This is a genomic window from Bacillus sp. NPDC057893, from assembly GCF_042796455.1.
Classification (GTDB): Bacteria; Bacillota; Bacilli; order Bacillales; family Bacillaceae_G; genus Bacillus_A.
Window position 1 is genome coordinate 115343 of sequence record NZ_JBHVNG010000007.1, and the last position, 57671, is coordinate 173013.

At 35.1% G+C, this 57671-nt stretch carries 52 protein-coding genes and 1 pseudogene (2 of these 53 running past the window's edge); 13 read left to right on the forward strand and 40 right to left on the reverse strand.

Annotation, left to right across the window (positions count from 1 at the left end):
* The 3 genes from aspA to gloA2 all read right to left on the reverse strand — a co-directional run.
* Positions 1 to 82, reverse strand: partial view of an aspartate ammonia-lyase gene (aspA, locus tag ACFVQC_RS24070; protein ID WP_377899438.1) — the start only. Its footprint begins 1352 nt before the window's first position; the window shows 82 of its 1434 coding nt (coding positions 1-82); the start codon lies at positions 80 to 82; its stop codon lies beyond the left edge, outside the window.
* Positions 83 to 263: 181 nt separating this feature from the next.
* Positions 264 to 1562: a hemolysin family protein gene (locus ACFVQC_RS24075; protein ID WP_377899440.1), complete on the reverse strand. Its 1299-nt coding sequence runs from the start codon at positions 1560 to 1562 to the stop codon at positions 264 to 266.
* A 108-nt stretch (positions 1563 to 1670) separates the two neighbouring features.
* A complete protein-coding gene (gene gloA2, locus ACFVQC_RS24080; protein ID WP_377890152.1) occupies positions 1671 to 2057 on the reverse strand; it encodes an SMU1112c/YaeR family gloxylase I-like metalloprotein in 387 nt (128 codons plus the stop codon).
* Between the two features lie 91 nt (positions 2058 to 2148).
* Here gloA2 and ACFVQC_RS24085 point away from each other — a divergent pair, with 91 nt between their 5' ends.
* The 3 genes from ACFVQC_RS24085 (at position 2149) to ACFVQC_RS24095 (ending at position 6027) form a co-directional block, all read left to right on the forward strand.
* Positions 2149 to 3327 carry a NupC/NupG family nucleoside CNT transporter gene (locus ACFVQC_RS24085; protein WP_377899441.1) on the forward strand — a complete coding sequence of 393 codons (1179 nt, stop codon included), beginning with the start codon at positions 2149 to 2151 and terminating at the stop codon, positions 3325 to 3327.
* 186 nt (positions 3328 to 3513) lie between these two features.
* Complete coding sequence (locus tag ACFVQC_RS24090; protein WP_377890155.1) at positions 3514 to 4530, forward strand: LCP family glycopolymer transferase; 1017 nt, start codon at positions 3514 to 3516, stop codon at positions 4528 to 4530.
* Between the two features lie 234 nt (positions 4531 to 4764).
* Positions 4765 to 6027 (forward strand): VanW family protein, encoded by a 1263-nt coding sequence (locus ACFVQC_RS24095; protein ID WP_377899443.1) that lies wholly within the window; start codon positions 4765 to 4767, stop codon positions 6025 to 6027.
* Between the two features lie 54 nt (positions 6028 to 6081).
* On the opposite strand, the gene ACFVQC_RS24100 is transcribed toward ACFVQC_RS24095, so the two are convergent.
* Together ACFVQC_RS24100 and ACFVQC_RS24105 are read right to left on the reverse strand one after the other, a co-directional pair.
* A complete protein-coding gene (locus ACFVQC_RS24100; RefSeq protein WP_377890159.1) occupies positions 6082 to 6354 on the reverse strand; it encodes a hypothetical protein in 273 nt (90 codons plus the stop codon).
* A 14-nt stretch (positions 6355 to 6368) separates the two neighbouring features.
* Positions 6369 to 6887 (reverse strand): RNase A-like domain-containing lipoprotein, encoded by a 519-nt coding sequence (locus ACFVQC_RS24105; RefSeq protein ID WP_002204496.1) that lies wholly within the window; start codon positions 6885 to 6887, stop codon positions 6369 to 6371.
* Positions 6888 to 7287: 400 nt separating this feature from the next.
* Between ACFVQC_RS24105 and ACFVQC_RS24110 the strand changes: the two genes are divergently transcribed.
* Positions 7288 to 7836, forward strand: coding sequence for a TVP38/TMEM64 family protein (locus ACFVQC_RS24110; RefSeq protein ID WP_131231961.1), 549 nt, complete (start codon positions 7288 to 7290; stop codon positions 7834 to 7836).
* A gap of 75 nt (positions 7837 to 7911) precedes the next feature.
* Here ACFVQC_RS24110 and ACFVQC_RS24115 read toward each other — a convergent pair whose 3' ends face one another.
* From ACFVQC_RS24115 to ACFVQC_RS24125, 3 genes are all read right to left on the reverse strand, one after another.
* The gene (locus tag ACFVQC_RS24115) at positions 7912 to 9612 is read right to left on the reverse strand and encodes a M4 family metallopeptidase (protein ID WP_377899444.1); all 1701 of its coding nucleotides are present in this window, start codon (positions 9610 to 9612) and stop codon (positions 7912 to 7914) included.
* Between the two features lie 165 nt (positions 9613 to 9777).
* Positions 9778 to 9906, reverse strand: a complete 129-nt coding sequence (locus tag ACFVQC_RS24120) for an NprX family peptide pheromone (protein WP_000733136.1) — start codon at positions 9904 to 9906, stop codon at positions 9778 to 9780.
* Positions 9907 to 9920: 14 nt separating this feature from the next.
* The gene (locus ACFVQC_RS24125; protein WP_377890164.1) at positions 9921 to 11180 is read right to left on the reverse strand and encodes a tetratricopeptide repeat protein; all 1260 of its coding nucleotides are present in this window, start codon (positions 11178 to 11180) and stop codon (positions 9921 to 9923) included.
* A 199-nt stretch (positions 11181 to 11379) separates the two neighbouring features.
* On the opposite strand from ACFVQC_RS24125, the gene ACFVQC_RS24130 reads away from it, so the two are divergent.
* Positions 11380 to 12843 carry a nicotinate phosphoribosyltransferase gene (locus ACFVQC_RS24130; protein WP_002204501.1) on the forward strand — a complete coding sequence of 488 codons (1464 nt, stop codon included), beginning with the start codon at positions 11380 to 11382 and terminating at the stop codon, positions 12841 to 12843.
* Positions 12844 to 12962: 119 nt separating this feature from the next.
* On the opposite strand, the gene ACFVQC_RS24135 is transcribed toward ACFVQC_RS24130, so the two are convergent.
* From ACFVQC_RS24135 to fdhF, 8 genes are all read right to left on the reverse strand, one after another.
* The gene (locus ACFVQC_RS24135) at positions 12963 to 15320 is read right to left on the reverse strand and encodes a heavy metal translocating P-type ATPase (RefSeq protein WP_377899446.1); all 2358 of its coding nucleotides are present in this window, start codon (positions 15318 to 15320) and stop codon (positions 12963 to 12965) included.
* 20 nt (positions 15321 to 15340) lie between these two features.
* Positions 15341 to 15718 carry an ArsR/SmtB family transcription factor gene (locus ACFVQC_RS24140; protein ID WP_377890168.1) on the reverse strand — a complete coding sequence of 126 codons (378 nt, stop codon included), beginning with the start codon at positions 15716 to 15718 and terminating at the stop codon, positions 15341 to 15343.
* Between the two features lie 331 nt (positions 15719 to 16049).
* Positions 16050 to 16601: a class I SAM-dependent methyltransferase gene (locus ACFVQC_RS24145; protein ID WP_377899447.1), complete on the reverse strand. Its 552-nt coding sequence runs from the start codon at positions 16599 to 16601 to the stop codon at positions 16050 to 16052.
* Positions 16602 to 16726: 125 nt separating this feature from the next.
* Positions 16727 to 18142: an amino acid permease gene (locus ACFVQC_RS24150; RefSeq protein WP_377890172.1), complete on the reverse strand. Its 1416-nt coding sequence runs from the start codon at positions 18140 to 18142 to the stop codon at positions 16727 to 16729.
* 103 nt (positions 18143 to 18245) lie between these two features.
* Positions 18246 to 19379 carry an alanine dehydrogenase gene (gene ald, locus ACFVQC_RS24155; protein ID WP_377899448.1) on the reverse strand — a complete coding sequence of 378 codons (1134 nt, stop codon included), beginning with the start codon at positions 19377 to 19379 and terminating at the stop codon, positions 18246 to 18248.
* A gap of 369 nt (positions 19380 to 19748) precedes the next feature.
* The gene (locus tag ACFVQC_RS24160) at positions 19749 to 21620 is read right to left on the reverse strand and encodes a glycerophosphoryl diester phosphodiesterase membrane domain-containing protein (protein ID WP_377899449.1); all 1872 of its coding nucleotides are present in this window, start codon (positions 21618 to 21620) and stop codon (positions 19749 to 19751) included.
* Positions 21621 to 21777: 157 nt separating this feature from the next.
* On the reverse strand, positions 21778 to 22260 hold the full coding sequence (locus ACFVQC_RS24165) for a helical membrane plugin domain-containing protein (protein WP_377890175.1): 483 nt from the start codon (positions 22258 to 22260) through the stop codon (positions 21778 to 21780).
* Positions 22261 to 22272: 12 nt separating this feature from the next.
* A complete protein-coding gene (gene fdhF / locus ACFVQC_RS24170; RefSeq protein WP_377899450.1) occupies positions 22273 to 25215 on the reverse strand; it encodes a formate dehydrogenase subunit alpha in 2943 nt (980 codons plus the stop codon).
* A 298-nt stretch (positions 25216 to 25513) separates the two neighbouring features.
* On the opposite strand from fdhF, the gene fdhD reads away from it, so the two are divergent.
* Together fdhD and ACFVQC_RS24180 are read left to right on the forward strand one after the other, a co-directional pair.
* A complete protein-coding gene (gene fdhD / locus ACFVQC_RS24175) occupies positions 25514 to 26320 on the forward strand; it encodes a formate dehydrogenase accessory sulfurtransferase FdhD (RefSeq protein WP_377890179.1) in 807 nt (268 codons plus the stop codon).
* Between the two features lie 502 nt (positions 26321 to 26822).
* Complete coding sequence (locus ACFVQC_RS24180; protein WP_377890182.1) at positions 26823 to 27329, forward strand: GNAT family N-acetyltransferase; 507 nt, start codon at positions 26823 to 26825, stop codon at positions 27327 to 27329.
* Between the two features lie 362 nt (positions 27330 to 27691).
* On the opposite strand, the gene ACFVQC_RS24185 is transcribed toward ACFVQC_RS24180, so the two are convergent.
* Positions 27692 to 27814, reverse strand: coding sequence for a hypothetical protein (locus tag ACFVQC_RS24185; protein ID WP_002010441.1), 123 nt, complete (start codon positions 27812 to 27814; stop codon positions 27692 to 27694).
* Between the two features lie 333 nt (positions 27815 to 28147).
* On the opposite strand from ACFVQC_RS24185, the gene ACFVQC_RS24190 reads away from it, so the two are divergent.
* From ACFVQC_RS24190 to ACFVQC_RS24200, 3 genes are all read left to right on the forward strand, one after another.
* Complete coding sequence (locus tag ACFVQC_RS24190; protein WP_002063734.1) at positions 28148 to 28819, forward strand: response regulator transcription factor; 672 nt, start codon at positions 28148 to 28150, stop codon at positions 28817 to 28819.
* Between the two features lie 139 nt (positions 28820 to 28958).
* The gene (locus ACFVQC_RS24195; protein ID WP_002063733.1) at positions 28959 to 30404 is read left to right on the forward strand and encodes a HAMP domain-containing sensor histidine kinase; all 1446 of its coding nucleotides are present in this window, start codon (positions 28959 to 28961) and stop codon (positions 30402 to 30404) included.
* A 146-nt stretch (positions 30405 to 30550) separates the two neighbouring features.
* The gene (locus ACFVQC_RS24200; RefSeq protein ID WP_000351210.1) at positions 30551 to 31063 is read left to right on the forward strand and encodes a GNAT family N-acetyltransferase; all 513 of its coding nucleotides are present in this window, start codon (positions 30551 to 30553) and stop codon (positions 31061 to 31063) included.
* 34 nt (positions 31064 to 31097) lie between these two features.
* Here the strand turns inward: ACFVQC_RS24200 and pdxR are convergent, their stop codons facing one another.
* Positions 31098 to 32498: a MocR-like pyridoxine biosynthesis transcription factor PdxR gene (gene pdxR / locus ACFVQC_RS24205; protein WP_377899451.1), complete on the reverse strand. Its 1401-nt coding sequence runs from the start codon at positions 32496 to 32498 to the stop codon at positions 31098 to 31100.
* 120 nt (positions 32499 to 32618) lie between these two features.
* Between pdxR and ACFVQC_RS24210 the strand changes: the two genes are divergently transcribed.
* Both ACFVQC_RS24210 and ACFVQC_RS24215 read left to right on the forward strand, forming a co-directional pair.
* Positions 32619 to 33545 (forward strand): DMT family transporter, encoded by a 927-nt coding sequence (locus tag ACFVQC_RS24210; RefSeq protein WP_377899452.1) that lies wholly within the window; start codon positions 32619 to 32621, stop codon positions 33543 to 33545.
* Between the two features lie 267 nt (positions 33546 to 33812).
* The gene (locus tag ACFVQC_RS24215; RefSeq protein ID WP_377890190.1) at positions 33813 to 34337 is read left to right on the forward strand and encodes a DUF4871 domain-containing protein; all 525 of its coding nucleotides are present in this window, start codon (positions 33813 to 33815) and stop codon (positions 34335 to 34337) included.
* Between the two features lie 286 nt (positions 34338 to 34623).
* On the opposite strand, the gene ACFVQC_RS24220 is transcribed toward ACFVQC_RS24215, so the two are convergent.
* The 20 genes and pseudogenes from ACFVQC_RS24220 to ACFVQC_RS24310 all read right to left on the reverse strand — a co-directional run bounded on the left by ACFVQC_RS24220 (position 34624) and on the right by ACFVQC_RS24310 (position 55125).
* Positions 34624 to 35823 (reverse strand): NAD(P)-dependent malic enzyme, encoded by a 1200-nt coding sequence (locus ACFVQC_RS24220; RefSeq protein WP_377890192.1) that lies wholly within the window; start codon positions 35821 to 35823, stop codon positions 34624 to 34626.
* A gap of 60 nt (positions 35824 to 35883) precedes the next feature.
* The gene (locus ACFVQC_RS24225; protein WP_377890194.1) at positions 35884 to 37230 is read right to left on the reverse strand and encodes a 2-hydroxycarboxylate transporter family protein; all 1347 of its coding nucleotides are present in this window, start codon (positions 37228 to 37230) and stop codon (positions 35884 to 35886) included.
* A 122-nt stretch (positions 37231 to 37352) separates the two neighbouring features.
* Entirely contained in the window at positions 37353 to 38060 is a 708-nt protein-coding gene (locus ACFVQC_RS24230) for a response regulator (protein ID WP_377899453.1), read from the reverse strand.
* Positions 38057 to 39661 carry a sensor histidine kinase gene (locus ACFVQC_RS24235; RefSeq protein ID WP_377899454.1) on the reverse strand — a complete coding sequence of 535 codons (1605 nt, stop codon included), beginning with the start codon at positions 39659 to 39661 and terminating at the stop codon, positions 38057 to 38059. The genes ACFVQC_RS24230 and ACFVQC_RS24235 overlap by 4 nt, the downstream gene beginning before the upstream one ends.
* 78 nt (positions 39662 to 39739) lie before the next feature.
* Positions 39740 to 40687 carry a methyl-accepting chemotaxis protein gene (locus tag ACFVQC_RS30240; protein ID WP_483861742.1) on the reverse strand — a complete coding sequence of 316 codons (948 nt, stop codon included), beginning with the start codon at positions 40685 to 40687 and terminating at the stop codon, positions 39740 to 39742.
* A pseudogene (locus tag ACFVQC_RS30245) lies at positions 40679 to 41722 on the reverse strand (HAMP domain-containing protein); the annotation flags it as partial. The gene ACFVQC_RS30240 and the pseudogene ACFVQC_RS30245, both read right to left, overlap by 9 nt.
* 293 nt (positions 41723 to 42015) lie before the next feature.
* Positions 42016 to 42765 (reverse strand): C39 family peptidase, encoded by a 750-nt coding sequence (locus ACFVQC_RS24245; RefSeq protein ID WP_377899455.1) that lies wholly within the window; start codon positions 42763 to 42765, stop codon positions 42016 to 42018.
* Positions 42766 to 42778: 13 nt separating this feature from the next.
* Complete coding sequence (locus ACFVQC_RS24250; RefSeq protein WP_377890202.1) at positions 42779 to 43600, reverse strand: transporter; 822 nt, start codon at positions 43598 to 43600, stop codon at positions 42779 to 42781.
* A gap of 235 nt (positions 43601 to 43835) precedes the next feature.
* Positions 43836 to 45071, reverse strand: a complete 1236-nt coding sequence (locus ACFVQC_RS24255) for a sensor histidine kinase (RefSeq protein ID WP_033718559.1) — start codon at positions 45069 to 45071, stop codon at positions 43836 to 43838.
* Positions 45072 to 45082: 11 nt separating this feature from the next.
* Positions 45083 to 45754, reverse strand: coding sequence for a response regulator transcription factor (locus tag ACFVQC_RS24260; RefSeq protein WP_219917071.1), 672 nt, complete (start codon positions 45752 to 45754; stop codon positions 45083 to 45085).
* A gap of 213 nt (positions 45755 to 45967) precedes the next feature.
* Positions 45968 to 46672: a metallophosphoesterase family protein gene (locus ACFVQC_RS24265; protein WP_377899456.1), complete on the reverse strand. Its 705-nt coding sequence runs from the start codon at positions 46670 to 46672 to the stop codon at positions 45968 to 45970.
* A 419-nt stretch (positions 46673 to 47091) separates the two neighbouring features.
* Positions 47092 to 48468, reverse strand: a complete 1377-nt coding sequence (locus tag ACFVQC_RS24270; RefSeq protein ID WP_377899458.1) for an ABC transporter substrate-binding protein — start codon at positions 48466 to 48468, stop codon at positions 47092 to 47094.
* Positions 48469 to 48495: 27 nt separating this feature from the next.
* Entirely contained in the window at positions 48496 to 49317 is an 822-nt protein-coding gene (locus tag ACFVQC_RS24275) for a carbohydrate ABC transporter permease (protein ID WP_193647587.1), read from the reverse strand.
* On the reverse strand, positions 49314 to 50246 hold the full coding sequence (locus ACFVQC_RS24280; protein ID WP_377899459.1) for a carbohydrate ABC transporter permease: 933 nt from the start codon (positions 50244 to 50246) through the stop codon (positions 49314 to 49316). The genes ACFVQC_RS24275 and ACFVQC_RS24280 overlap by 4 nt, the downstream gene beginning before the upstream one ends.
* Positions 50246 to 51343: an ABC transporter ATP-binding protein gene (locus tag ACFVQC_RS24285; RefSeq protein WP_377899461.1), complete on the reverse strand. Its 1098-nt coding sequence runs from the start codon at positions 51341 to 51343 to the stop codon at positions 50246 to 50248. The genes ACFVQC_RS24280 and ACFVQC_RS24285 overlap by 1 nt, the downstream gene beginning before the upstream one ends.
* Positions 51340 to 51906 carry a glycerol-3-phosphate responsive antiterminator gene (locus ACFVQC_RS24290; protein WP_377890219.1) on the reverse strand — a complete coding sequence of 189 codons (567 nt, stop codon included), beginning with the start codon at positions 51904 to 51906 and terminating at the stop codon, positions 51340 to 51342. The genes ACFVQC_RS24285 and ACFVQC_RS24290 overlap by 4 nt, the downstream gene beginning before the upstream one ends.
* A gap of 311 nt (positions 51907 to 52217) precedes the next feature.
* Positions 52218 to 52898, reverse strand: coding sequence for a GNAT family N-acetyltransferase (locus ACFVQC_RS24295; RefSeq protein ID WP_377899462.1), 681 nt, complete (start codon positions 52896 to 52898; stop codon positions 52218 to 52220).
* A gap of 156 nt (positions 52899 to 53054) precedes the next feature.
* On the reverse strand, positions 53055 to 53927 hold the full coding sequence (locus ACFVQC_RS24300; protein ID WP_377890223.1) for an ankyrin repeat domain-containing protein: 873 nt from the start codon (positions 53925 to 53927) through the stop codon (positions 53055 to 53057).
* Between the two features lie 304 nt (positions 53928 to 54231).
* Complete coding sequence (locus ACFVQC_RS24305; protein ID WP_377890225.1) at positions 54232 to 54738, reverse strand: nitrous oxide reductase accessory protein NosL; 507 nt, start codon at positions 54736 to 54738, stop codon at positions 54232 to 54234.
* A 132-nt stretch (positions 54739 to 54870) separates the two neighbouring features.
* On the reverse strand, positions 54871 to 55125 hold the full coding sequence (locus ACFVQC_RS24310) for a hypothetical protein (protein WP_071743842.1): 255 nt from the start codon (positions 55123 to 55125) through the stop codon (positions 54871 to 54873).
* A gap of 255 nt (positions 55126 to 55380) precedes the next feature.
* On the opposite strand from ACFVQC_RS24310, the gene ACFVQC_RS24315 reads away from it, so the two are divergent.
* Positions 55381 to 56685, forward strand: coding sequence for a CitMHS family transporter (locus ACFVQC_RS24315; RefSeq protein WP_377890228.1), 1305 nt, complete (start codon positions 55381 to 55383; stop codon positions 56683 to 56685).
* A gap of 45 nt (positions 56686 to 56730) precedes the next feature.
* On the opposite strand, the gene ACFVQC_RS24320 is transcribed toward ACFVQC_RS24315, so the two are convergent.
* Together ACFVQC_RS24320 and ACFVQC_RS24325 are read right to left on the reverse strand one after the other, a co-directional pair.
* On the reverse strand, positions 56731 to 57423 hold the full coding sequence (locus ACFVQC_RS24320) for a response regulator (protein ID WP_377890230.1): 693 nt from the start codon (positions 57421 to 57423) through the stop codon (positions 56731 to 56733).
* Positions 57423 to 57671, reverse strand: the final stretch of a protein-coding gene (locus ACFVQC_RS24325; protein WP_377899463.1) for an ATP-binding protein. The gene runs 1356 nt beyond the window's last position; the window shows 249 of its 1605 coding nt (coding positions 1357-1605); its start codon lies beyond the right edge, outside the window — the gene reads right to left on this strand; the stop codon is at positions 57423 to 57425. Before ACFVQC_RS24325 ends, ACFVQC_RS24320 begins: the two co-directional genes overlap by 1 nt.

Below are 57671 nucleotides of genomic sequence, written 5' to 3' on the forward strand. Positions count from 1 at the left end.
GTACACCATAATAAGCTACACTCGGTACTTCCTTTTCACCTAAAAAATCTTTTTCTATACGTATATCCTTCGTTGCTATCATTTTTCATCACCTATACTTTTCATTCTAAATCCTTGTCTAAAGAATTCGCCCTATAAAATACGAGTATCATTCAAAGAATTCTTCATTATCCACCTTCACTATATAGTACCTTTTTTGAAAGCGCAAACATTTATTTTTCTATATATACTTTTTATTAAAGTTTATATAATAGAAAATCCATTCATTCTTCTACTTTCTTTATTTCAACTCGCTTAATTTGATGCATATCCTTTTCAAGAACTTTAAAAGAAAAGCCGTGTTTCTCAATAATATCCCCCTCAGCAACGATTTGCTTTTGTACCATAATCCAACCACCAATTGTATCAACATCATCAGCGACCAAATGTATGCCAAATAAATCATTTACTTCGCTAATAAGCACTTTTCCCTCTACAATTTTACATCCTTCACTTATGTGTTCGATAGGCGGGTGTTCATCTTCATCGTATTCATCTCGAATTTCTCCAACAATTTCTTCTAAAATATCTTCTAGCGTGACAATGCCTGCTGTGCCACCATATTCATCATATAATACAGCTAATGGAATACGCCTTCTTTGCATTTGCAATAGTAAATCATGGATTGGGATATTTTCTAACACTTCAATAACTGGACGTGTATATGGTGTAATCGAACACTCTTCATCTCGATTACCATCCATATAACGAATAAATAGGTCCTTTACATTAACCATCCCAATAATTTCATCTTTATCTTCACCAAATACTGGATATCTCGTATATTTTTCTTGTGCGATTACTTTAATATGTGTCTCAAACGGCTCATCTTCATATAAGCCAACAACTTCAGTACGAGGTACCATAATTTCCTTTGCTACCCTGTTATCAAATTCAAAGATGTTATTTACATATTTAAATTCAGTTTGATTAATCTCGCCACTCTCATAACTCTCAGACAAGATTAATCTTAGTTCCTCCTCTGAATGCGCAACTTCATGTTCAGAAGCAGGATGTAAACCAAATAAGCCTGTCACAAATCGTGCAGAGCCATTTAAAGCCCAAATAAATGGGTACATAACTCGGTAAAAATAAATAAGGGGCTTTGATAATAATAAGCTAACTTGCTCTGACCTTTGTATAGCCAATGTCTTTGGAGCAAGTTCCCCAATGACAACATGTAAAAATGTAATCACTGCAAAGGCAATAATAAATGAAATTGTACTAGCAATGGCAGGAGATAATTGTAATTTTAAGAACAATGGCTCGAGTAAATGTTTTATAGTCGGCTCTCCTAACCACCCAAGCCCTAAAGCAGTAATCGTAATACCTAGCTGACATGCTGATAAATACTCATCTAAATTTGCAGTTACTTTTTTAGCAGCCAATGCACCTCGTCTTTTTTCACTAACGAGTTGATCAATGCGACTGCTACGCACCTTAATAATTGCAAACTCAACAGCCACAAAAAAAGCTGTTAATGCAATAAGAATGGCTACCATCAATAATTTTAAAATATCCACATATGTCCTTTAGCTTTCTTAGCTAAAGTTACACCTCCTTTTAAAAAGAAGTTTCACTTTAGTTTCTTCAATTATTAGAAAGCAACCCTATATAAAATTCACCAATTTTCAAACCTCATACAATTCTAAAGGTAAACCGTCAGGGTCTTGGAAAAAGACGAATTTTTTTCCCGTTATCTCATCGACACGTATCAATTCCGTCTCAACATCGCATCGTTTTAAATGTTTAACAGCATCTTCTATATCAGTAACCGCAAAAGCTAAATGTCTAAGTCCAGCAGCCTCTGGAAAGCTTGCGCGGTCAGGCGGACTTGGAAATGAAAATAATTCAATTTGATACTCTCCTCCTACACATAAATCTAACTTATACGAATTTCGTTCCTTTCTATATACTTCATTCTTCACTTTGAAACCTAATATTCGTGTATAAAAATCCTTTGACACTTCATAATTTGAACAAATAATTGCAACGTGATGTATTCTACATATATTCATGATTCCTCTATTCCTCTCTTTACCAAACATGCATATTCTCACTTTAAATGAAAAACATATATATCAGAATATCTCTTTTAGGGGGCTTATTATGAAATTTATCACTTTTTTCGTTGGACTTATCGTTGTTTTTTTCCTTGCCTACATTGCTAGCAACAATAAAAAACACATTAAATTCAAACCAATTTTCATCATGCTTATTATACAGGTAATTTTAACCTATTTATTATTAAATACAGAAGTTGGCCTCATACTTATTACGATAATTTCCAACCTGTTTACGAGGCTACTTGAATATGCTGCCAGTGGTATAAACTTTGTATTTGGCGGTCTTGCAAATAAAGGGGAAATGTCATTTTTCCTTACTGTATTATTACCGATTGTCTTTATTTCCGTCTTAATTGGTATATTACAACATTTCAAAATACTACCATTTTTTATTCATTGGATTGGTTTCTTTCTTAGCAAGATAAATGGTCTTGGGAAATTAGAATCTTACAATGCCATCGCTTCCGCTATTGTCGGCCAATCAGAAGTTTTTATTACGGTAAAAAAGCAATTAGCTCAAATTCCAAAACACCGTCTTTATACACTTTGTGCATCAGCCATGTCAACAGTATCTATGTCTATCGTAGGTGCCTATATGACGATGATTGAACCTAAATATGTAGTAACCGCACTCGTTCTCAATTTATTTAGCGGTTTTATTATCGTACTCATCATTAACCCTTACGACGTTAAAGATGAAGAAGATATTTTGGAAATAAAAGGTGAAAAGCAAAGTTTCTTTGAAATGCTTGGCGAATATATTCTTGATGGTTTCCGGGTAGCCATTGTCGTCGGTGCTATGCTCATCGGATTCGTAGCATTAATTAGCTGCATTAATGACCTATTCCTCATTATATTCGGCATTACTTTTCAGCAATTAATCGGCTACGTATTTGCTCCTATTGCATTTCTTATCGGTGTACCAAGTTCTGAAATTGTCGCAGCTGGTAGCATTATGGCAACGAAGCTTGTAACAAATGAATTTGTAGCAATGATGGATCTTAGTAAAATTTCCAGCACTCTTTCTATCCGTACAGTTGGTATTATTTCTGTCTTCCTCGTTTCTTTTGCCAACTTTTCTTCCATTGGAATTATTTCCGGTGCGGTAAAAGGGTTAAACGAAGAACAAGGAAATGTTGTTGCCCGCTTCGGCCTAAAATTACTATATGGCGCTACTCTTGTTAGCATTTTATCTGCAATTATTGTAAGTATTATGCTTTAATTAGGAAAAATTTTATCATTTTCTTATCCCTGTCTTTTGTATACAATAACGAATAGATGTCTTATAAATAATCAAGACATCTATTTTTTATACATGTACAATACCTTTTATTTAGCGTACAATATTTTTTATGTGTTTTAATACGCTTCTAGATGTATACACTTTGATTGTTTTAAAGGAGAAAAAATGATGACATCCGACATTAACAACGAAACTCGAGCCAAAAAAGGACGTTCCAAGAAAAAGCGCCTACTTTGGTTCATTCTTATCCCCTTACTTATTGTAGCAATGGGAGCAGGAGGCTATTCCTTCCATATATACAGTAAAGCAAAATCCGTCTTAAGCAACGCCTATTCTGAACTCGGCCGAGGAGATAAATCCAGCAAGCGTGAAAAAGCTGTTAAACCTATGACTGACAATATTTCTGTCCTGATTATGGGTGTTGATGAAAGTGATATCAGAGAAAAAGGTTACGGAAAAGCGACTCGTACAGATGCATTATTACTTGCAACAATTAATAAAAATGATAAATCTGTTAAACTAGTCAGCATTCCACGTGATTCACGCGTCTACATTAAATCACGTGATAAATATGATAAAATTACACATGCACACGTATTTGGTGGTGTAGACAGCACAATTGATACAGTAGAAAACTTTTTAGATGTCCCAGTTGATTACTATGTAAAATTTAATTTCAAATCCTTTATCAAGATCGTTGATTCTCTAGGTGGTATAACTGTCGACGTTCCAGTTGAGTTCACAGAACAAAATAGTAGCGACGAAGCAGATGCGATTCACCTAAAAAAAGGGCGTCAACATTTAAATGGAGAAGAAGCACTTGCACTAGCTAGAACTCGCCATATTGACAGTGATTATATGCGCGGTCAACGACAACAACTTGTTTTAGAAGCTATTGCTGAAAAAGCACTATCTCTCAATTCCATTAATAAAATCGGAAGCCTATTAGATGCTGTCGATACAGACTTAAAAACAAATTTAACTTTTGATGATATGATGACTATTGCAAAAAATTCAATGAATTCAAATTTAAAAATGGATAAATTGCAAGTGGAAGGTACTGATAAATATATAGGTGGTATTTATTATTACGTTCCAAACGAAAAAAGTGTTAATGATATCTCGACAACACTTCAAGAACATCTCGGTGTTACGAATAAAAATGAGCATAAAAAATTATAATAAAAAGGCTGCTAGATTTTTCTAAGCAGCCTTTTTATTATAATTTTCAACATATTTCTCATGCATATTGTGACAAAAAGAGACAATTATTACAACAGTGTAACATTTTTTATGAAAACATTACACGTATAGTGAAAATAATAGTATACTAGTACGTACATAATGTTATTTTCATCATTTTTATACAAAAAATGTAATACATATATTTATACAAATTTTTCTGGGGGGAAATAAATGAAGCTAAGCAAAATACTGATTGGTTCCGCTATTGCTGGTGGCATATTACTTTGTGTTGGTGGTATTGGTGGATATCAATATGTATCCAAATTAAATAATCAACTAAATACAACTGCACTACCAAACACTACATTTGAAGGTATTTCTCTTGAGGGAAAAAATAAAGCAGATATTCAAACCATTGTTAATCAAAAGGTGAATGAATTAAATCAAAAATCTCTTAACTACGTATTCCAAAATGATAAACAAAATTACACATGGAAAGATTTAGGAGTAGATTATAAAGAGAAGGATATTGTCAACAATATCTTTAAAGAACAAGAAGGAAACGTAATGAATCGTTACAACATGCGTAAGCAAGCTGAAAACGGTGAAGTAAAACGTGACTATAAATTAACACCACAATTAAATACAACAACTTATGAAACCTTTATAAAGGATAAATATAATGACACATTAAAAAATCCTGTCAACGCCGAATTAAGTGTTGAAGGCCCTACAGTGAATATTAGCCAAAGTCAAAATGGGGAAAAAATTGATAAAGGACAATTAACCGCTTTAACGAATCAAGCTATTACTTCTGGCACATCCGATGTGGCATTACCAGTTACACCAATAAAACCTGAACGTTCTACAGAAGATATACAACAAATGGGGATTAAAGAAGTGATTGCTGAATACTCTACCCCAATGGCTGGCCGTAATGGAAATCAGTCCTATAACGTAAATAAGTCAGCTACTACTTTAAGTGGAGTTATTGTAGCACCTGATGAAACGTTTAGTTTTAATGGCCGTGTTGGCGTAACTGATGCTGCACATGGTTATAAATCCGCAGCAGTATATTCACAAGGTAAAGTTATACAAAGTGCAGGCGGAGGCGTTTGCCAAGTAAGTAGTACTTTATATAGCGCAGCTTTAAGGGCAGATTTAGGAATTGTTTCTCGAAGCAATCATTCTATGCCCGTAAATTATTTACCACTTGGGCAAGATGCAGCAGTGGCAGATTATGGTCCGGATTTACAATTTAAAAACAATACAGGTAAGCATATTTACATTCAAGCATTTTCAAATGGCGGCAGTATTACTACACGTATTTTCGGTACGAATACTGGTAAAAATGTTGAAGTTTCTTCTCAAGTAATTAGTAATACTGGTGATAAAATAACAGCGGTTACGTATAAAAAAGTAACACAAAACGGTGAAGTAATATCAAATGGACAAATTTCAAAAAGCGTATATAAAAGTGCCCCAAAACAATGAGATAATATCAAACGGACAAATTTCAAAAAGCGTATACAAAAAGGCGTGATTTACTCACGCCTTTTTCTTTTGCAATAATAGTAAAAAAGTTTCAAGATGGTCCTTCGTTTCTTCTAAAGACCACATACGATTCCCTTGCTTCGCAGCTAATACGCACACTTCTTCCCACGCGTTCTTTTTCTTCATATTTACTAATTCATCGCGTAATTTCAAAACAATTTCTTCGTCTTCTTGCTCTATAAACTCTTCCATCACGCTTACTATTTCATCCTCATGAATACTTAACGTACAGTACGATTTAAGAAAGTATTGTAATGTTGGATACATATATACTCCCCCCTTTATTTATCTGATGGATAAGAAGTAATAATCTTAAATCCTAGATCTCCTGATTTATCTCTCGCTAAAACAGTAACAGTCTTTACTAGTTTGTCTTTTACATTCATATTTTTCTTTATTACCGTTTTTCCAACTGGAAATGAATGAGTTGTATTCAATACAAGACGAGCCTCTTTAGAGTTTTTCAACCAGTCCTGAATTTCTTTATCATGTTGTTTTAAACTATCTTTCACAGCCTTTGTCGCTGTTTCCTTATCATAGTATGTACTTGCCGCTGAAACTTTATCTGTCTTCAAACGATTCTTCAAATCCTCTTCTGATTTGCCTACATGCCTTTCAATCGTATGACCATTTTTAGGTGGCCCTTCCATTTCATCTAAAATATTGTCACTAATTTTTTCTACTGATGTAGAATGATCCTCTTTTGGTTTTTCTGTTTTTTGTTCTTTTCCTGCACATCCACTTAAAATCAGCATTAGTGCCAATAAACTACTCAAGAAAAGACTACTTAATCGTTTCATCGTATCACCTCTTCCATGATTATTATCGTAACTCCACTAAAAGTCAATTTCACAAAGAAAAAATGGATACAATTTTAAAATCCCTCATTCATTTCGCTATATTTTCCAATCCACTTTCATCAAATCACTGTTTTTCGCCCACCTTAAAATATACCCCCGTGTTTTTTAAATTATTTCCCGGATAAAAACACCAATCATAATACTCCAAAAACCCTTTGAATATAGTATTTATGGAGTATTCTTTAAACGAACTAAATATACCCCTAGTTTTATATACCCAATACCTATATAAGGTATACAAGTACCTTTCTATCAACTGTTTTCTACATTATGTGAATTTACACTTGCCTATACAATGGAAATATGGTGTAATGCAAAAAAAGATAAAGGATTTTATACGATGGCTGAAACAATTCAAAACTTCTTAACAGACTATTATTCAATCGCAATTCCACTTAGTATCTTAATCAACATCATCATCAGTCTTTTAGGTTTTATCCCTAGTATTTTTTTGACCGCCATTAATATACAGCTCTTCGGTGTAACAAATGGCACAATCATTTCGATTGCAGGTGAGGCATTAGGGGCTATTATCTCGTTTTATATTTATCGTATAGGCCTTCAGAAGTTCACTCTCGATAAAGTAAATAAGTATCCAAAGGTAGAACGCCTTCTTTACGTAGAAGGCAGAGAGGCATTTCTACTAGTCCTATCTTTTCGTTTTATTCCTTTCATTCCGTCCAGTATCGTTACTTTATTTGCAGCTCTTGGCAAAATGTCATTACTCTCTTTCAGTATTGCCAGCACAATAGGGAAAATACCGGCCTTATTGATTGAAGTATATTCTGCATATCATGTCATAAATGGAACAAATGAAGCGAAGTGGATTGTAACAATCGCGGGTTGCGTTGGATTATTTTATTTGTGGAAAAAATGGAGAAAAAAATAAAGAAGGAGCATAGGCTCCTTCTTTATTTTTTGAAGTATATTCTATTAATATATACCTCTTACGAATAGAAATATCTTAGTTTACACCAACAGCACTAAATGATTGCTTAACTGCTGTTACTTCAGCAGAACTCGCACCATATAAATCAGCAGCAGCTTGTACTGCGCCAGCACGAGCTTGACTAAATGTAGTAGATTGCGTGAAATACTGTGTATTTGCACGGTAGTAAATCGCACCTAATTTATCTTTACCAATACCAGCTACAGTCACACCAGAATGCGTACCACCATTTGCTAACAAATAAGCTTGTTTGTTAATAATGCCACTGTTTGTATGAACTCCACCGTTATCACTTGAACCAGTGTAACGCTTAGAATAATGGTCTGGATCACCATATTTCGTTGGATCACTCATAGAACGCAGTGCATCTCCTGCTTTACCAGGTGTATAAATATCTTCACCAATCTCCCAATCTGGGTTACGGTTATCATAGAATTCTACTAACGTACCAAAAATATCAGAAATTGCTTCATTTAATGCTCCTGATTCATTTTGATAAATTAAATTCGAGCTATTTTCCGTAACCGCATGCGTTAATTCGTGACCAATTACGTCAATACCACCAGATAATGAAGTGAATGTTACACCATCACCATCTCCGTATACCATTTGCGAACCGTTCCAGAATGCATTATTATACTTACTTCCGTAATGAACAGTTGATTTTAATGGTGCTCCTGCATCATTAATAGAGTTTCTGTTAAATGTATCTTTATAATAATCATATGTTTTACCTGCATAGTAATGAGCATCAACTGCCGCTGCATCATACGCTGCATTGAAAACATTATCTGCATCTGCCCATAATGTTCCTGGTAATGTTGAGCGATTTTTCGCATCATATGTGAAAATTGTTGCTCCGCGCGTATTATCTTGCAAGTAGTAAGATGACCCAGATAACGTTGTATTAAGCGATTTCGTATCTCCTAACACTCCAATACCTGTCCCTACTTTATTCGTTCCTGTTACAGGCTTTACAACCGCTTTAGCATCCTGTTTAGGAGCATCTTGTTTAACAGGTGACTTATCATCATTCGTCACATGATCAATTGTATTATATTTATTTAATACTTTACCGCTGTCTGCCTCAATGAAATAGTAGTAGTTTCCTGGGCTTGGATCTAAGAAGTTTAAATTTACAACGTATGCATATGTTGTTTCTTCACCGTTTTGATATACATATAAGTCCGCTTTTGGATCCACCTCATATTTAGGTGTTACTCCTAAATCTTGTTGCGCGATTTCAATTGCTTTTGCGCCTTCAATCTTATTTTTGTTTTTCAACTTTTCCTTCTTGTCTAAATCAGGCGCAACTGTTCCAGACAGTACTTTTAAAGAACCATCTTTACTTACGTGAGCTACTTGAGTAGACCCCCATACAGGTACTCCCTCGTAAACTTGTTGCATACGCACTACCGTTGAATCAGTTACTGCATCTTTCTTCACTTGTTTCACTTTGAAAGAATCTTGCGCACTCTTTTCCCCTAGCTTATAATCACCTTTTGCCGCGTTTAAGTAATCAAACACAACAGATTCCGCTTTCTTGCCAGTCGCTCCAGTTAGATCACCAGAAATAAATTCAGGTGACTGCACCGTCTCATTGTACTTCTTCGTAGAGAGTACATTTTTAGAATCCGCAAACGCAGAGCCTGTCCCTCCAAATGTTGTAACTGCCATTCCTGTCGCTAAAACTAATGCTAAACTCTTCCTTTTCATATAACCTTCCCCCTAATAAAAAATTTTTGAAAAAGAGTAATTTCATATTAGCATTATGTTTTCACTATTAATATACTAAAAATTCAAATAACTTTTTTCTCAAGTTTTGTAGAATTTTGAGGAACAAATATTGAAAAAAAACCTTTCCGTTGGGAAAGGGTTTTTTTATAAATTAATTTGTTCAACTGTTTTAGCTTCTTGCCCTAGAGTATCCGGCTTCCAAGCATACTGAATATCCAATACTACAGCTGCAATTGCCATCACCACAAATGTTCCTGCAATTAACTTTTTCATACTATCCCTCCTCTTTATTCTTCTAATAAAGTAATCGCTAATTTATAATAGCGATTACTTTCTTTAAAATCTGAGCATTCTTCTAAGTATTCAGCTAGTTCTAAGTATACTTTCTTTAAATCTTTTATATTTTCCTCTGTTTTAAAGAAAGGAACTACTTCTGTTTCTAGAAATTTTTTATAGAGGTCTCTTTCTTCAAAATATTTATATCTTAAATTTAACAATAAATATAACATCCCTTTGTATCTATCATCTTTCCTTGCAGCAAGGATACCTTTTTCAATCCATTCAGCCGCTTCCTCAAGTTCTCCTAATTGAATACACTGTAACGAGAGCTCATACATGGCATCAATATAATTCATATCCTCTTCTTTTTTATATTTTAAGCATTCTATATAATACTCTTTCGCCTTGGCATAATTTTTTTGTCGGTAGTACAGATAACCAATATTATTTAAAGCAATAGAAAGAATATTATCTTTATCAGCAAAAGAAGTTGCTTCTCTTATGATATGATTATAGATTTCCATAGCTTCATTATATTGTTTTTTTCTAGTATAACTAAACGCAATTAAAAACTTACAATTAATTATATTTCTAAATTTATATTCACTTTTAAAACCTTCTAATGCCACATTAGCAAAGTATAATGTCATATGGTCTATTTCCATCTGACTATATGTCAATGCTAAATTATAATATATTCCTGTTTCATAATATCCTAACTCTTTCGCCATCGATTCCGTCTTTAACAAATATTCTAATGCCTGCGTATATTTGTACTGCACGGAATATAATAATGCCTTACTATACGTATATAACATCTTCTGAAAAGGCGAGTATTTCTTATACACTTTCTTCAATCCGTCCAATTCTTCTTCAACAGCAGGGAGATCCCGCTTCATCATTAAATAACGTGTATACAGCAGTTTATAATAATTTATAATTTCAAAATCCAAAACATGCTTCATTTCACCTTGCAACTCTTCGTATATGCGCTCTACTTGTTGCTTGTCCAAATGAACTAGTGCGTTCAACCACTCGTCCAACTTCACCTTCACATCTTCTTCTACATCTCTCAAATCCGTCACAGCAATTTCTAGTCTTGCGCAGAGCAATTGTAGAATTTCTTCTGATGCTTCGATCTTTCCGTTTTCGATCTTACTTAAGTATGAGACAGAACAAATGCCCTGACATAATTCTTCTTGTGTCATTTTTTGCTGTAGCCGTTTATAAAAAACTTGCTTGCCTATTTTTTCTAATGTTTGTTGCATTGTCCTCCTCCATTCTCATTACCCCCATTACTCTAATAATACATAAAATCTGGAGAAATATAAATTGATAAATGTAAATTTTCTAAAAAATATGCATTATTTCATTTTTTTCTCTCTTGACTTCACTTCCATATTACTTCTTTGCTACGAAGGGTGGAAAATTGGTATACTATAACCAATTTACGGAGGTGTTTTCGCAATGAATCATTATAAAGACGATAGTTACGCCTTACATACAGATTTATATCAAATCAACATGGCTTATACATATTGGAAAGATGGTATTCATAATCGCCGTTCTGTTTTTGATTTATACTTTCGAAAGCTTCCATTCGAAAACGGTTATGCAGTATTTGCTGGTCTTGAGAAAATTGTAGAGTACATAGAAAATTTCAGGTTTACCGAAAGCGATATCGCTTATTTAGCAGAGCTGCAATTTGAAGAAGACTTCCTTCATTATTTACAAAATATGAAATTCACTGGAACGGTTCGTGGTATGCAGGAAGGTGAAGTTGTTTTTAATAACGAGCCTTTATTACGTGTTGATGCACCGCTTGGCGAGGCACAAATAATTGAAACTGCTCTCTTAAATATTGTAAATTACCAAACATTAATTGCTACAAAAGCCGCACGTATGAAGCACGCTGCAAATAATGATGAACTTTTAGAGTTTGGTACAAGGCGTGCTCATGAGTTTGATGCTGCTCTTTGGGGAACACGCGCTGCTTTCATTGGCGGTTTCTCTTCTACAAGTAACGTTCGGGCAGGGAAACGCTTTGGCATCCCTGTAGCCGGCACACATGCCCACTCTTTCGTTCAAGCATATCGTGATGAATATGTTGCATTTAAAAAATATGCTGAAACACATAAAAAATGTGTATTTCTCGTCGATACATACGACACTTTAAAATCTGGTGTTCCAAATGCGATTCGTGTTGCAAAAGAGTTTGGAGATCGCATCGATTTTTACGGTATTCGCCTTGATAGTGGAGATATGGCGTATTTATCAAAAGAAGCAAGAAAACAACTTGATGAATCTGGATTTACAAACACAAAAATTATCGCTTCTAGCGATTTAGATGAATATACGATTATGCATTTGAAATCTCAAGGAGCAAAAATTGATGTATGGGGTGTCGGTACAAAACTAATCACATCTTTTGAGCAACCAGCATTAGGCGCTGTCTACAAACTAGTTGCCATTGAAGATGCCGATGGCAACTTAAATGATACGATTAAAATTTCATCCAATCCTGAAAAAATTACAACCCCAGGACTTAAACGAATTTATCGTATTATTAACCGTGTTAACGATCATGCAGAAGGCGATTATATTGCTTTAGAGTCAGAAGAACCCGGAAAAGAAGAACGTTTAAAAATGTTCCATCCTGTTCATACATATATAAGTAAATTCGTAACAAACTTCGAAGCACGCGAACTGCATCAAGATATTTTCGTTAACGGTAAAAGAACGTATGAATTACCTAACATATTAGATATTCAAAAGTATAACGAACACAGCCTCTCACTATTTTGGGAAGAATATATGCGAACTTTAAATCCTGAAGAGTACCCTGTCGATTTAAGCCAGGAGTGCTGGGATCATAAAATGAATTATATTCAAACTGTTCGCGAACAAGTTGAAAAAAATATACAAAAATAAACAGAGAAGTTTCCTCCTTCTCTGTTTTTTTCAATATTATGTTACCAACAGTCACCCTCAATAACACGGTAAAATAATAAAAATAAGAGAGGGCGTAATCGCGCCCTCTCTTATTTTTATTAATCTTTCACTCTCAGTACACGCATTGCATTTAAAACTGCAAGTAGTGTCACACCAACATCTGAGAAGACCGCTTCCCACATTGTTGCAATACCAAAGGCGCCGAGTAATAACACTAACCCTTTTACCCCTAATGCAAATATAATATTTTGCCAGACAATACTACGTGTACGTTTTGCAATTTTTACTGCTGTCGCAATTTTTGAAGGCTCATCAGTCATAATAACGATATCAGCAGCTTCAATTGCTGCATCTGACCCTAAACCACCCATCGCAATACCAACGTCTGCTCGCGCTAATACTGGTGTATCATTAATACCATCACCGACGAATGCAATCTTTTCTTTACCGCGTTTTGCTGCATCAATTTTTTCGATTTCTTCTACTTTTTGGTGTGGTAATAATTCGGCATGAACTTCATCTAAACCTAATTCTTTACCAACAGCTTCACCAACTGATTTTGCATCACCAGTTAACATGACTGTCTTCTTAATACCTAGTTCTTTTAACGTTTGAATCGCTTGTTTTGAATCCTCTTTTACCTCATCAGAGATAACAATATAACCTGCATATTTACCATCTACAGCAACGTGAACTAATGTACCTACTGTATTTGGTTGCTTAAATGTAATGTTTTCTTTTCTCATTAATTTAGCATTACCTGCGAAAACTTCTTTTCCTTGTACTTTTACAACCGTACCATGACCAGAAATTTCACTATAGTCTTCAATAGCATTTTCATCGATTGATTTTCCATATGCTTTTCGAATAGATTGTGCAATCGGATGATTTGAATATACTTCTGCAAATGCCGCATATTCTAATAGTTCTTCAGCTGTAGTACCTTCACTAGGATCCATCTTCGTAACTTTAAAGACACCTTTTGTTAATGTTCCTGTTTTATCAAAAACGATATATTTCACATCATTCAATGCTTCTAAATAGTTACTTCCTTTTACTAAAATACCACTTTTAGATGCCCCACCAATACCGCCAAAGAATCCAAGAGGAATCGATACAACGAGCGCACATGGACAAGAGATTACTAAGAACACTAAAGCTCTATAAATCCAATCGGAGAATGTAGCACCTTCTAAAATAAGTGGTGGAATAAATGCCATTATTGCTGCTGTTATAACTACAACAGGAGTGTAATAACGTGCAAACTTCGTAATAAAGTTTTCTGTTGGCGCTTTTTTGCTACTTGCATTTTGTACTAAGTCTAAAATTTTCGATACAGTCGATTCACCGAACTCTTTTGTAACTTCAACAGTTAATACACCATTTTGGTTTACAAAACCACTTAATACGTCATTACCAACTTCTACTTCTCGCGGTACAGACTCACCTGTTAACGCTGAAGTATCCATCATTGATGTTCCCTCAACTACTTTCCCGTCTAACGGTACTTTTTCACCTGGTTTTACGATAATATACTCACCTATTTGCACATCTTCTGGTGATACTTGTTTCGTTTCGTTTCCAACTTTCACATTCGCATAGTCAGGACGAATATCCATTAATGACGTAATTGATTTTCGAGAACGATTTACTGCAATACTTTGGAACAGTTCCCCTACTTGATAAAATAGCATAACTGCTACCGCTTCTGGATATTGTTGAATCGCGAAAGCTCCTAAAGTTGCGATTGCCATTAAAAAGTTTTCATCGAATACTTGGCCGCGAGTTATGTTTCTTACCGCTCTCCAAACGATATCCCCACCTATTAATAAATACGCAAGGACGAATAATGGAATTGTTATCATTTGCGGTAATCCGGCTAATGCAGCAATTCCTGTCAAAATTCCACCGACTACTAATCGTCCTATCATCTTTTTCACATTTCCATCACCATGATCATGACCGTGGTCGTGTCCTTTTTCCTCTTCACGAACAACTTTTACATCTGGCTCTAACTTTTGAACAACATTTTTTATATTTTGCACAGTCGATTCAAGTTCTCTTTTATTCGCAACTTCTACTCGTAATTTCTTTGATACGAAATCAACAGTCGCTTCTGAAACTGTTGGCATTTCCTTTACCTTATTTTCAATCTTCATTGCACAATTTGCACAATCTAAGCCTTCTAATACAAATACTTCTTTTATTGATTTTGTTTTTTGTTCTTCTTGCACTTTAATATGCGGCTCTAATTTTGTAACAAGTTGCTTCGCTTCCGTAACAACTTGATTTTCTTTATTTTGCGGTGTTTCTAAAAGCATCGTTTTTGTTGCGAAGTTTACGGAACAAGACGTTACTCCCTCTATATTCCCAACACCTTTTTCAATTTTCATTGCACAATTTGCACAATCTAAACCTTCTAGCATAAGTTTCTTTTTCACTAATGCTTCAGCCATCGTTCTCCCTCCTCGCGTTTTTATTCTTCCTCGTTTACGTGTTCAAACGCTTGCTCGAAGATATGAATTACGTGTTGATCTTCTAATGAATAATAAACTACCTTTCCTTCTTTACGATTCTTTACAAGCTTTGCTTGCTTTAATACACGAAGCTGATGTGAGATTGAAGATTGTGTCATTCCTAATAAATAAGCTAAATCACAAACACACATTTCAGCTTCAAATAATGCATGCAATATTCTCGTACGTGTACGGTCACCTAATACTTTAAATAATTCTGCTACTTTACTTAAACTTTCATCAGTCGGAATTGTTTGTTTTACTTGATCCACGATTTCCTCGTGAATTACCGTTTGAGAACACGCTTCCTGTTGCGTTTCTACTTTATTTTCAGCCATCACAGCTCACCTCTTCATTTGAACATATGAACAACTATTCATATGTCTTATACCTTTATTATATGAGCGTCCATTCATATGTGTCAATAAATTCTCATACATTTTTTCGAACATTTCGTTCACATTTCAAAATACACCTATAAAGTGAAACTTTAATCAGCCCGCACCAATCGGGCGTTTACGGGCAGTTGATCTCCCACCTAACTTCTTTGCTCCAGCTGAATTTCGAGGTGGGAGTTTTACTGCCCTCAAATAGCGGGATAAATATTCTCAGCATCTATCATGATCTTCATACAAAAAAGATGCACGAAAGCTATCGTGCATCCTTTTCTTATTTATTAACTTTCACTGCATCCACAATTAACGAAGCGAATCCTAACTTTCCATCTTGATTTCTATGGTCAAAGCGCTTCGAGCGATAAATAAAACCTCCTTGCTCATTCCAATCATTATAATGAAATTCTCCATTTTCATCGCAATACTCTAGCAACTTTACTTGAAAACCCGCTGCTTCAAACATAGATACAATCGTTTTATAGTTATGTACAATTTTATGACTTGCAGCCGGATGATCTAACGGGCCAGGTCCTCCCACTTGCACACCACGCTGATATTCTTCATTAGGGAAACATGCATCCGGCACTGCACACCGAATATAACCATCATCTTGTAAAAACTCATAGCATATTTTAGCTGCTTCTATACCTTCTTCATACGATAAATGCTCCCATACGTGCTCAGCCAAAATTACTGATAAAGAATTAGTCTGAAATTTATTAATCCACGTTTCTCTTTTTAATAAATTTAATTGTTCTTCATTTGTATGTAACCAACCTGGGTTATTATTATATCCCTCTGCTCCAACGACAACTTTCGTCTCCATCTTTCCACCCCTTTTTCATATTCCAACATCAAAGTTCGACAAAGTAACATTGACCCCTTTATTTCCCCAAAAGAAAAAGCCTTACGCGCTCCCTAGACGCACAAGGCTTACTATCTTATATCCCTTTAATTAGCTTTTTCTAAACTATCTTGCGAACTTCCATCTTCTTTTAGATGACTGTGTTTTTTCGAATACACAAAGTATACAACTACTCCAATTGCCAACCAAATACCGAAGTATATCCATGTTTTTAACGGTAGATTTACCATTAAGAATAGACAGCATGCAACTGAAATAATCGGTAAGATTGGTACAAATGGTACCATAAATCCACGTTGTAATTTCGGATGCGTTTTACGAAGAATGATGACAGTTACACCAACCATCGCGAATGTTAATAACGCTCCAATATTCGCTAAATTTGACAATTCTTTTAAATCGATAAATCCAGCAATTACAGCACTACCAATTCCTGTTAACCAAACTGAAAATGTTGGTGCTTCTGTCTTCTTGTTAATTTTCGCAAAAGATTTTGGCAATAAACCATCACGGCTCATCGCGAAGAATACACGTGTCGTAGCGTAGATGTATGCGAAAATTACAGCCATAATACCAATTACAGCTCCAATAGCAATTACACCAGCCACTTTATCTTGTCCTACAACTTCTAGTACATAGGCCATCGCTTCAGGTACATCTAATTCCTTGTAAGAAACCATACCTGTCATAACGAGACAAACTACAACATAAATGATTGTACAAATGACTAATGAAGCAATAATACCAATCGGTAGATCACGTTGCGGATTTTTTACTTCTTCAGCAGAAGTTGCTAATGCATCAAATCCTAAGAAAGCGAAGAATACTGCTGCTCCTCCGGCAAAGACTCCACTTAAGCCGTACGGTGCAAATGGTATCCAGTTTTCTGGTTTCACGTAGAATACACCAACTGCAATGAATAAAACAACAATACCAATTTTAATTAATACCATTATGTTATTCACACGCTTACTTTCTTTTGTACCTCGTGATAATAACCAAGTTATCACCAACGTAATGATAACTGCGGGTAAGTTCACCATACCACCTTGCGATGGAATCGTTAACAATGCTTTAGGAATTTCAAGTCCCAATCCACTCACTAAATTATTGAAATAACCTGTCCATCCGCCAGCTACTGCGGCAGTCGTTACGACATATACGGATAGCAATGTCCATCCCATTAAATGGGCAACAAACTCACCAATTGTTGCATATGAATATGTGTACACACTACCTGAAACAGGAAGTGCAGATGCAACCTCTGCATAACATAAAGCTGCAAATCCACAAACAATTGCTGCAATCATGAATGAAAAAATAACTGCTGGACCAGCATCTCTTGCTGCTACTAATCCCGTTAATACTAGAACTCCTGTACCAATTATCGCACCAATCCCTAGCATTGTTAGGTCAAATGCCCCTAGCGTTTTCGTCAAAGTTTTACTTTTACTTTCCCCTAACAATTGCGTAACGGATTTCTTTTTAAATAGGTTGGCCACGATGAATGCCCCCTTTTACCAAGAAGAGCTAAGAGGTATTATCTCTTAGCTCTTATCATGTTGTTTTATATATTGTTCGATTTCGTTTTGTATAATGCTTCTATTAGCAAGATACTGTTTCTGCTTCTAATAATTCCTTAGCACCTTTGTACTCTACACCGTGAGCTTCTGCAACTGCTTCGAATGTTACATAGCCTTCTAATGTATTAATACCTTTTAATAATGCAGTGTTGCCTAGGCAAGCTTCTTTGTAGCCTTTGTTAGCAATTTGTACTGCATATGGTACTGTTACGTTTGTTAATGCAAGAGTTGATGTACGTGGAACCGCACCTGGCATGTTTGCAACTGCATAATGCACAACGCCGTGTTTTTCATAAGTTGGGTTATCATGAGTTGTAATACGGTCAGTTGTTTCGAAAATACCACCTTGGTCAATCGCGATATCTACAACAACAGAACCTGGTTCCATTGATTGAATCATTTCTTCTGTTACAAGTTTTGGCGCTTTTGCACCTGGGATTAATACTGCACCGATTACAAGATCAGATTCTTTTACAGCTTCTGCAATATTGTAAGGATTAGACATTAAAGTTTTTACTTGGTTTCCGAAAATGTCATCTAATTGACGAAGACGTTCTGCACTTAAGTCGATGATTGTTACATCCGCACCTAGTCCAACTGCAATTTTAGCAGCATTTGTACCAGCTTGTCCACCACCGATAATTGTTACTTTACCACGTTTAACTCCTGGAACACCTGCAAGTAAGATACCTTTACCGCCTTTGTTTTTCTCAAGGAATTGCGCACCGATTTGTGCAGCCATACGACCAGCTACTTCACTCATAGGTGCAAGTAATGGTAATGAACGGTTTTCTAATTGTACTGTTTCATATGCGATAGCAACAACTTTCTTCTCGATTAACGCTTTTGTTAATTCTGGTTCTGGAGCTAAGTGTAAGTATGTGAATAAGATTAAACCTTCACTGAAGTGTTTGTATTCGCTTTCAACTGGTTCCTTAACTTTCATAACCATTTCCATGTTCCAAGCTTCTTCAGCTGTATCAACAATTTTTGCTCCCGCTTCAACATACTGAGCATCTGTGAAACCAGATCCTACACCTGCATCCTTTTGAATGAATACTTCGTGATTGTTACGAATTAAATGTACAACACCTGCTGGTGTCATTGCCACACGGTTTTCGTTGTTTTTAATTTCTGCTGGTACCCCAATACGCATAATGAAATGCCCCCTTATAATTAACAGAAAAAAGGAATTCTTTTTTCTTTTTGTAATAATTAATAACTTATGTCCTTATTCTAGCATAACTTAAAAATTATGAAAACGCTAACATACCATTTTTTAAAAGTTTATATATTTAGAATAGTGTAAATATAAGAAACATTGATTCTATTGGGTTATTCGTACCATCGCATTATCTATCACTCTATTTACATTATATCCACTCAAAACGCATAGCAATTATTTATTATTTGACAATAATGTAACAATGCAAAAAACTAAGTAGTTACGTATACATATACACTTATTACTTTGTACAATACTTTAGAAATATATTCTTTTCATAAAAAAAACAGCTACTAGCATTTAACCAGCAGCTGGATAGATCATAAATAACTTTAAAAATAAATCTTCTGTCGTCTCAGTAATTTTATCAAACATATCACTTTCACGATCTTCTTGCTCTTTTAACATCTTAATTGTTTCACGTGCATCTTCAGGATAATCGGTAATGATACCATCTACGTTTAACTTATAATATCTCTTTAAACTTTCCATATCATTTACCGTCCATACGTAAATTGGCTTGTTTAACTTCCTTGCTTCTTTTACTAATTTCTTATTTAACATGTATTCTTCTGCTACATAAAAATCAGCCTTCACATTCTTTAAGTTAGCTCTACTCGCATACAGTATATATCCTACTTTTATATTTGGATTTGCACGTTTAAACTCTTTAATAAGCGGATAGTGTAACGTTTGAATGACACATTGCTTCTCAAATTCATTATCTTTAATCGCTTTTAATACTTTGTTTACGAAATCTTTTTCGCCACCATGAAGCTTCACTTCAATATTAAGTTTGATTTTTCCTTTTGCCAGCTTAATGATCTCATCAAGTGTACTTATTTGTCCTGAAAAACCATCTTGACTAAGGGTAAGCTGCCTTAACTCCTCCATCGTTAAATCTGACACATGAACATTAGCATTAGCAAGACGTTTTAGCTTCAAATCATGTATAACTGCTAGTTCACCGTCTTTTGTTTGCAGTACATCAATTTCAGCGTAGTCTGCTTTGGCATCAATAGCCCCCTGCACAGCTTCTTTCGTATTCTCTACACCTTTTGAAATATAACCACGATGAGCCATAATAATTGGTTCTTTATATGAATTTGAAATAAACGTTACAATGAAGGCAACGACCATTCCGGCAGTAATAATTCCTACAATATATACACCAATAAATTTCCAACGATGTTTTTGGAAGAAACATTTATCTGCTTTTGTTTTCGAATAATCTAATCCTTCTTCTAATAAAACATCTTCAACCGGAACCTTTTGTAAATACAATCGTGTTATTGCCATAATATAAAATGGCGTCACGATAAAACTAAATAAATACAATGTACTCGTTAAAAATACAGACATTGTTGATTCCGCTAATAATGCAAATGTTCCCTGTGGATTTGTAAATTCATACATGCCCCATAGACACAATAAATACATTCCAAAAAATACACCGTACACAATCCCTATTGAAATAAAAAATCCTACTAAAAAGAATAGTACTTTAAAAAAACTTTCTTTTACTAAAGCTGCACTTTTACGTGCTGCTGTGCGAAACGGCTTTTGCTCTAAAACGACAATAGGTAGAACAAAAATCCAGCGAAGGTTCAAATACGCGACTACAGCAAAGAACGTGTAATAACCAACTTGTCCCATCGTTGTCTTAAACAGTTCTCCTGTAATAAAGTTAGGAATTTGAATTTGCGGAATTAATGCCGTTTCATATCCAATATTTAAAAGAGGTAACAATACGACAGCATATAAAATAAATCCTGGTAAGCAATATGTGAAAAGAGTAGGTAAATACGTCACGGTTTTATATAAAATCGGACGTAATTTCACCTTTTGTCTTTTATGAGCGAAGTACGAAATGATAATAAGCACCGCAAATTCCGTAAAGATAAGAAACAGTGCTAACAATGATAAAATTACGATTGTCAAAATGCCGTATGGTGTCTTTAAAAAAGCTAATAATTCATCATTCGTCGCATTTGCATAACCGCCAAAATACAATAACTTATTAAAAATGATCCCAAATAGCGGGACAAATACAATCGCTGCTAATAATTTATAAGCAAGTTGAAAGGTTAATACATTCCAAAAAGCAAATCTAACTGTTTGAAAGGAATGTCCCATTACTCCTGGTATAGATAGTCTTTTACGGTGTTGCATATATTCCTCCACATTCTAAAACGATATTTGAGATGGATTCCATATTTCCATTTCCAACCCATCTTTTTAATAATAATAATATATTCCGCTTAACATGAACACTCTTATACATACAATGAAAAAGTGATGGCTACTTGCCATCACTTTTTCATTTACTCTATTTTTTTTCTAACCCTTGACCAAATGCTTTCAAGAAGCTAAAACCGAATGTAATTGCTCTATTGATATCTGGATCTTTTAACACTTTAAAGAAATCCATCACTTTTGTTTTTTTACCACTATTTAATTCCTCTGTTGCAAATTGCAATCCAGTGACTAAACTCGATGTGATTTGCTTTGTTACTTCTGGGTCAACTGAGGATAACGCTTCCCCCGCCCCCATCATATTGTTGAGTGCATTTTTAACTGGTTCACGATTCAATTGTTCAACAGCTATTTTGGAAACATCTTCTTTTGCAGCAAGTAAACTAATTGCTGCATCTAAAATTCCAGCTTTTTGCAACTGCGCTAATAGCTGCATCGTCTCTTCTACTGCTTCTCTATTTTCAGCTAGATTATTTAACAACTCATCTGTTACTTGCTGTTTTTTTTCTTCTTCTGTTACAATCTTCTTTTTAATTAAAGTAATCTCTTTTGCCATTATCTCCGCCCCCTAATTCTGGTCCACAAGTGATACGTATTGTTTTCTTTGCCACTTTTGCTCGATTTCAACACCATTTTGCGGATGACGTTTTTTATCTCTCGGGTTTGAAGATGGTAACGGACGATTTCCTTTTTCACGTAATACGCGCAGTTTCACCATTGTTTGTTTATAAGCTGGTGTACACGTATAAATGTCTGTTGCTGTTCCTGTTAAAATATTAATTGCCTCTTCATTTACTGTCGCATGCATCGGCAAATACAACTCATTTCCAGTTACACGATCTGTAACAAGCGCTTGTACTTTGATCTTTCCAAATGGTGATGCTAACTCTACAAGACCACCATCTTTCACATTGCGTTCTTTAGCAAGTTCAGGTGAAATTTCAACAAATACTTCAGACACTTTAGATAAAATGCCAGCCGACTTATTCGTCATATTCCCTTCATGGAAATGCTCTAGCATACGGCCATTATTTAATAGTAAATCATACTCATCTGGTGCTACAACTGGCGGAATCCATTCATCCAGTGATAAACGTGCTAGTTTGTCTGGGAAGTTAAATCCATCTACATATAATAGCGGTGTGTCACTACCATCATGGCTACCCCAACATAAACTATTCCAGCCTTCTAAACGGTCATACGTTGCTTGTGAGTATAACGGGGCAAGTGATGCAATTTCATCCATAATTTCACTTGGACTTCCATAATTCCAGTCTCCACCCAATGCACGAGCTACTTTTTGTAAAATCCACCAATCTGGCTTAGAATCACCAAGTGGCTTCAATACTTCATACAATCTTTGAATACGGCGCTCTGTATTTGTAAATGTTCCTTCCTTTTCTAAGCTTGGTGCTGCCGGTAAAATAACATCGGCAAAACGAGCTGTTTTTGATAAGAACATATCTTGAACAACAAGGAAGTCTAAATTCGCTAAAATATGTTGTACATGGTTGGCATTTGAATCTACTAAAGCCATTTCTTCTCCCATAACATACATACCACGCAGTTTTCCTTCTTCGGCCGCAAGTAACATTGCGATATTATTTAATCCCGGTTCTTTCGGAATGGTAGTACCGTATGCTTTTTCAAACTTCGCACGATGCACATCATCTGAGACCGCTTGATAACCCGGAAGCCAGTTCGGTAATGTCGCCATATCACAAGCACCTTGTACGTTATTATGCCCGCGTAACGGATACGCGCCGGCACCAGGACGACGGTAGTTACCCGTAACGAGAAGTAAGTTTGAAATTGCTGCCGACGTTGTACTTCCTCCTGTATTTTGAGTTACACCCATTCCCCAAAGTACACAAGTACCATCTGCTTCATATACCATACGAGCCATTTCTTTTAACTGAGCTTTAGAAATCCCTGTAATTCCCTCAGTATAATCAATCGTATATTTTTCTAGCATTTTGCTATATTCATCAAAATTCTTTACATTTTCATCTATGAACTTTTTATCGTGCCAATCTTGATCGATAATGTATTTCGTTATCCCAGCAAGCCATACATAATCCGTCCCTTGACTTGGGTGAACAAATATATCAGCACGTTCCGCCATTTCATGTTTACGAAGATCTGCGACAATTAGTTTTTGTTCATGTAATTTATGAGCACGTTTCACTCTAGTTGCAAGTACAGGATGTCCTTCTGTTGGATTCGCACCAACAACAATAACAAGACCTGCTTCAGCGATATCTTTCACTGTTCCAGCATCCCCGCCCATACCGACAGTTTTAAATAAACCGTCTGTTGCTGGGGATTGACAATAACGGGAACAGTTGTCTACATTATTCGTTCCATATATTTGACGAGCTAGTTTTTGCATAAGATAATTTTCTTCATTCGTTACTTTCGAAGAAGAAATGAACCCAAATGCATCGCTGCCGTATTCTGATTTAATATGCTGCATATTAGATGCAACAACTTCAAGAGCCTCTTCCCATGAAGCCTCAACAAACATATCTCCTTGGCGGATTAATGGCTTTGTAATACGATCTTCACTGTTCACAAAATCCCAGCCAAATTTACCTTTTACACATGTGGAAATACCATTAACTGGCGCATCTGAAACAGGTTGTACTTTCAAAATTTGACGATCTTTCGTCCACACTTCAAATGAACAACCTACACCACAAAATGTACAAACTGTTTTTGTCTTATTAATCTTCGTCTTACGCATTGCAGATTCTACTTCTGAAACTGCTAAAATACTGCTATATCCAGGCTCTACATCTTTTACAAAATCAATCATTGGATTTAGCACATCTGGTTTTAAACCAGTCATAAATCCAGCTTCTCCTAGCATCGTTTTTTCCATTAATGCATTACAAGGACAAACTGTTACACATTGCCCACAGCTAACACAAGACGAGTCATTTATACTCACACCATTGTCCCAAATAACACGTGGACGGTCTAAACTCCAATCAATCGATAAAGTTTCATTCACTTGTAAATTTTGGCATACTTCTACACACTGCCCACAAGCAATACATTGATTTGGATCGTATCGATAGAATGGATGCGACGTATCCACTTCGCATGCACTTGCTTTCGGTTCATATGGATATTTTTGTTCTTCAATTCCCATCATATCTACTGTATTATGGACTTTACAGTTACCATTATTATTATCACATACCGTACAGTACAATAAATGATTCTCTAATATTCGATCCATCGCTTCAGTTTGCGCTTCCTTCGCACGTTCCGATTGCCTCTCAATATGCATGCCATCTTCCAACTTCGTTGAACAGGCACGCAGTAAACTTCCATTCACTTCTACAATACATGTATCACAAGTTTTAATAGGATCTACCTCTGGTACATGACAAATTTGAGGATGTTCTAAATTACTTTCGTTAAATAATTGGAGTATCGTCTTTTCACCTGATGCGAAAAATTCTTTACCATCAACGGTTACACGGACTGTCTGTTCTGTCATAGTTTCCCCTCTCCTTACAACTAACTGTACAACACAATTATGAATCCGTTTTCATAACTGCGTTGCTGTACATATTTTTGAAGCGCCCTGTTGAAATACTTTCCTTTGGAAGTCGATTCTAGATGTTATAAGGTATAACTACGAAAGCTTGAAAATGTCACTATTCTACAAATCTATTATATCGTACATATACAATAATAACCAAAATAATCTGCCATCTTCTTGTTAGTAGATGCTTTTGGTTTTTCGATGTTTTATGATAAATATGGAGAAAAATACATATAAAGGGGAATTTAATATGGGGCCTATTCAAGAAACATATACAATTGTACGCTATCAATCTGGTACATTTTCAAAACAAACCGATGAGGTTGTTACGGAATCTCCTATTACAATTAAATTAAATAGTGAAGAATACGTAACAGTTGTGTGCACTCCTAATTACATTGAAGATATGGTAATCGGTTTTTTAATTTCTGAAGGAATTATTTCTTCTTATAAAGATATTGAAGAATTATGGATCCAAAAAGAAAACGGAATTGTCCATGTAAAATCATCAAAAATTAATCCGCTCTATCAAACTTTATATAATAAACGGTACGTAACTTCTTGTTGTGGGAAAAGTAGACAAGGTTTTGTTTTCGTCAACGATGCAGCAAAAGCAAAAAAGTTACATGATGTACATATAACTATTACTCCGGAAGAATGTTTTCACCTAATGACTTCCTTACAACAATCTTCAACTACATTTCGCCAAACGGGTGGTGTGCATAATACCGCTCTATGTGATCGAAATAACATTCTTTTATCAAGAATGGATATTGGAAGACATAATGCGCTAGATAAAATATACGGTCATTGCTTACGAAACAATATCTCTGTTCAAGGGAAAATCATTGCGTTTAGCGGACGCATCTCATCTGAAATTTTGTTAAAGGTTTCAAAAATAGGTTGCGAAATTGTTCTATCTAAATCAGCTCCAACTAAACTAGCTCTGCAACTCGCCCATGATTTAGGTATTACCGTAGTAGGATTTATTCGAAATGGATCTTGCAATATTTATACACATCCAGAACGAATCGATGGCTACAAAATAAACGATTGACTACGTAAAAGAAAGTGGAAATTTAATCAGTGGAGGTTTTTTCCCTCCCCACTGATTATTAGCCCAAACCAATTGGGCTTTTACGGGCAACCCGAATCCCACGAATAGTGGGATAAAAATGACTCCTTTACAAAGCGAGAATTTTAGTTATAAAAATGTAACATATTAAAACCTTGAATAGTTAATAAAGTTAATATATAATTTCATTACATAAAGTGAAACTATAATCAGTGGGGGGTGTTCATCCCCTACTGATTATTAGCCCACACCAATCGGGCGTTTACGGGCAGTTGATCTCCCACCTAACTTCTCTGCTCCAGCCGAATTTTGAGGTGGGAGTTTTACCGCCCGCAAATAGCGGGATAAATAAAATAAAAACATAGTAGCATAATCTTTTCATTCTTTTACAAATTAAGAATGAATAATCACAGAATGTATTTAGCTATCTTTATTCTTATAAAGTTAATGGATTAAATTAAGATCAACCTAGGAGGTTACAACTATGGAAATTCGCTTATTAACAACAGAGGACGCAGAAATGTATTTAAAAGTGTGTATGGAAGGTTTACTGAAAAACCCTGAGGCTTTTAGCTCTTCTTATGAAGATGTTCTTAAACAGGAAAACCCTGTCGCTGCTATGGCAAAGCGATTAAGCAATCCGGATAAGTATACTCTAGGTGTCTTCAAAGATAATGATTTAGTCGGTATTGCTACTCTAGAAACAAAGCCATTTATTAAGCAAGAACATAAGGCAAAAATCGGCTCCGTTTTTGTTTCTCCAAAAGCGCGTGGTCTCGGTGCAGGACGAGCTTTAATTAAAGCGATTATTGAAAATGCCGATAAATTACATGTAGAACAGCTCATGCTTGATGTTGTTGCTGATAACACCGCTGCAAAAAAATTATATGAGTCCCTCGGCTTCCAAACTTACGGTGTGCAAGAACGGTCCTTAAAACATAATGGCCAATATTGGGACGAAGAGCATATGGTTTTATTCTTAAATAATTAACATTTTAATATAATTTTTCAAAAGCATCTTCTTATTAATTAAGATGCTTTTTTCATTACAACAATGTAATCTTCATGTAACCTTTATCGATCGTTCCAATCCTTTCCATTCGTTATACTAAAAATATAAAGCGAGACTTTAATCAGTGGGGATGATCCATCTCCCGCTGAGTATTTCATGAACGTATAGCATGCAATTGATATGTAGAGGAGAATGTAACATGAAACAAAACAAACAAGCTATCTTTTTAATATTTGCTACAGCAATTGTAACTTCTGGACTGGCCATTCTACCTTGGTTTATTATATAGAACACATTAAAAAAGCTTATTGCTTCTTAAGAAGCAATAAGCTTTTTTTCTATTATAAAATCCCGAAAAATTTATTTACACAACTTATCATAATAAGCATAGATACCGCAACACACATTACAATCGCATTACGATCTTGCTTTTCTTTTTGTAAAAGTTCTACTTTTTTACTCATGTGTACAATCCCCTTTATATAAAAAAAAGTGTGAGATAGGAAATTTTTCTTATCCGATGCGAGGTGAATACGAAAACCCTCTCTATCTCACATACACAATAGAATGGAATTGTCATTTTATAAATAAAATGACATGACGTTATGTCGCAACATAGGGTATTTGTGTCGCTACGTTTTCTATTATAAAAAATAGTTGTGCAAAACTAGTGCATTTTTTATGTCAATTGCCCTGATTGAAAAAATCAGCCATCCATTCAATCACATAAAAAGAGTTTTTTATTATTTTCATGTAAACTATACAAGTAGAATGAATAGTTTGGGGTGCACAAGATTATGGTGAAAATTTTATTAGTAGACGACGAAGAACGTATGTTACGATTATTAGATCTGTTCTTAAGCCCTCGTGGCTATTTTTGTATGAAAGCTACTTCTGGCCTTGAAGCGCTAGAATTAATCGAACAAAAGGACTTCGATATTATTTTATTAGATGTTATGATGCCGAATATGGATGGGTGGGATACTTGCTATCAAATCCGTCAAATTTCTAACGTTCCAATTATTATGCTAACAGCTCGCAACCAAAATTATGATATGGTCAAAGGCCTGACCATGGGAGCAGATGACTATATTACAAAACCATTCGATGAACATGTATTAGTCGCGCGAATCGAGGCTATATTACGTCGTACAAAGAAAGATAGCTTTGTTAGCTTCAATGGTATTGAGTGGGATAAAACGAAACATACTGTTACAGTTTATAATGAAAAAATCTCACTAACTCCTATTGAATTTTCGTTACTCGGACTATTTTTACAAAATACAAACCGTGCCTACAGCCGAGACGATTTAATCGAAAAGATTTGGGGCTATCAAACAGACATCGAATACAGAACTATCGATTCACATATTCGTAATATACGGGATAAGTTACGCAAAAAAGGATTTCCAGTTGAAGATTACTTAGAAACTGTCTATAAAGTCGGATATAAATGGAAAAATGAATAATTACTTCGGTCAGTGGATAATAGTATACCACTGACCCTTTATCCTGCATTAATGGGCAATAAGGCTCCAATTAATGCGGGATAATAATCCGTGAAATCTCCAAAGTTTCACTTTATATAAAATAAGGTATGGTGAGAAAATGAGTAAACTTTCCCTTAAAATTGGGACATACTTTTTAATATTAGCTTTATGTATTGAAACAATTGCTTTCGTATCTTTTTATAAAAGCCTTTCAAAAATGCGGGTTGAAGAGGAAACAGTTGCTCTATTAGAGAAAGGCAATCGGTATCGTGACAAAATTGTAAACCGTGCAAAATGGAATGAGCATTCTAAACAAAAACCAAACACCGAACGTCCTAAACGCCCTTGGTATCAAGAGTTCACTATCGAGCATGCAGCTGAAGAATTAATTGGCTCAGAATTAATTGCTAATACCGATATCACTATCATTATAACTGACAATAACGGCAAAATCATTTCCACCTCAGAACCCGTAACGAAAGAAATGCAAAAACAACTTACTTGTAAAACGGAAACTATTCCTAAAAGCGGGTTGATTGTAGAAAAAAACTGGAAAAAATCGAAATTCATCTCAACAGTAAGCCCACTTGAAATAGATGGATTTCAAGGTAACTTACATATGTTATTAAAGACATCTTTCTTAGAAAATATGTTACTTAAACTCATGAATCAATTTATTATCATTAGTATTTTGACAATTATTTTAACAACTATTTCTGTCTTTGTTTTTTCTCGGGTTATTACAGAACCTCTTATAAAAATGAAAAGAGCTACTGAAAAAATGTCCAAATTGAACAAGCCAATTCAATTAGGAATTAAACGAAATGATGAACTTGGAAGCTTAGCAAAAACTATTGAAGATTTATCTAGTGAACTTACGTATATGAAAAAAGAACGAAATGAATTCCTCGCTAGTGTCGCTCACGAATTATTAACTCCATTAACCTATATGAAAGGTTATGCGAAAGTGGCAAAGAGAGATTCTTTAACGAAGGAAGAACGTGAAGAGTATTTACAAATCATCGAGGATGAAACCGATAGTGTAACTGATCTCGTACAAGATTTATTTATGCTCGTACAATTAGAGCAACATCAATTCGTTATTAAAAAACAAAAAATGCTCCTGAGGCCATTTTTAGAACGAATGGTTGAAAAAACAAAAACAACATTAACGAACAAACAAATGCAACTATATATATACTGCAAAGATGATTTAGAAGTTTGTATAGACGAAAGACGTATGGAACAAGTACTGTTAAATTTATTGCACAACGCTTATCAACATTCACCAGAAAACACTTCTATAACAATACGTGTACTATCGAGTACGAATACTTTTACAATAAGTGTACAAGATGAAGGTGAAGGCATTCCTGAAGAAGATATCCCACATGTTTTCGATCGCTTTTACCGTGTCGATAAATCCAGAACACGAGCTACAGGAGGAAAAGGTATCGGACTGGCTGTTGCAAAAGAAATTGTAGAACTTCATAATGGTTCTATTGAAGTTAACAGCGAATTAGAAGTCGGAACAGAATTTATAATTGAATTACCATTTGAATAATATATGCGTGAAATCACCAGTAGTAGTCAACACTACTGGTGCTATTTTATTTATAAAACCAGCTCATATAAGCTAAGCTTTTGAAATTATTCTTATTTCAATATAAAATATAAGTATAACTGTCAAAGATTTGGAGGGTGATATAATTGGATATCCATGTATTAACAAAAGACGAAGCAGAAATTTACTTAGAACTTCGAGTAGAAGGATTAAAACAAAACCCGGAAGCTTTCAGCTCTTCTTATGAAGATATTATTAATAAAGAGTGTGCTATTGAATATAAAGCCCAAAAATTAGCACAAGATGAGAACTATACACTAGGTGCATTTAAAGATGGAGAATTAATCGGAGTTGCAACACTGGAAACGAAACCATATGTAAAACAAGAACATAAAGCGAAAATTGGTTCAGTATACGTATCTCCAAAAGCACGCGGACTTGGAGCGGGAAAAGCACTTATTAAAGAATGTCTTGAGCTTGCTAAATCTTTAGAAGTAGAGCAAGTTATGCTTGATGTTGTTGTCGGAAACGATGGTGCAAAAAAACTTTATGAGTCATTAGGATTTAAAACATTTGGTGTGCAAGAACGCTCATTAAAATATAACGGACAATATTGGGATGAAGAGCATATGGTTCTTTTCCTAGATGAAGAAAAATAATAAAAAAACATCCTCCATTTATGAGGGTGTTTTTTTACTTTTTTGTAAACCATGCTGTATATAATAATTGAATGGCCTCTTCAATTTCTTCCTCTAATAAAGTCGCAAATCCAAGTAATACTGTACTTTTGGGAGAAGTCCCTTCCTTATAATACATCGAAACAGGATACACTTTAATACTCCTTTCAGCTGCAGTTTCCATTAATTCTTTCTCTTCCATCCCATTATGCACTCTTAATAAAATATGTAGGCCGGAATCTTCCCCTATTACTTCAATGCGACTAGAAAAATATTTTTCTATTACCGAAACAAGACGGTCTCTCTTCTTTCGGTACACAACACGCATTTTATGAATATGCTTTTCCCAATGCCCGTCATTTAAAAATTTCCTAATGATCTCTTGATCCATTCTTGAAACGCTTTGTGTGTAAAATAAATATTGCTCCTGATACTGCTTAATGAGCTGTTTTGGCAACACCATATAACTCATCCGTAATGATGGCAATAGCGCTTTAGACAGCGTCCCCATATAAATTACTTTCCCATCTCTATCTAACCCTTGCAGCGCTGGAATTGGCTTTCCAGAATAGCGGAATTCACTATCATAATCATCTTCAATAATATATCTTCCTTCTTCTTTTTTCGCCCATTGCAAAAGCTGCATTCTTCTCGTAATTGGCATAATCATCCCGTAAGGAAACTGATGCGAAGGTGTAACAAATACAACATTTGCATGGCTATCAACTAACTGTGACATACGAATTCCATCTCTATCTAAAGATAACATTTGTACATTTTGTTCCCCTTGCTCGAAAACAACCATTTTCCGATGGTACCCAGGGTTCTCAACCGCATAACGACTTCCCTTTAACAACTGAAATAACATTTTTACTAATATTTGCGTACCCGCTCCTATTACAATTTGACTAGCTACGCATCGTACACCTCTAGATTCATACAAATAGCTGGCGATTTCTTCTCGTAAACTTACCTCCCCTTGCGGATGTCCAATAAAAAGTAAATCTTTATTTTCAAATTGCCATACCTCGTTCGTAATTTTTCGATATACATGAAACGGAAAAGTATTAGTATCCACACCCGTTTGAGTGAAATCAAATTTATACTTCTTATCTTGAAAAGGCGCTTCTCCTATTACCTCTTCGCTGCCTTCCACATGAATCATTTGCTCGATTTCACATACAAAATAACCTTTTCTAGAAATCGACTCAATATATCCTTCGGCAAGAAGTTGCTCATAAGCAGCTTCAACTGTATTTTTACTCACTTGTAAATATGTCGCCAGCTTCCTCTTAGCCGGTAATTTCGTAAAGGCCGGAATCGTTCCATCTTTAATCTCTTTTTTTATATACTCATACAATTGTACATACAATGCTGTCTTACTATTTGCACTCAAATTAGGCGTTAATTCTAACACAACATCTGACCCCTCCCAAAAACACATAACTGATACTTTTTACAGTACCAGAAGTTCTATATAATTCCTTTTATCATGTAACACATTAATAATCAAATACTAGAGAGGAGATGCATGATAATGAACAATGGTAGACGCATCGGACTTATGATGATTATTACAGGAGCTACCCTATGGGGATTATCTGGTCCCATGATTCAGTGGCTATTTCAACATACGAACGTATCATCAATTGATTTTTTAACAATTCGCCTGTTACTCGCAGGAATATTCATTTTGGTTTTCTTGCTTATTAAAAAACAAAACATATTTCACATTTGGAAACATCCTAAACACTTTATACAACTTATAATTTTCTCTATTCTTGGCATGCTTGGTGCGCAGTACGCTTTTATCGAAACAGTTCATATTAGTAATGCCGTAACGGCAACACTATTTCAATTTCTAGGTCCTGTTCTTATTACCATTTACGTTGCGTTTGAGCAAAAGAAATTCCCTGCTTCTATGCAAATACTCGCAATTATAACTGCTCTAACAGGGACATACTTTATTATTACAAACGGTTCAATTGAAAATATTGTTTTATCTAAAGCAGCTATTATTTTTGGACTATTAACAGCGATTGGTTTTGCGTTTTATACCCTTCATCCGGCTTCTCTTATTAAAGAATGCGGAACAACTATAGTAATTGGCTGGGGGATGTTAATTGGAGGGATTGCACTGCTTATTTGTAATCGTTCTTTTGGATGGAATCAGCTTTCGCAAACGTTCACACTTCAAACTTTTTCTATGCTTATTCTTATCATTACAAGTGGCACTCTTTCTTTCCTTCTTTATATCGGGAGTCTTAAATATTTAGCAGCAACAGAAACAAGTATTTTATCTAGCATTGAACCACTTGTAGCTGCCATCGTTTCAATCGCTTGGCTTAATGAATCTTTTGGAGCATATCAATTATTAGGCGGAGTATGTATCGTTCTTTCTGTTATTTTCTTAACAATGCCTCAAAAAGAGAGAGAACCAACCTTTTCAACTGAACAAATATAAAGTGAAACTTTCATCAGTGGGGAGGTTCCATCCCCCACTGATTATTAGCCCGCACCAATCGGGCTTTTACGGGCAGCCCGACTCCCACCTAACTTCCTCGCATTCGCCGAATTTCGAGGTGAGAGTCTTACTGCCCGCAAATAGCGGGATAGAAAATGTCAAAAGAGGTCGTACAAAACTTACGGCCTCTTTTTATGATTTAAAGGAATTGTCCCGCCTGCTAGCAAATACAATTACACTAACAATAAAAATTAGGAGTGTGGCACCATGAAAAAAATCGGAACTATGCTACTTTTCTCCTTTCTCATTACTGGCTGCGCGCAAGTGCAGCCAGATTCAAATGTACCTAAAAAAGAAGTACTAGAAACGTCATCCTCTCAAATTAACGCACCTTCCTTTTTTCATCTTAGTGTTTTAAAAGATGTAAATTGGGAAGAAGCTCCATCATTCGTAGAAGGAAAAATACCGTTAAAAGGCATCGAAGGAAAAATCGCAATGGCTGATAGCTCTATTATCGCAAATGAACAAAATGAAATAATGTGGTTCTTTCTAGACCATGAAATGCCCACTGGAAAATTATCCATTATTGCGCTAAAACAAGGAACTGTAACTCCAACACCAGTACTCTTTCAAAAAGAAACTTCCAAACAAGGTTGGACTACTTCAAATACAATCGATTCTACTACAAACGAACTCCCTCTCACCGTGTCACTACCTTCATCTGGATTATGGGTATTAAATATATATGTGAATGAGAAATATTATGATCAGTTTGTAATCAATGCTACGTAAAGTAACAATAGTAAAACACTCCCTTACAACAATGGAATTTCTACATCACGTACTTCGATAGTTAGATTATCTCTCTTCTCCTATACTTAAAGTAAGGAATGAGGCGAGGAGAGATAAAAAATGATAGAAGTGATCGTAGCAGTAACTGAGGTTTTAGTAAATGGTAAACAAGTTGCAATGGAATTAAACAAATAGTGAAGAAACATAAATAATTCTACACTTCTTCATTATTTTGATTTCTTATCTCAAAAAAAGCAGTGCCTTTTTTAGGCACTGCTTTTAACTATTAGTAACTTGGCATTTTCGTAATTTGCGCCACACCTGAATCAATGGCTGCTTTCGCTACTGCTTCTGCAACACTTGGAACAACTCTTTTATCTAATGGATTTGGAATTACATAATTCGCACTACGCTCTTCATCCGTAATTATGTTAGCGATCCCATATGCTGCCGCTAATTTCATCTCTTCTGTAATATCAGTCGCGCGCACATCTAATGCACCACGGAATATTCCAGGGAACGCTAATACATTATTTACTTGATTTGAATAATCAGAACGACCAGTTCCAACTACAACAGCTCCAGCTGCTAATGCATCTTCTGGGAATATTTCTGGAATTGGATTCGCCATTGCAAACACAATCGCTTTCTCATTCATCGTCTGTACAAGCTCTTTCGTTAATACGTTAGGAGCAGATACGCCAATAAAGATATCTGCCTGATGAATTGCTTCTTTTAACGTTCCACGTACGTAGTCTCGATTTGTCTTCTCTGAAACTTCGATTTGCGCTTCGTTCATCCACGTTTCACCTTCACAAACAATACCTTCTAAGCTAACTAACGTAATGTGCTTTGCCCCAGCTTTTAATAATAGTTTCCCAATTGCAATTCCTGCCGAACCCGCACCGTTAATAACAATTTTCACATTATCCATTTGTTTACTTACGACTTTTAGTGCATTAATAACAGCTGCCAAAACGACAATAGCTGTTCCATGTTGATCATCATGGAATACAGGAATATTCGTTTCTTCTTTTAATCTCTTTTCAATTTCAAAGCACCGTGGTGCTGCAATATCTTCTAAATTGATACCTGCAAATGTAGGCTCTAAATTTTTTACAAGGGTAACGATTTCATCTACATCCGTCGTCCCTAAACATAACGGAAAAGCATCTACATTCGCAAACTTCTTAAATAAAATACTTTTCCCTTCCATAACAGGCATAGCCGCTTTCGGTCCAATATTCCCTAAACCAAGTACTGCTGTTCCATCTGAAACAACTGCCACCATGTTCCCTCTTGCTGTATAGTCATAAGCTGTTTCCTCATCTGCTGCAATTGCTTTGCAAGACTCCGCTACCCCGGGTGTATAAGTCAGACTTAAATCATCCGCTGAATTCACTTCTACTTTACTTGTAATCTCAATTTTCCCTACTAACTTTTTATGTAATAACAATGATCTTTCATTAATTTGATTGTCTAACATACTTATAATCTCCCCTTAATTTGACAAGCTAGCTATACGAATATAGCTAGCTTGTTTTAATCATGAAAACATTTTTAATAAAATTGTCGCTGTTACGACCATTGCTGCCCCGCCTAAACGCGTTGAAATTTGCGCAAACGGCATTAATTCCATACGATTTGAAGCTGATAGAATAGCAACATCTCCAGTTCCACCTAAACCGCTATGACATCCAGTAACAATCGCTGATTCAACTGGATACATTTTCATCACTTTCCCTACAAGATAACCTGATGCTACCATTGTAAGAACAACCGATGCACAAACAACAACATACCCGACAGAAAGAACTGCTGCTACGTCTTTTAACGGAATATATAGCAATCCTAAACCGACCATTAATGGCCAAGTTAAATTCTTTGAAATAAATTTATATAAATGGAATGCTCCTTGCTCCATTTTTGCTGGCATTAGATTAAAGTACTTCACAATTGCCGCTGAAAAAATCATAATGATTGCTCCTGGAATACCGATAAAGTTAGAAGCAAACCCTCCGAAAATAAAGAATGTGCATGCAATCAATAACCCTGCTCCCATTAATGAGAAATCAATTGGTTTTTCTACGTTTTGCTCTTTTAATAACTCTGCTTGATTATCTGTTTTTACTAATACACCATTCCCACTAAGCTCAGGTCTCTTCTCCCCTAATCGTTTCATGTAGCCTGCACTCACGATTGCGAACATATTTCCAATAATAGCCGCTGGAATAAGTTGTGACACGAATGTTGCTGATGATTCATTTAAAATATCACTGTACGCTAGTGATAATGGTAAAATCCCTTCCCCAATACCACCACTCACAATCGGTACGATGATAAAGAAGAAAGTTTTCTTCATTTCAAATCCAAATAGTGAACCGACTAGTAAGCCTACTGCTATAGAAGCTAACGTCCCTACTACTAATGGGATAAACATACGAACGAAACCTTGTACTAACACTTTACGGTTCATTCCTAAAATACTTCCAACTACTAAACAAGAAATATATAAATATAAAAAGTTCGATTTTTTCATTAACATAGTCGCAGCTTCCATTGAAGCTGGATTCATCCAGTTAAAAAATACAAGTAACGATGGAATAAATAATGAGAGAATTGCTGGACCACCGATATTTTTTAAAATTGGAATTCTCATCCCAATATCACCTAAGAAAATACCCATAATCATAATAACTGCAAATCCACCGATCATATCTGCTGGTAATTTATTATATACAGATGCTCCATAAATAATAGCAGCCAATACTACATATAACGGTAAAGGTATAACACCGATTTTAACATTCATAATTTTAGAGGCGAAAGACTCTCTTTGTACTTCATTTCCTTCAGATAATGATACCGCTTCCACGTTTTTTTGAATTCCCATATGGCACCCCCTTGTTTTCTTAATAACAATATTAAAACGCTTTCAATAGTAAAAATAGTTTTTGTAAGTTTTGTAATTGATTTTGTAATTAAAAAAAGTATAAGCGACTTATAATAAGTCGCTTATACGTAAAAACCTATTTTATTTTGGTCAACACATCTTAACTTACTCACAGGTCTTCCCACATGCTGATACACCATTTCGTTCTCTAATACTCCAATTTCAGTCAAAAACATTACATACTTCCGAATAGAAACCCTTGAAATTCCTACTAATTGTGCCATTTCATCTGTTGTAAACGCTCGTCCATTCAGCGACTCGATCTTCTGCCAAATTAATTGCAACGTTTGCTTCGTTAATCCTTTCGGAAGCTCTTTAGTGACAGTAGGCTCTCTTTTTTCTTTTTGCAGAATTAGTGAATCTAATTCCAATTGACTAATGTTTTGTTGTTCTTTCATGAAAGTAAGTTTTTCTCGATATATAGTTAATGCCTCTTTAAATCGTTCAAATGTAAATGGTTTAATTAAATAATCTACAACCCCGTATTGTAATGCTTTTTTAATACTCCCCATATCATGTACAGCTGAAATCATCATAATATCGATTTCTTTTTCTTGATTCCGAATATACATTAACAGCTCAAATCCAGTCTCTTCAGGCATAAAAATATCAAGTAATACTAAATCTACTCGTGATCTCTCTAATACTTCTATCGCCGATTTTACCGAGTTAACTGCTTGAACAAGTTCAAACCCTCCTACTTGCTCTAAATAATGTGTATTTAACATTGCTACCATCGGGTCATCTTCTACAATTAAAACTTTAATCATATTTTCTTCTCATCCCTACCTTTAGGTATTTCAATTGTTATCGTTGTTCCCTCTCCTAACGATGAAGAAATGTGAATCTCTCCATTTATTCGCTGTATGCTTTCCTTTACAAGATACAAGCCATAACCGCGATTATCTCCCTTTGTGGAATAACCTTTTGTAAATACTGCATCAACCTCATCTTCTTGTATACCATTCCCCGTATCTTGCACTATAATTATTAATGTATTCTGATATTGCACCCCAATTTCAACTTGTTTCTTTTTGCAATGTATCACTGCCTCTAATGCATTATCTATTAAGTTCCCTACAATCGTAATAAGTTCATGAGTAATACTTTCATCATATATTTCCGGCAAGTAAGAATCTTCACTTATAATTAACTTTATATTTTTCTCCCTAGCATAGCTAAGTTTACCTAGTAAAAAACCAGCAAATACTGGACTTTTTATTCTTTTCATAACCCCACCAATTTCATATTGATGCTCTGATACCATGCCGCTTATATACTTTTGTAATTCTTCATATTGTTTCATATGTGTAAGCCCTAATACGACATGCATCTTATTCATAAACTCATGAGATTGTGCCCGTAATGCTTCCGCATATAGCCTAATACCAGTTAGTTCCTCTGCTAGTTTTCTAATCTCTGTTTTATCACGAAATGTTGCAATCGCGCCAACTATTTCTCCTTTTACATATAAAGGAACACGATTTGTGACAATCGTAATTCCGTAAATATTTTGTTCTTCGTTTAATTGTACCTCTCCCGTTTGCAGCACTTCTTTTATACGCGAATTTGGCATATACAACTCAACATCTTTACCAATAAAATCTTCTTCCAGTCCACTTTTTTTAAATAGCCGTTTCGCTTCATTATTAATTAACGTTACTCTCGCCTCTTTATCTACAGCGATAATACCTTCCTTTACAGATTGTAACATCGTATTTCTTTCTTCAAGAATTTTCGCTATCCTGTGCGGCTCAAGACCGAATAAGCTTTTCTTTATATGCCTAGCTAGCAATATTGCTCCTATAATTCCGACTAGTACTCCAACCCCGACACCAATATAAATAATATGTCTACTTTCCTTAACTCTTTCTTTTACATTATCTGCTGAAATGCCGACAGCCACCGCTCCAATTTGTTCACCTGTTTCAGAAAATATTGGTACAAACACTCGCATTGAAATACCTAAAGTTCCTTCTGCTAGCGATACATGTTCCTTCCCTTTCAATGCAGGTCCTTCATCTCCCCCAATAAAATGATGACCTATTTTTTGAGGATTTGGATGAGATTTTCTTATTCCATCCATATCCATAACTACAATGAATTGAACACCTGTATTTTTTAATATCCTTTTTGTATACGTTTGGATTGTTGAAGTATCTGCTTTCCCAATCAAACCATTGATTACAACTGAATCATTCGCCACAATGTGTGCAATCGTTTTTGCTTTCTCTGCCTGACTATCCTCCGTTGTCCGCTCTACATTATGACTAATTAATATATCTGTCACAAGTAAAGAAAAAATTACAACTGTACAAACTAACAATGTAATCGTTTTCCATAAATTCCATAGTCTTTTTCTTTTTTTCATCCCGTTAATGACTCCCCTAATTGCTGAATAGAAAAATAAGTAAGGTGATATTATTTTCCCCTTACTTATTTGCTGTTATTATACTTTAAATTTACTAGTCATTGCTTGTAGTTCTTCTGCCATCTCAGCTAAGTTTTGCGAAGCCGAACTAATTTCTTCCATCGAATTCACTTGTTCTTCTGTTGAAGCCGCAACACTTTGCATACTAGCTGTATTTTCTTCTGCCGCCGCTGCAATTTCATCAATAGCATTTGTCACTTCATTTGCATCTCCAGCGATTTTCTTCGTTGTTTCTACCATTTGATTAACTTGAGAAACAATATGAGTAGTAGAACTTGAAATTTCTGCAAAACTTACTTTCGTTTTGGTTACAACTTCTAAGCCCTGTTGAACTTCCACACTCACATTATCCATCGCCTTAACAGTATGTTCAATATCAGCCTTAATTTCTGCAATTAAATTTGCAATCTCTCCAGATGATTCTCCTGATTGCTCTGCTAATTTTCTAACTTCATCGGCTACAATAGCAAATCCTCGTCCCTGCTCACCTGCTCTTGCTGCCTCAATAGCCGCATTTAAAGCTAATAAGTTCGTTTGAGTAGCAATGTTTTGAATTGCTTCAGAAATAGCCCCTACTTGCTTTGATTTCTCATCAAGAAGTTTAATAATAGCATCTGACTGAGATACCGACCTAGAAATAGACTGCATTTGTTTTGCGGTTTGTTCAACTAAATCTTCTCCCTCTTCAGCTCTTTCTCGCGCATGTAATGAGGAAATAGAAATTGACTCCGCGCTTCCAGTTACATCTTGAATTGCTGTATTTACTTGTTGTAATGTAGCGGCGCCTTCTTCAACACCTTGGCTTTGTGATTCAGCCCCACCTGATACTTGTTCCATTGCAATTGTAATTTGATCTGTCGCATCATTCGCTTGCTGTACGCTCGCTGTTAACTCTTCTGCCGATGCTGCAACATGTTCTGCTGAAAAGCTAATTTGGGTAATCACATCTTGTAAAGACGTAGACATTTCATTAAATGAATTCCCTAATTTCCCTATATCATCCTTAGAATGGATTGTAATTGTTTCTGTTAAATCTCCCTTACTAATTTTATGTGCCGATTCTGCTATTTTTCGTAATGGCCTTGTAATAGAATTTGTAATGAAATAAATTAATACACTACCAAATGCAATAGCGATAGCTATGACAATCAAAGTCTTATAAAACACTGGACTGGCAGCTTGCATAATTTCTTCGTCAAACATAACTCCGACTATTTTCCATCCTGTTTTCTCATTTGTTGCAAAGATTAAATTCTTTTTATCATCTTGTTCTGTATAAAACACATTTCCTTGTTTGTCTTCATAAATTGGTTTAATCCAAGGATCAGTAACCTTTGAACCTGGCTTTCTAGACGGATGACTAACAATTTGCTTATTTTGATCTAAAATAACTGCATAGCCTTTTTCACCAATGTTAATCATTTTTGAAACCTTTAGGATGTTATCCAAATTCAAGTTAATGCCTATAACACCTTTACCATCTTTTACTTCTTTAGCAATTGTCACTACCATATTTTTTGTAGATGCTGATTGATACGGTGCAGTAACAATTACCTTTCCTTTATTTTCATGCGCTTCTTTATACCATGATCTATCTGTTGGATTATAGCCATCAGACATTTGAATAAATGGTTCTCTTATAAACTTCCCCGTCTGCGTTCCAATATAAATACCTTCTACTTCTGGATGAAGCTTTATATATTGTGCTAACTTTGTTCTTACTATTTCTTCTTGTCCATTTGGATATGTATCCTCTGTTAAGATGTCTGCAAAGTACGTCGCATCAACAAATTTCTCTTCTATATTTTGAGAAATAACAGTATTTAAAACTGAAATATTCTCCTTTGCTTTATCTGTCATTTGATGTTCAAAATTTGTTTTGGCAGTTTGATATGAAACACCACCGATAATAAGTCCTGGTATAGTTAAAATAATAAAAAATGAAATGATTAATTTTTTCTTGATACTCATACATTTAACCCAGTTAAATATGTTTTGCATAATAATCCTCCTTTATGTAATAGAACACTTGTGTAATTTTATACAATCAACATACATAAAACAATATATAATGATAACATGTAATTTTTTCGTCAATTATGCATTTTTACATATCCACTTCTCCTAAACATTTTAATCATAAAAAATAAGAGAACTTTAGCATATATAATAAGCTAAAGTTCTCTTATTTCTTAACAGCTTCTCTTCAAAAAAAACTGCAAAACTTCTCTTACAATTCCTTAAATCTTTATCCTTCACCCTATAGCTATATAGTTCATGCTCTCCTTCCTAATTTATTTGGAGTTATTTATATAGCTAATTGCCTGACTCCCCATCTGCACCCATGCCTGTTCAAAGTTTCCTCTTGGCACTTTTACATCTAAGCTATCATCGAGGGGATCTCGAATATATACAGACTCCTTATCGTACCCAACAAGTACAACACAATGTTCATTATACGTAATAAAAACATCCCCACTATTTGTTTCCCATGTAGTAAATTCATCTTCATCTAAAGGAGCATATGTTGCATTCGTAATCATGACTACCGGTTGCCCTGCTTTTACACTCTTATACATTTCCTCTATACTCTTTCCTGTTAAATCCACAGCTTCATTCGGTAAATATTTTTTCGCTAATTGAAAAAGTGGTCCATGATATACACCGTATCCCGATTCAGAAAACGTATAAATGTTCCCAACAAATCCTTCATTCGGATTTCCTCTTACACCATCGTCTAAAAAATTAACTTTTTTTATTTCATTTGCTAATTCCATCTTATCTACTGAAACGCCTGCGTATTGTAACATCATCGCTAAGCTTGTCACTTCACAACCTCTATCTAGCTCTGGCAATTGCTGAATTAAAGGTACATTTGATAAGATGACCTTTTCATCGTTATTACTAAACTCCGTTCGTTTTCCGCTTTGTATATTGAAGAATGTTAACTTCTCTACATACTTTGTAATTCCATTTGTATATACACTCCATACTGCTATACTAAGTAAAGCTATACATATATACCACTTCAGTTTCCTTATCAATCTCACGCCCTTTTTAGTTCGTTAAATAAGAATAAAAAGCGTCAGCATCCGTTCGAATCATCGGTACAAAATTTAATTCTTTTCCTTTTTCAGGCTGATTTTTTTTTATTTTTTCTGTTAACTCTTGAATGTTCATATTCATTTTGTCCATATTTAGCTCATCTGCCATTTGTAGTACTTTTTGTTCATTAATTTCTCTTAATACTTGATATATATCTTTACCGTACAAATCAATATGATATTTTTTTGCTTCTTCCTGTACTTTTTGTTCATACACTTCTTGCGCTAACTCTTCTATCTCTTTTCCTTTTTGTGAAATACCTAGCTTTCCTGCTTCTTCTCTTACTTTCGTTCCGTAGATTTCTTCTGCAATGTCTTCTATTTCTTTTCCATTTGTCGAAATATCTAATTTATCCGCTTCATCATTAATTTTAATCGTATTAATTTGAGTAATTAAATTCACAATCGATGTATTCTCTATAGATATGCCCAGCTTTAACGCTTCTTGCTTTACTTTTGTTTCATAGATTTCTTCTGAAAGAGTTCCAACATCTTTTCCTTCCGTCGAAATCCCTAACTGTTCTGCTTCTCTTCCTACTTCCGTTTCATGAATTTCTTTTTCTAGCGTAATTTGTTCTTTCCCTTCCGTTTCAATTCCTAATTTCTCTGCTTTCTCTTCTGTATTTATTGCATGGACCTTTCCATTGTTTAATTGCTCTTTACTGCGCTGCGCGTAATCTGTCTTTTCTTTTGGTGTTTCAAAAGGAGAGGCCCCCCCTAATATACTAAAACTCATTACTCCAATAGTGAATACCGTCATCATTTTCTTTTGCAAAATTAATTCCTCCCTCTTACACTTTCTTTTCCATCATTCCCATAATTTTTTTAATACTATACATACATCTCATCGCTGCTCGAGATAACATTATGATCGATAAAATACACTCACATACACCTCTATAATCGCTTCTTCATGTAACGAACTTTCTTTATGCAATACATAATATAAACAGTTCCTTAACTTTCCCTTAAAAAAAGACGACCTTGTAAAAACAAGATCGTCTTCTCACTTATATTTTTTGGTTTTTAGGGAAAATCACTTCAAAACAGGTACCCTCTCCCCATTTGCTCTCTACTGATATTTTTCCGTAATGCTTTTCTACAATCCAATTTGCAATTGAAAGACCTAATCCCGCGCCCTCTGATGTACTTCTCGCTTTATCCCCTTGATAAAAACGATCAAATAATTTGGGAATATCCGCTTCTTTCACTCCTATACCATCATCTTTCACCTGTATACGAATTGAACTGCTCGTTTGCGTGCAATCGATTTGAATATGCCCGCCTTCATCCGTATACTTCATCGCATTATCTAATAGTATGACCATCATTTGATGGACTCTCTCTCTATCACCGATAAACGATATGTCACGTTCTACTTTTAATATCATCTCTTTTTCTTGATAAGAAGCAATTTCTTTATATGGATCTACGATTTCTTCCAACAATTTATCCATTTCAAATGTTTTCTTGTCCATCTCAATTTGATTAGAATCAGAACGTGCTAGCAATAATAAGTTGCTAACGAGTTTCGATAACCGCCTACATTCCTTTGAAATTGTAGAGATATCCATCGCCTTTTCCTCTACCGTAGCGGATGGTGACTGAAATAACACATCCGTTTTTGATTGAATAACTGCAAGTGGCGTTCTTAATTCATGCGATGCATCGGAAACGAACTGCTGCTGTTTCTCCCATGAATTTTGAATAGGTATGAGTGCTCTACCAGCTAGGAAAAAGCCGATTCCTATTGCACATAGGCTTCCTACGCTACAACCTATAACGAGAATTAAAAATAAAGTATTTAGCATTCCTTCTTCAGCTGTTGTATCTCGCACGATTTGAACTATTTCTCCATCTTTTTGAAGCGAAAATGCTCTAAAATATCGTCCTTGTACTTCAATATCTTGCAAATCCTCTAACTTTTTTGGAGAAAATTTTTCCAAATTCTCTTCAAAAATAGAACGAAATTTACGGTTATCGCCCTCTATTTTCACTATTTTCCCATTCCAAGTTATTCTAGTTACCCGCGGATCTCCAATTTGGATATTCTCCATGCGTTTTCTTGGTGGTATTTTAACATCTAGTTTTTCTCTATACTGAGCCATCATTTTTATAGATTGATCCACTTCATTATAAATACGCTTATATGTGTACGAATAAACAATACTACCTAACACTCCTATTAATAGGATAAATACTAATGAGTTCACTATAGTCAAACGAATGCGTGTTTTTTGAAACATACTTCCTTTTTTCATTGTTCTTTTAATATATATCCAATACCACGAACAGTTTGAATATCTTTCTGATAACCGAATGGCTCTAATTTTTTACGTAAATGATGCACATACACTTCTACAATCGCTACTGTCGTATCTGAATCAAATCCCCAAACACGATCAAAAATTTGTTCACGCATTAAAATCTTCCCGCTATTTTGAACAAGATACTCTAAAAGTTCATACTGTTTTAATGTGAGCTTAATATCTTGTCCATCTACTTGAACATCTTTATCTTTTCCAAACAATTCAATTCCTTTATATCGAATTGTTTGCTTTGTTGTTAAACTACCACTTCTGCGTAGTAAAGCACGAATTCTCGCCTTTAGTTCTGGTGCTTGAAACGGCTTTACGATATAGTCGTCTCCGCCAAAATCCAATCCTTTCACTCGATCTTCTAAAGAATCTCTCGCTGTTAAAAACAGGACTGGCGTTTCAATCTTTTCATCACGTATTTTTTGGATAACTTCAAATCCATCCATTTCTGGCATCATGACATCAAGTAATATTGCATCATATATATTTTGTAATGCTAAAAATAAACCGTCTTCCCCATTCATTGCCGTGTCCACTTCAAATTCATCACGTAAAATTTGGACAATAGACTCTAATAAAGAAGCATTGTCTTCTACTACTAATAGGCGCATTAGCCGTTCACACCTTCCACAATATATTTCAATTCTCTTTTTCTTTTATTATTACATTACTTCTCATAATAGCAAAAGAAAGCAATCACATAATGCGCATACTTTCTTTTGCTATATAAGTGTTTGAATTGGATATGGTTTTAAGGCTTTATTATGAAAGCTATTTCTTAACTTCTCCTTAATAAAAGAATGAAAGAGATAAGTTTATCTCTTTCATTCTTTTACTACATATACCCTTTTACTCGGCAACTCCAAACAATTTAACTGACCACCATACACAGCACCGCCATCAATTCCTATAATACGATTACTACCAAAATATACTCCGCAATCATCATTACCATGAAGCGTTTTTGTTTCCGTATGTCCAAAGACAACAACCTTTTCACCACTATACTCGCTATGAAATTCATTACGTATCCACATTAAATTATATGGTTCACACTCAGAAACTCGTTTCATCGGCTCAACACCAGCATGTACAAATATATACTCTTCTGTTTCAATGTAATGATCTAATTCTTGAATAAACTTTACATGTTCTTCTAATACATGAGATTGTAAAATCGGCTTTTGGAAGTCTTCCTCATTAATCGCAATATCTTCTTCTAGGAATCCATAGCTATATAATGTTTTATCGCCACCATTTCTTTTTACCCAATGATTCCATGAACGTTCCTCATCTGTCGTTAACGCTTTAATCATCATATCTTCATGATTTCCCTTTAAAACGAAGGCTCCCTCTTCTTTTAACCTTTTCACCTTTTCAATGACAGCACGTGAATTTGAACCACGATCTACATAATCCCCAATTAATATTAGTTGATCCTGTTTTGCATCGTATTGAGTTTCTTCCAATAACTGTTCAAATTTTTCTATTTCTCCATGAATATCACTAATAACAAGTATTCTCTTCATTTCTTCCCCTTCTTTCTAAACCATTCTCTTTCTAATTATAGATTAAAACAACAGAAATTTCTGAATACTAATCCAAGATAGTATTTATTACAAATAAAACTATTATCCTTACAACAATGTAATCCCCTTGTCATCCAATTCGATAGTTGTAATTACTGCATTTCCTTATACTAAAAATAAGAAATGGAACAAAAAAAAGGAGAGATGAGATATGAAAAAAGTGATGGAAATTGTAGTAGCGGTGGCAGAGGTTTTCGTAAATGGTAAACAAGTTGCAATGGAATTAAACAAATAATGAGAAGGACAAAATTCATTCTAGACTCTTTACTCATATAAAAAAAGATAAGAGTTCATCATTTCTTTGATCCCTTATCTCCCTGTAAAGAAAGCCGTATCCTTCTTAAGGATACGGCTTTCTTTTATTTTTGACTTGTACGAGCTGAAATACTAATCGCTCTATCTGTTGCTTTTGCAGCTTCATCTAACGCTTCTTTACTATTCTTTCCGTCATACATTGCTTCTAATGCTTTTACAACTGCATCTCGTGATTCTGGGAATACACTAATTAATGCACCTTGAGTTGCTGGAGATTGCTTCGTCGCTTGTAATTGTTCTACTGTTACTTTTAGCTGTGGATATTTTTCATATTGCTCTTTTACTAACGGTTCATTATATGCATCTGGATTAATTGAGAAATATCCTGTTGCAGTATGCCATTTTGCTTGTACATCTGGTTTCGTTAAATATTTCATAAAGTCCCAAGCACCTTGCTGTGTTTCTTCTGAAACCATATTCGTCATCCATAATGATGCACCGCCAATGACAACACCATTTTGTTTCGAATCTTCTGGATATGGAATATACGAAACGCCTACATTAAACTTCGATGCATCAATTAAATCACGAACACCAGCTGAAGAATCTAAATACATAGCAACTTGTCCAGACTGGAACGCTGCACGAATATCATCCCAGCTTGCCCCATACTTTCCTAGTGCACCAGCTTTATTCAATTCATCTAACATCCCAAATACTTTTTGACCTTCTTTTCCGTTAAATACCGCTTTCGTTGCTGCATCTTTACGCCCATTCTCTTTATCTACATATAGACCGCCCTGTGTCGCTAATAATTCTTCAAAAAACCAACCATAGTTCAGCATAGAGAATCCATATTGTTTTACATTTCCACCTTCTTTAATCGTTAACTTTTTCGCCGCTTCTTTTAATTCCGCATATGTTTTCGGAGCTTTCTCTGGATCTAACCCGGCCTTTGCGAAAGCATCTTTATTATAAATTAATACTGGTGTAGATGAATTAAATGGCATAGAATACATTTTTCCATCAACTGAATAATAATTCGTAATTGCTTTTTCTAATTTTGATGTATCGTACTTATCTTTTTTAATCCAACTATCGATAGGCGTAATCTTTTTGCTATCAATCATATATTTCGTTGTAATTTCACTCGATTGAACAAGAGCTGGCGCTTCTTTCGTTGCAGACATCGTTTTAAACTTCGTTAAAGACTCTTCGTATGTCCCTTGGAACTCTGCCTTTATCTCATATTTATTCTGCGACTTATTATAGTCTGCAACAAGCTCATCTAGCACACCTTGTGTTTTTCCACCCATCGCATGCCAAAAGCGAATTACAGTTTTATCACCATTTTTTTCAACAGGTGCTACTTTTGCCTGTGCTTCAGATTTCCCCTCTGTTTTACTACTTGAACACGCTGCCCCGGTTAATGCCATTGTGGCTGCCATTAAAAGAGCAGCACTTTTTTTCAATAAACTCATCTCAATCCCACCTTTTCCTATGTATGCTTATTTAATTGCACCTTTTGTTAATCCTTGTTGCAATTGCTTTTGCCCTAAAAATAATAAAATCAATGTTGGAATTACGATAACAGTGACGCCAGCCATTACACTTCCCCAATCAGTTGCAACTTCTTGAGACTGGAGCTGCTTCACACCAATTTGAACTGTTCTTACTTTTTCATCAGTGGTCACTAAGAGTGGCCATAAATACATATTCCATGTTGTTAAAAAGCTATATACTCCAAGCGTAATAAAACTCGTTTTACAATACGGAATTACAACGCTGAATAAAAACCTTACATTTCCAATCCCTTCAATAAAAGCAGCTTCTTTCAGTTCATTCGGAAGTGTCATAAAATGCTGACGTAGTAAGAAAATACCGAAAGCTGTTGCAAAAAATGGCACGGTCATCCCAGCAAAGCTATTGATCCATCCGAAGTTTTGAATCGTTAAAAAGTTTGGTACCATCGTCGCTTCCCACGGAATGAGCATCGTTGAAATAAACAAGAAGAAAATAAAGTCCCTTCCTTTAAACTGAAGAAAGACAAAAGCATAAGCTGCTAAGCTTGATACGATAAGTTGTCCAAACATAACAACTGTCGATACAATTAAACTGTTATATAAATATGTAAAAAGCGGTACTTTTTGAAAAATATTAATGAAATTATCAAAAGTAAATTGAGTCGGAAATAACCTTCTCATTTGAATATCGTCTGGTGTCATAAAGCTTATTAAAAATGCATAAAGTACAGGAAAAAACACCATTACTGCACTAATAATGAGCAACATATATAAAAGAAAATTTTGCTTCCACTTGTTCACGATCATTTATAATGCACCTTTCTCTCTGCAAACTTGAATTGAAGTAATGTAGCAATGAAAATGAAAACAAATAATACCATCGCTTGTGCACTTGCCGTTCCAAATTGATGATTCACAAATGCTTCTTTATAAATCGAGTACACAATTAAATTCGTTGCATCATTTGGTCCACCATGTGTTAAAATATCGATTTGTCCAAAGCTTTGGAATGCACTAATTAACGTTACTGTTACGATAAAGAATAAAGTTGGTGATAGCATTGGTAATGTAACGCGGCGTAGCTTATATAAATAGCTAGCACCGTCTATAGATGCACTCTCATATAAAGACGTATCAATATTTTGTAAACCGCCTAATATAACTAAAAATGCAAATCCTGTATTCACCCAAACAGTTGTAACCGATACAGAAAATAATGCCCAGTCCGGACTCGTTAACCATGCAATTGCAGGAAGATTCATAGAGGCTAATATATTATTAAATAGCCCTACGCTTGGATGAAATAAAAATAACCAAATCACTGCACTAGCAGCTACTGATATCCCCATCGTTGAAGAAAAAAGCACTCGGAATAACCCAATACCTCTTACTTTTTCATTTGCAATTAATGCAAGAAATAAAGCAAATACAATACTAGTAGGCACTGTATATACAACAAACAATAAAGTTGACTTTACGCTCTTGTAGAAAGCAGGATCAGAAAATAAATATTGATAATTTTCTAAGCCCACAAAAAGGTTAGCTTCCCCATGTATATCTGTTAAATAAAAACTGTAGTAAATCGTCCTAAACAATGGATAGAAAAGAAAAATCGAAAATAGCAAGATGGATGGTGCTAGAAATAATAATCCCGTTCTTAACTCTTTCGTTCTGCCCCATAAATTCTTCTTTTTTAATACTTTTGTTTGAACTGGTAACTTGCCTACTTCAATCATTATTTCGCCACCACTTTCAACTCTTCTTCAGCTACCACTTTTAATCGTTCATTCGTATTTTGGTGAAAGAAGCATAGTTTTTCTTGCGAGAATAATAATTTTACCTTGTCACCCTTTTTCAACAGCAACTGTCCAACAACTTTTGCACTCCAAGTTGCCCCATTTACCGTAAAGTTTAATATCGATTCATTCCCTAACACTTCTACAGATTGCAGCGTAACTTCTTGTCCTTCCTCAGACAATGCAATATGCTCAGGACGCATGCCTATTCGAATTGTTCCTTCTGGTAATTGCTTTAACTGTCCAATAGATAATGGAATTTGCAATTGCCCTATATGTAATACGCATTTTTCTTTATCCACTTCTCCATCATTTATATTCATAGAAGGAGAACCTATAAAACTTGCAACAAATTCGTTTGCTGGTTCGTTGTATATATCAAGCGGTGTTCCAACTTGTTGTATACTTCCTTTATTTAAGACCATGATACGATCTCCCATAGTCATCGCTTCTATTTGATCGTGAGTAACGTAAATCATCGTAATTCCTAGTCGTTGCTGAATTTCTCTAATTTCAATCCTCATTTGCGCACGTAATTTCGCATCTAAATTCGAAAGTGGTTCATCCATTAAACAAATCGGTGCTTGACTCACGATCGCCCTGGCAAGCGCAACACGCTGTCTTTGCCCGCCTGATAATTGGCCCGGTTTCATTTTCACATACTCTTTCAGTCCTACCATTTCAATAGCATCCATTAATCGCTTTTGTCGCTCTTCTTTTTGTACCTTCCTTACCTTAAGTCCAAATAAAATATTTTCTTCTACAGTTAGGTGTGGATATAATGCATAATTTTGAAATACCATTGATAGATTACGGTCTTTCGGCTCTAAATCATTTGCAACACGTTCATTAATCATTAAATCTCCCGAAGAGATTTCTTCTAAGCCAGCGATCATTCGTAGTAATGTACTTTTTCCACATCCCGAAGGTCCAACTAAAACAAAAAATTCTCCCTTCTTAATATGAACCGATACGTCTTTAACCGCTGTCTCTTCCGCATTTTTATATACCTTTGAAACATCTTTCAATTCGATCACAAGGTTGCACTCCTTTTTTCTTCTCGTATCCATACTTCATAATGACTCGTTGAAATCGCACTTGCTCCTGCACGAATCGCAATTTCCGCATCTTCCCGCGTTTGAATCAATCCACCTGCAATAATGGGAAATTCTATTTCCTCTGCTAGCTGTTTAATGATAGAAGGCATAATTCCAGGCATAATCTCTACCGCATTCGGTTTAGTCGTTTTACAATTTTCAATTGATTTTGTAAGAGATAAAGTATCGACAATAAAAATTCGTTGAATTGTTTTTAATCCAATTTTATTGGCATTTCGAATTGTCGAACCTTTTGTTGAAATAATACCTTGTGCTCCGATAACATCTTGAATATACAAAAGGGCTTCCTCTGTGTTCGTATTTAAGCCTTGTATAAAATCACAATGAAGAAATACATCATGTCCATGTTTCTGTAATTCGTATACACGCTCTGGTAGCTCCAGCATTGAACCAGTCATAAGAAAAACTGTTTTCGGTAATTTTTTATATGCTTTATACCCTTTCCAATCCTTTATCATCGCAATATAAGGTTCTTTAAACATTTATTCCACCTAGCTTTTCTATTTTTGTCCAAACTAAAAACACCTACTTACATAGAACACCTTTCTCCTTATTTGAACTCTAGGGAATAGAGCACAACACCTAAGAAAGTGGCACGTTATATGTAAGCGGGTGTTCTCAAATGTTCTCTACCCTAGTTATTTTGTTACCTTTACTATATTACGCATTTATTAAGTCAGTTTTGATAAATTGTTAATTAGGTGTTAATCGAATGTAAATATTCACCACATCATTTTTTAAATAAATCTACATATACGAATATACTTCAACAAAATGCAACAATGTTTGAAATTCAATCCATATGTAAGTTCATGCCATAATTAATGAGCTTTAGTTTTCTTGCCACTGCTTGCGAAGCAAAGTTATCCCAAGAAGTACTATAAAGCGGAATGCGCTTTTCCTCTTGTATTGATATTGCCCAGGCTGTAACGACATCAACACCATATCCATTCCCTTGAAACTCCGTTAAAGTTTCCACACTTGCCTCAGCAGCTACGGGCGTACTTCTGGCACTGCAACATATAGAAACTACCTTTTCATTCTTTACAATTGCAAAATAAGATTGCCTCCATTCCATCTGTTCTATTAGATTAGGAAAATTTTCTCGCAAAAGCTCTTTATTCTTCTCTGTTATTTGTATCGTTCTAGTTGGCTTATGTAAATTATTAGGGAACATGAAAGCAGGACCCATCCAAATATTCTCCACCGTTCTCTCTTCATTTAATACTTTCATGATCTTTGCTATCTCTATGTGATTTGAACGTTCTCGAATTAATTTCTCAATCTTACTTATCATTTCACCATCCAGATTACAATGATATCTCGTTATATCCCCTTCACGAGTTTTGCCAAGAAAAAAACGTGGTGCTTTCGGATTTCCCTGTTCATTTACACTCTTTATTCTTCCTACTTGATTATGAACAAATAAAACCTCTGCCTGAATTGCTATTAACTCAAGTTCTGAAAATTGCATTTATACCCTCCTTTACCATCCATTCATACTCTATTTTTGATGTTCAAAACAAAAATCCCATTTAAATACACATTACTGAATCAATCATACTAAAATGACTTCTTCATTCTGTCTATCTAAATGGGATTATTTCACACTCTTTATTCCTTCGTCTTGTTATTCCACCGGTTGTGGTTGCGGCTGCACTACTTCATTCGCTCCAGCTATCCTCAACATATTCGCAATATCTTTAAAACCTCTTTTTTCAGCATATTGCAGCGGCGTAATATTTTCCTTATTGGCCATATTTACATCTGCCCCGTGGTCAATAAGCATTTGAATTACTTTCTTATGGCTTTCACTACCATTTCCCAATACAATTGCTTCTAATAAAGCTGTTCCACCACGTTCATTCTTATAATTCACATCAATATCTGTATGCTCTAATAATTCTTTAACAACCTCTACATGACCACGCTCAGATGCAGAAATGAGTGCTGTGCCACCTGACTTAGTCGTTTCTTTCGTATTAACTCCTGCATTAATTAATACTTTTACAATATCCGTATACCCTTCTCTACTTGCATAAAGGAATGGATTGCTTTGTTTCTCATCTTTGACTTCAATATTAGCACCTGCACCAATTAATGCTTTAACTGTCTCTACATGATTTTGGTACGTTGCTGCAAGGATAGGCGTTTCTCGGTTGTCACCTTCTACGTTTATATTCGCTCCATCCTGAATTAGCTTCATAGCTGTCTCTGTGTCTCCAAGAGTCGCTGAAAGTAACAACTGTTTGTCCATTAAATTTATACTTTTTTCTTCTTTAACTTCTTCTTGTTCTTTATGCTTTTCTTTTTTCTTTTCGTTTTTCACATGAACCGGTTTCGATTCTGCTTCTTCTTGCTTATCGCAAGCCACTACCGTCATTAAAAGTCCTAATAACATACATAATAAAATTTTTTGTTTTCTCACAACTACAGCTCCTATGAAAGATAATGTTTTCTTAACCATTCCTCCATCACATACAATAACTCTTCTTGAGTACATTTATCCATAAGTCCTTTATATTCCTTCTTTAATCGGATTATCTTAAGCTTATACTATGTTTCTCAACCTATTGGAATGATACGCCTGATGGCCTCATCATTAACATTATGAAGCAATTAGTTTAGCACGTTTTTACCGCATTTGTATACATTTCTAAAAAGTACATAAATGATTGCTTTAGGTTACTATATTCCATTGTAACCGTTCTTCTGAAAATTTTACACCTTTTCTATATTTGCACCTGAGTAATAATAGAAAAGGACAACCATACATGGCTGTCCTACATTATAAATACTTCTTCACTTTAATGAGAATGCCCACCGGTATTCCCTTTTGTTGGTTTCCCCATCATCTCTTTATTCATTTCCCATTTATGCTTAGATAGCTCTTTATACGAAAGAACTTTCCCCTTATAGTTAGATACAAAGCTCTCTGCATCTTTTTTATTTTTAAATGAAATGACATTATAAGCCATTGGTGTCGTTATTGTTTTATCATATACGTAAGTGGCATCTTCTAACGAAATCCAATCTTTCGAATCATAATCTCGAACAAATTTTTCTTTCGTCTTTTCACCTGAATTAATCTCCATCCATTTATACATACAACCAATATCATCAAACTTTAACGCTTTTCCATTTTCTAAAATGATTTCTGTTGCAAATTGATTATCCGTTACCCCAATTTGGCAAATATCACACTTATCATGTTTCTCATCAATTGCCACAGCTGTTGTTTCCTTTTTCCCACATCCCACTATCGTAAATAAGAAACATAAGCATATAGCAAGTGCGACATATTTTATCCTCATCAATATTCCTCCCTAAAAACCGTACTCCACAAGGAGAATATCAAAAACTTGTGTGGGATTTGTGAAAAAACAATGTGCTTTTTGTAATATAGGAAACAAAAAAGATGTGTAGCTATTTCTACACATCTCTCATCATTCACAGCCTGTAATTAATAAATCATCTTCTAACTTAACTAATAATGTATCTGTATTAATTTTCTGCCCAACTTCTACATTTACTAATCTTATATTTCCACTGATACCGACCGCGACTTTTTCAAGCTCACCGTTATTTTTTCGGATCATCATTAATTTTTCCCACTCATATACGTAAGAAGATTCATTAACAAAAATCTCTTCTATTTTCCCCTCATAAGAACTATAAACTTCTTCTATTCTCGTTTCCATTCAAAATCTACTCCCTACTTCGCACTTCACTATTTTCACCTTATTCTATCATTCTTGTTAGAAGTAAATTATATTTTTAAAAATTCAAAATTACCTTCGTGAACAATATGACCAAAATAAAAATTATGCTTCTAATGGTTTTATTTTTCAAATTATTTACCATTTGAATAGATGCTTTTATGATAAACAAAAAACCTTATTCTGAATTTTTATTTTATTTTGAAAGCGTAATCATTTTTTTGAGGGGGAGATCAAATGTTAGCTCTACTTGGGTTTGCAATGGTATGTGTCTTTATGTTTTTAATTATGACGAAACGTATGTCAGCATTAGTAGCATTAATATTAATTCCAATTACTTTCGCATTAATTGGCGGCTTTTATGCAGACATGGGTCCTATGATGTTAGAGGGCATTCAAAAATTAGCACCTACCGGTATTATGCTTATGTTTGCCATTTTATATTTTGGAATTATGATTGATAGCGGTTTATTCGATCCTGTCATTAGTAAAATATTAAAATTTGTAAAAGGGGATCCTTTAAAAATTGTTGTCGGTACAGCTATTCTTACTATTATCGTTTCATTAGATGGGGACGGAACAACAACGTATATGATTACTGTTTCCGCAATGTACCCATTGTATAAACGTCTCGGAATGAATCCACTTATATTAGCTGGGGTTGTTATGTTAGGGGCAGGTGTGACAAATCTTACACCTTGGGGTGGACCAACTGCTCGAGTTATGAGTGCACTTGGACTAGATGCATCAGAGCTCTTTACACCACTTATACCAGGAATGATTGCTGGTGCAATTTGGGTAGTTTTCGTTGCCTACTATCTTGGAAAAAAAGAAAGAAAACGTTTAGGCATTATGGATGTACAATATTTAAAACAAATGCAAACAATGGATGAGCAAGCTGCAACAGTAGAAGCTGCCGTGCATAAACGCCCTAAACTTCTATGGATTAACTTTTTATTGACCGCTACATTACTTGTCTGTCTCATACTAGAAGTTATGCCTTTACCTGTTCTCTTTACAGTCGCTTTCGCTATTGCTGTTATGATTAACTATCCAAACTTAGAGCAACAAAAAGAACGTATTGCCTCTCATGCAGGAAACGTATTGGCAGTTGTTTCTCTCGTATTTGCTGCTGGAATTTTCACTGGCATTTTATCTGGAACAAAAATGGTAGATGCGATGGCTCAAAGTGTAGTAACTCTTATACCAGATGCTCTTGGACCACAATTGCCAATCATTACAGCTCTTCTTAGTATGCCGTTCACATTTTTCATGTCCAATGATGCATTTTACTTCGGGGTATTACCTATTTTAACGAAAGCTGCTGCCACTTACGGAATTAGTGCAGCTGAAATGGGACGTGCTTCCCTGCTCGGTCAACCCGTTCACTTATTAAGTCCACTCGTTGCTTCCACTTATTTATTAGTCGGAATGGCAAAAGTTGATTTTGGTGAACACCAACGCTTTACTTTATTGTGGGCTGTTGGAACGACAATGGTTATGTTGATTACTGGAATTTTAATTGGAATTATTCCAATATAAGACGCGAAAAACAGTAGAGAAAATGCAATCCTCTACTGTTTTTTGTTATGAAGAACCAAGAAAATACCTTCTCTCCGGTCTCCCTACACTTCCATATATAAGCTCTGCATGTACTTTCTTTCCAGATATTAAATACTCTAAATAGCGCCTCGCTGTTGATCGACTTACCCCAACCATTGAGCTTAACACTTCTGCGGTAATTCCTTCTTCATTAACTGTTAACATGTGCTTTTTTATTTTTGCTAAAGTTAAAGGATCTATCCCTTTCGGGGCATATTCTATTTGATTTCCCTTCACGCCCCTTTGAGACCATAAATATTCAATTTGTTCTGTAGATAATTGATTATTTTTCTTTAACTGCACAATCTTTTTTTGGTAACTTTCCAAACTCGCTTTAAATCGGTCAAACATAAGTGGCTTTACGATATAATCTGTTACTCCGCCTCGTAAAGCATGTCGTACTACATCTGTTTCCGACGCAGCTGTAATCATAATAATGTCTGTATCATGTAAATGATGCCTAATATATGTGACAAGTTCCGTTCCTTGCATATCAGGTAAGTATACATCTAATAAAACGAGCTGTGGCTTCACAAATTCTAGCCATTCTTTCGCCTGTTCCCCAGTCGTTGCTGTTCCAATTACTTTAAACCCCTCAATTTTTTCAGTAAAACGACGATGAATTTCCGCAATCCGAATATCATCTTCTACAATCAATACTTCAATCCCCTCAGTCATTACAATTCGCCTCTCTCTTTCGGTAATGCAATGATAAATAACGCACCACCTAAATCCCCTTTTTCGATTGCAATACTTCCATTTAAATCTTCCACTAGCTCTTTCACTTTTGCTAATCCATATCCACGTTTTCCTCCCTCTTTCGTCGAAAAACCTTTATAGAATATGCTAGTAATTATTTCATCGTGAATTCCGTGTCCTGAATCTTCCACTTCAATTAATATTTCTTCTCCAATATCCGTTACAAA

Coding starts and splice junctions, on each gene's coding strand:
- ACFVQC_RS24210 (WP_377899452.1), top strand. CDS start 32,619: ATGAACAATGGTAGACGCATCGGACTTATGATGATTATTACAGGAGCT.
- ACFVQC_RS24295 (WP_377899462.1), bottom strand. CDS start 52,898: ATGCAATTTTCAGAACTTGAGTTAATAGCAATTCAGGCAGAGGTTTTA.
- ACFVQC_RS24145 (WP_377899447.1), bottom strand. CDS start 16,601: ATGGAGACGAAAGTTGTCGTTGGAGCAGAGGGATATAATAATAACCCA.
- ACFVQC_RS24255 (WP_033718559.1), bottom strand. CDS start 45,071: ATGTTTCAAAAAACACGCATTCGTTTGACTATAGTGAACTCATTAGTA.
- ACFVQC_RS24195 (WP_002063733.1), top strand. CDS start 28,959: ATGAGTAAACTTTCCCTTAAAATTGGGACATACTTTTTAATATTAGCT.
- ACFVQC_RS24140 (WP_377890168.1), bottom strand. CDS start 15,718: ATGGCTGAAAATAAAGTAGAAACGCAACAGGAAGCGTGTTCTCAAACG.
- ACFVQC_RS24310 (WP_071743842.1), bottom strand. CDS start 55,125: ATGGAAACGAGAATAGAAGAAGTTTATAGTTCTTATGAGGGGAAAATA.
- ACFVQC_RS24300 (WP_377890223.1), bottom strand. CDS start 53,927: ATGTACTCAAGAAGAGTTATTGTATGTGATGGAGGAATGGTTAAGAAA.
- ACFVQC_RS24105 (WP_002204496.1), bottom strand. CDS start 6,887: ATGAAACGATTAAGTAGTCTTTTCTTGAGTAGTTTATTGGCACTAATG.
- ACFVQC_RS24230 (WP_377899453.1), bottom strand. CDS start 38,060: ATGATTAAAGTTTTAATTGTAGAAGATGACCCGATGGTAGCAATGTTA.
- ACFVQC_RS24095 (WP_377899443.1), top strand. CDS start 4,765: ATGAAGCTAAGCAAAATACTGATTGGTTCCGCTATTGCTGGTGGCATA.
- ACFVQC_RS24190 (WP_002063734.1), top strand. CDS start 28,148: ATGGTGAAAATTTTATTAGTAGACGACGAAGAACGTATGTTACGATTA.
- ACFVQC_RS24085 (WP_377899441.1), top strand. CDS start 2,149: ATGAAATTTATCACTTTTTTCGTTGGACTTATCGTTGTTTTTTTCCTT.
- gloA2 (WP_377890152.1), bottom strand. CDS start 2,057: ATGAATATATGTAGAATACATCACGTTGCAATTATTTGTTCAAATTAT.
- fdhF (WP_377899450.1), bottom strand. CDS start 25,215: ATGACAGAACAGACAGTCCGTGTAACCGTTGATGGTAAAGAATTTTTC.
- ACFVQC_RS24275 (WP_193647587.1), bottom strand. CDS start 49,317: ATGATCGTGAACAAGTGGAAGCAAAATTTTCTTTTATATATGTTGCTC.
- ACFVQC_RS24270 (WP_377899458.1), bottom strand. CDS start 48,468: ATGAGTTTATTGAAAAAAAGTGCTGCTCTTTTAATGGCAGCCACAATG.
- ACFVQC_RS24220 (WP_377890192.1), bottom strand. CDS start 35,823: ATGTTAGACAATCAAATTAATGAAAGATCATTGTTATTACATAAAAAG.
- ACFVQC_RS24315 (WP_377890228.1), top strand. CDS start 55,381: ATGTTAGCTCTACTTGGGTTTGCAATGGTATGTGTCTTTATGTTTTTA.
- ACFVQC_RS24120 (WP_000733136.1), bottom strand. CDS start 9,906: ATGAAAAAGTTAATTGCAGGAACATTTGTGGTGATGGCAATTGCAGCT.
- ACFVQC_RS24130 (WP_002204501.1), top strand. CDS start 11,380: ATGAATCATTATAAAGACGATAGTTACGCCTTACATACAGATTTATAT.
- ACFVQC_RS24280 (WP_377899459.1), bottom strand. CDS start 50,246: ATGATTGAAGTAGGCAAGTTACCAGTTCAAACAAAAGTATTAAAAAAG.
- ACFVQC_RS24125 (WP_377890164.1), bottom strand. CDS start 11,180: ATGCAACAAACATTAGAAAAAATAGGCAAGCAAGTTTTTTATAAACGG.
- ACFVQC_RS24235 (WP_377899454.1), bottom strand. CDS start 39,661: ATGAAAAAAAGAAAAAGACTATGGAATTTATGGAAAACGATTACATTG.
- ACFVQC_RS24165 (WP_377890175.1), bottom strand. CDS start 22,260: ATGGCAAAAGAGATTACTTTAATTAAAAAGAAGATTGTAACAGAAGAA.
- ACFVQC_RS24290 (WP_377890219.1), bottom strand. CDS start 51,906: ATGTTTAAAGAACCTTATATTGCGATGATAAAGGATTGGAAAGGGTAT.
- ACFVQC_RS24110 (WP_131231961.1), top strand. CDS start 7,288: ATGGCTGAAACAATTCAAAACTTCTTAACAGACTATTATTCAATCGCA.
- ACFVQC_RS24320 (WP_377890230.1), bottom strand. CDS start 57,423: ATGACTGAGGGGATTGAAGTATTGATTGTAGAAGATGATATTCGGATT.
- fdhD (WP_377890179.1), top strand. CDS start 25,514: ATGGGGCCTATTCAAGAAACATATACAATTGTACGCTATCAATCTGGT.
- ACFVQC_RS24260 (WP_219917071.1), bottom strand. CDS start 45,754: ATGCGCCTATTAGTAGTAGAAGACAATGCTTCTTTATTAGAGTCTATT.
- ACFVQC_RS24305 (WP_377890225.1), bottom strand. CDS start 54,738: ATGAGGATAAAATATGTCGCACTTGCTATATGCTTATGTTTCTTATTT.
- ACFVQC_RS24215 (WP_377890190.1), top strand. CDS start 33,813: ATGAAAAAAATCGGAACTATGCTACTTTTCTCCTTTCTCATTACTGGC.
- ACFVQC_RS24225 (WP_377890194.1), bottom strand. CDS start 37,230: ATGGGAATTCAAAAAAACGTGGAAGCGGTATCATTATCTGAAGGAAAT.
- ACFVQC_RS24115 (WP_377899444.1), bottom strand. CDS start 9,612: ATGAAAAGGAAGAGTTTAGCATTAGTTTTAGCGACAGGAATGGCAGTT.
- ACFVQC_RS24160 (WP_377899449.1), bottom strand. CDS start 21,620: ATGCAACACCGTAAAAGACTATCTATACCAGGAGTAATGGGACATTCC.
- ACFVQC_RS24185 (WP_002010441.1), bottom strand. CDS start 27,814: ATGAGTAAAAAAGTAGAACTTTTACAAAAAGAAAAGCAAGATCGTAAT.
- ald (WP_377899448.1), bottom strand. CDS start 19,379: ATGCGTATTGGGGTACCAGCAGAAATTAAAAACAACGAAAACCGTGTG.
- ACFVQC_RS24135 (WP_377899446.1), bottom strand. CDS start 15,320: ATGGCTGAAGCATTAGTGAAAAAGAAACTTATGCTAGAAGGTTTAGAT.
- ACFVQC_RS24180 (WP_377890182.1), top strand. CDS start 26,823: ATGGAAATTCGCTTATTAACAACAGAGGACGCAGAAATGTATTTAAAA.
- ACFVQC_RS24265 (WP_377899456.1), bottom strand. CDS start 46,672: ATGAAGAGAATACTTGTTATTAGTGATATTCATGGAGAAATAGAAAAA.
- ACFVQC_RS24100 (WP_377890159.1), bottom strand. CDS start 6,354: ATGTATCCAACATTACAATACTTTCTTAAATCGTACTGTACGTTAAGT.
- ACFVQC_RS30240 (WP_483861742.1), bottom strand. CDS start 40,687: ATGTCTACGTCTTTACAAGATGTGATTACCCAAATTAGCTTTTCAGCA.
- ACFVQC_RS24090 (WP_377890155.1), top strand. CDS start 3,514: ATGATGACATCCGACATTAACAACGAAACTCGAGCCAAAAAAGGACGT.